The 57,671-nt window shown below is 38.0% G+C and carries 58 protein-coding genes, 1 other RNA gene, 1 pseudogene and 2 riboswitches (1 of these 62 only partly in view); of the genes and pseudogenes, 10 read left to right on the top strand and 50 right to left on the bottom strand.

Features of this window, described 5'->3' with window-relative positions; genetic code table 11:
• Window positions 1-223: 223 nt before the first annotated feature.
• The 18 genes and pseudogenes from LI954_RS09710 to LI954_RS09795 form a co-directional block, all read right to left on the bottom strand.
• The gene (locus tag LI954_RS09710) at window positions 224-1,123 is read right to left on the bottom strand and encodes a prenyltransferase (RefSeq protein WP_229444358.1); all 900 of its coding nucleotides are present in this window, start codon (window positions 1,121-1,123) and stop codon (window positions 224-226) included.
• A gap of 128 nt (window positions 1,124-1,251) precedes the next feature.
• Window positions 1,252-1,737, bottom strand: coding sequence for a GNAT family N-acetyltransferase (locus tag LI954_RS09715; protein ID WP_202067415.1), 486 nt, complete (start codon window positions 1,735-1,737; stop codon window positions 1,252-1,254).
• 206 nt (window positions 1,738-1,943) lie between these two features.
• Entirely contained in the window at window positions 1,944-2,180 is a 237-nt protein-coding gene (locus tag LI954_RS09720; RefSeq protein ID WP_229444359.1) for a hypothetical protein, read from the bottom strand.
• Between the two features lie 440 nt (window positions 2,181-2,620).
• The gene (locus LI954_RS09725; protein WP_202067414.1) at window positions 2,621-3,544 is read right to left on the bottom strand and encodes a helix-turn-helix domain-containing protein; all 924 of its coding nucleotides are present in this window, start codon (window positions 3,542-3,544) and stop codon (window positions 2,621-2,623) included.
• A 623-nt stretch (window positions 3,545-4,167) separates the two neighbouring features.
• On the bottom strand, window positions 4,168-6,168 hold the full coding sequence (locus LI954_RS09730; protein WP_229444360.1) for a transglutaminase domain-containing protein: 2,001 nt from the start codon (window positions 6,166-6,168) through the stop codon (window positions 4,168-4,170).
• Window positions 6,169-6,600: 432 nt separating this feature from the next.
• Entirely contained in the window at window positions 6,601-7,797 is a 1,197-nt protein-coding gene (locus LI954_RS09735) for an amidohydrolase (RefSeq protein WP_229444361.1), read from the bottom strand.
• Between the two features lie 14 nt (window positions 7,798-7,811).
• A complete protein-coding gene (locus tag LI954_RS09740) occupies window positions 7,812-9,095 on the bottom strand; it encodes an MFS transporter (RefSeq protein WP_229444362.1) in 1,284 nt (427 codons plus the stop codon).
• 86 nt (window positions 9,096-9,181) lie between these two features.
• Window positions 9,182-9,546: pseudogene (locus tag LI954_RS09745) on the bottom strand (L-serine ammonia-lyase, iron-sulfur-dependent, subunit beta); the annotation flags it as partial.
• A 62-nt stretch (window positions 9,547-9,608) separates the two neighbouring features.
• On the bottom strand, window positions 9,609-9,947 hold the full coding sequence (locus tag LI954_RS16350) for an ACT domain-containing protein (protein WP_420705977.1): 339 nt from the start codon (window positions 9,945-9,947) through the stop codon (window positions 9,609-9,611).
• On the bottom strand, window positions 9,948-10,133 hold the full coding sequence (locus LI954_RS09755; protein WP_229444364.1) for a hypothetical protein: 186 nt from the start codon (window positions 10,131-10,133) through the stop codon (window positions 9,948-9,950).
• Between the two features lie 402 nt (window positions 10,134-10,535).
• Complete coding sequence (glyA, locus tag LI954_RS09760) at window positions 10,536-11,783, bottom strand: serine hydroxymethyltransferase (RefSeq protein ID WP_229444365.1); 1,248 nt, start codon at window positions 11,781-11,783, stop codon at window positions 10,536-10,538.
• Window positions 11,784-11,818: 35 nt separating this feature from the next.
• On the bottom strand, window positions 11,819-13,204 hold the full coding sequence (gene lpdA / locus LI954_RS09765; RefSeq protein WP_229444366.1) for a dihydrolipoyl dehydrogenase: 1,386 nt from the start codon (window positions 13,202-13,204) through the stop codon (window positions 11,819-11,821).
• A 3-nt stretch (window positions 13,205-13,207) separates the two neighbouring features.
• Window positions 13,208-14,650 (bottom strand): aminomethyl-transferring glycine dehydrogenase subunit GcvPB, encoded by a 1,443-nt coding sequence (gene gcvPB, locus LI954_RS09770; RefSeq protein WP_229444367.1) that lies wholly within the window; start codon window positions 14,648-14,650, stop codon window positions 13,208-13,210.
• Entirely contained in the window at window positions 14,647-15,975 is a 1,329-nt protein-coding gene (gcvPA, locus tag LI954_RS09775) for an aminomethyl-transferring glycine dehydrogenase subunit GcvPA (RefSeq protein WP_202068470.1), read from the bottom strand. The genes gcvPB and gcvPA overlap by 4 nt, the downstream gene beginning before the upstream one ends.
• A 28-nt stretch (window positions 15,976-16,003) precedes the next feature.
• Window positions 16,004-16,378, bottom strand: a complete 375-nt coding sequence (gene gcvH / locus LI954_RS09780; RefSeq protein ID WP_229444368.1) for a glycine cleavage system protein GcvH — start codon at window positions 16,376-16,378, stop codon at window positions 16,004-16,006.
• Between the two features lie 19 nt (window positions 16,379-16,397).
• Window positions 16,398-17,486: a glycine cleavage system aminomethyltransferase GcvT gene (gene gcvT, locus LI954_RS09785; protein ID WP_229444369.1), complete on the bottom strand. Its 1,089-nt coding sequence runs from the start codon at window positions 17,484-17,486 to the stop codon at window positions 16,398-16,400.
• 162 nt (window positions 17,487-17,648) lie between these two features.
• Window positions 17,649-17,754: riboswitch (glycine riboswitch) on the bottom strand.
• Between the two features lie 1,585 nt (window positions 17,755-19,339).
• Window positions 19,340-19,618 carry a hypothetical protein gene (locus tag LI954_RS09790; RefSeq protein WP_229441093.1) on the bottom strand — a complete coding sequence of 93 codons (279 nt, stop codon included), beginning with the start codon at window positions 19,616-19,618 and terminating at the stop codon, window positions 19,340-19,342.
• Between the two features lie 14 nt (window positions 19,619-19,632).
• The gene (locus LI954_RS09795; RefSeq protein WP_229441094.1) at window positions 19,633-20,169 is read right to left on the bottom strand and encodes a hypothetical protein; all 537 of its coding nucleotides are present in this window, start codon (window positions 20,167-20,169) and stop codon (window positions 19,633-19,635) included.
• Between the two features lie 80 nt (window positions 20,170-20,249).
• On the opposite strand from LI954_RS09795, the gene LI954_RS09800 reads away from it, so the two are divergent.
• Window positions 20,250-20,729 (top strand): hypothetical protein, encoded by a 480-nt coding sequence (locus LI954_RS09800; protein WP_229441095.1) that lies wholly within the window; start codon window positions 20,250-20,252, stop codon window positions 20,727-20,729.
• Window positions 20,730-21,928: 1,199 nt separating this feature from the next.
• Here the strand turns inward: LI954_RS09800 and LI954_RS16225 are convergent.
• From LI954_RS16225 to rpiB, 10 genes are all read right to left on the bottom strand, one after another.
• Entirely contained in the window at window positions 21,929-22,852 is a 924-nt protein-coding gene (locus LI954_RS16225; RefSeq protein ID WP_229444370.1) for a transketolase family protein, read from the bottom strand.
• Window positions 22,853-23,665: a transketolase gene (locus LI954_RS09810; RefSeq protein WP_229444371.1), complete on the bottom strand. Its 813-nt coding sequence runs from the start codon at window positions 23,663-23,665 to the stop codon at window positions 22,853-22,855. It abuts the gene before it with no gap.
• A 19-nt stretch (window positions 23,666-23,684) separates the two neighbouring features.
• Window positions 23,685-24,329: a dihydroxyacetone kinase subunit DhaL gene (gene dhaL, locus LI954_RS09815; RefSeq protein ID WP_229444372.1), complete on the bottom strand. Its 645-nt coding sequence runs from the start codon at window positions 24,327-24,329 to the stop codon at window positions 23,685-23,687.
• A gap of 112 nt (window positions 24,330-24,441) precedes the next feature.
• Window positions 24,442-25,434: a dihydroxyacetone kinase subunit DhaK gene (locus tag LI954_RS09820; RefSeq protein ID WP_229444373.1), complete on the bottom strand. Its 993-nt coding sequence runs from the start codon at window positions 25,432-25,434 to the stop codon at window positions 24,442-24,444.
• 18 nt (window positions 25,435-25,452) lie between these two features.
• Complete coding sequence (locus LI954_RS09825; RefSeq protein WP_229444374.1) at window positions 25,453-25,794, bottom strand: Lin0368 family putative glycerol transporter subunit; 342 nt, start codon at window positions 25,792-25,794, stop codon at window positions 25,453-25,455.
• Between the two features lie 52 nt (window positions 25,795-25,846).
• Window positions 25,847-26,269 carry a Lin0368 family putative glycerol transporter subunit gene (locus tag LI954_RS09830; RefSeq protein ID WP_202068480.1) on the bottom strand — a complete coding sequence of 141 codons (423 nt, stop codon included), beginning with the start codon at window positions 26,267-26,269 and terminating at the stop codon, window positions 25,847-25,849.
• A 44-nt stretch (window positions 26,270-26,313) separates the two neighbouring features.
• Window positions 26,314-26,697 (bottom strand): dihydroxyacetone kinase phosphoryl donor subunit DhaM, encoded by a 384-nt coding sequence (gene dhaM, locus LI954_RS09835; protein WP_229441100.1) that lies wholly within the window; start codon window positions 26,695-26,697, stop codon window positions 26,314-26,316.
• Window positions 26,698-26,699: 2 nt separating this feature from the next.
• On the bottom strand, window positions 26,700-27,473 hold the full coding sequence (locus tag LI954_RS09840; protein ID WP_229444375.1) for a triose-phosphate isomerase family protein: 774 nt from the start codon (window positions 27,471-27,473) through the stop codon (window positions 26,700-26,702).
• Between the two features lie 27 nt (window positions 27,474-27,500).
• The gene (gene fsa, locus LI954_RS09845) at window positions 27,501-28,145 is read right to left on the bottom strand and encodes a fructose-6-phosphate aldolase (protein ID WP_202068484.1); all 645 of its coding nucleotides are present in this window, start codon (window positions 28,143-28,145) and stop codon (window positions 27,501-27,503) included.
• Window positions 28,146-28,161: 16 nt separating this feature from the next.
• Window positions 28,162-28,614: a ribose 5-phosphate isomerase B gene (rpiB, locus tag LI954_RS09850; protein WP_229444376.1), complete on the bottom strand. Its 453-nt coding sequence runs from the start codon at window positions 28,612-28,614 to the stop codon at window positions 28,162-28,164.
• A gap of 231 nt (window positions 28,615-28,845) precedes the next feature.
• On the opposite strand from rpiB, the gene LI954_RS09855 reads away from it, so the two are divergent.
• Window positions 28,846-29,613, top strand: a complete 768-nt coding sequence (locus tag LI954_RS09855; RefSeq protein ID WP_229444377.1) for a DeoR/GlpR family DNA-binding transcription regulator — start codon at window positions 28,846-28,848, stop codon at window positions 29,611-29,613.
• A gap of 953 nt (window positions 29,614-30,566) precedes the next feature.
• Here the strand turns inward: LI954_RS09855 and ssrA are convergent.
• The 4 genes from ssrA to LI954_RS09875 all read right to left on the bottom strand — a co-directional run bounded on the left by ssrA (window position 30,567) and on the right by LI954_RS09875 (window position 32,821).
• Window positions 30,567-30,932, bottom strand: a transfer-messenger RNA (tmRNA) gene (gene ssrA / locus LI954_RS09860).
• 345 nt (window positions 30,933-31,277) lie between these two features.
• Window positions 31,278-31,700, bottom strand: coding sequence for a VOC family protein (locus tag LI954_RS09865; protein WP_202068490.1), 423 nt, complete (start codon window positions 31,698-31,700; stop codon window positions 31,278-31,280).
• A 78-nt stretch (window positions 31,701-31,778) separates the two neighbouring features.
• Window positions 31,779-32,255 carry a GAF domain-containing protein gene (locus LI954_RS09870; protein WP_202068491.1) on the bottom strand — a complete coding sequence of 159 codons (477 nt, stop codon included), beginning with the start codon at window positions 32,253-32,255 and terminating at the stop codon, window positions 31,779-31,781.
• Between the two features lie 125 nt (window positions 32,256-32,380).
• Window positions 32,381-32,821 carry an EbsA family protein gene (locus tag LI954_RS09875; RefSeq protein WP_202068492.1) on the bottom strand — a complete coding sequence of 147 codons (441 nt, stop codon included), beginning with the start codon at window positions 32,819-32,821 and terminating at the stop codon, window positions 32,381-32,383.
• Between the two features lie 82 nt (window positions 32,822-32,903).
• On the opposite strand from LI954_RS09875, the gene LI954_RS09880 reads away from it, so the two are divergent.
• On the top strand, window positions 32,904-33,302 hold the full coding sequence (locus LI954_RS09880; RefSeq protein WP_202068493.1) for a ribonuclease HI family protein: 399 nt from the start codon (window positions 32,904-32,906) through the stop codon (window positions 33,300-33,302).
• A gap of 60 nt (window positions 33,303-33,362) precedes the next feature.
• On the opposite strand, the gene ybaK is transcribed toward LI954_RS09880, so the two are convergent.
• Together ybaK and LI954_RS09890 are read right to left on the bottom strand one after the other, a co-directional pair.
• Window positions 33,363-33,863 (bottom strand): Cys-tRNA(Pro) deacylase, encoded by a 501-nt coding sequence (ybaK, locus tag LI954_RS09885; RefSeq protein WP_229441105.1) that lies wholly within the window; start codon window positions 33,861-33,863, stop codon window positions 33,363-33,365.
• Between the two features lie 449 nt (window positions 33,864-34,312).
• Entirely contained in the window at window positions 34,313-35,485 is a 1,173-nt protein-coding gene (locus LI954_RS09890) for a class I SAM-dependent rRNA methyltransferase (RefSeq protein WP_229444378.1), read from the bottom strand.
• A 286-nt stretch (window positions 35,486-35,771) separates the two neighbouring features.
• Between LI954_RS09890 and LI954_RS09895 the strand changes: the two genes are divergently transcribed.
• The 3 genes from LI954_RS09895 (at window position 35,772) to LI954_RS09905 (ending at window position 39,340) form a co-directional block, all read left to right on the top strand.
• On the top strand, window positions 35,772-37,937 hold the full coding sequence (locus LI954_RS09895) for an LTA synthase family protein (RefSeq protein WP_229444379.1): 2,166 nt from the start codon (window positions 35,772-35,774) through the stop codon (window positions 37,935-37,937).
• Between the two features lie 144 nt (window positions 37,938-38,081).
• The gene (locus LI954_RS09900; RefSeq protein WP_229444380.1) at window positions 38,082-38,780 is read left to right on the top strand and encodes a hypothetical protein; all 699 of its coding nucleotides are present in this window, start codon (window positions 38,082-38,084) and stop codon (window positions 38,778-38,780) included.
• A gap of 5 nt (window positions 38,781-38,785) precedes the next feature.
• Window positions 38,786-39,340 (top strand): hypothetical protein, encoded by a 555-nt coding sequence (locus LI954_RS09905; protein WP_229444381.1) that lies wholly within the window; start codon window positions 38,786-38,788, stop codon window positions 39,338-39,340.
• Window positions 39,341-39,929: 589 nt separating this feature from the next.
• On the opposite strand, the gene LI954_RS09910 is transcribed toward LI954_RS09905, so the two are convergent.
• The 3 genes from LI954_RS09910 to LI954_RS09920 all read right to left on the bottom strand — a co-directional run bounded on the left by LI954_RS09910 (window position 39,930) and on the right by LI954_RS09920 (window position 42,477).
• On the bottom strand, window positions 39,930-41,393 hold the full coding sequence (locus LI954_RS09910; protein WP_229441109.1) for a sensor histidine kinase: 1,464 nt from the start codon (window positions 41,391-41,393) through the stop codon (window positions 39,930-39,932).
• Window positions 41,390-42,109, bottom strand: coding sequence for a response regulator transcription factor (locus LI954_RS09915; RefSeq protein WP_202068504.1), 720 nt, complete (start codon window positions 42,107-42,109; stop codon window positions 41,390-41,392). The genes LI954_RS09910 and LI954_RS09915 overlap by 4 nt, the downstream gene beginning before the upstream one ends.
• Before the next feature lie 179 nt (window positions 42,110-42,288).
• The gene (locus LI954_RS09920) at window positions 42,289-42,477 is read right to left on the bottom strand and encodes a hypothetical protein (protein ID WP_202068505.1); all 189 of its coding nucleotides are present in this window, start codon (window positions 42,475-42,477) and stop codon (window positions 42,289-42,291) included.
• Window positions 42,478-42,676: 199 nt separating this feature from the next.
• Here LI954_RS09920 and LI954_RS09925 point away from each other — a divergent pair, with 199 nt between their 5' ends.
• From LI954_RS09925 to LI954_RS09940, 4 genes are all read left to right on the top strand, one after another.
• Window positions 42,677-43,438 (top strand): threonine/serine exporter family protein, encoded by a 762-nt coding sequence (locus LI954_RS09925; RefSeq protein ID WP_229444382.1) that lies wholly within the window; start codon window positions 42,677-42,679, stop codon window positions 43,436-43,438.
• 10 nt (window positions 43,439-43,448) lie between these two features.
• Entirely contained in the window at window positions 43,449-43,889 is a 441-nt protein-coding gene (locus tag LI954_RS09930) for a threonine/serine exporter family protein (protein ID WP_202068509.1), read from the top strand.
• A gap of 603 nt (window positions 43,890-44,492) precedes the next feature.
• The gene (locus LI954_RS09935; protein WP_202068511.1) at window positions 44,493-44,678 is read left to right on the top strand and encodes a hypothetical protein; all 186 of its coding nucleotides are present in this window, start codon (window positions 44,493-44,495) and stop codon (window positions 44,676-44,678) included.
• Between the two features lie 322 nt (window positions 44,679-45,000).
• Window positions 45,001-46,257 carry a LysM peptidoglycan-binding domain-containing protein gene (locus LI954_RS09940; RefSeq protein ID WP_229444383.1) on the top strand — a complete coding sequence of 419 codons (1,257 nt, stop codon included), beginning with the start codon at window positions 45,001-45,003 and terminating at the stop codon, window positions 46,255-46,257.
• Window positions 46,258-46,976: 719 nt separating this feature from the next.
• Here LI954_RS09940 and typA read toward each other — a convergent pair.
• The 13 genes from typA to rimI (LI954_RS10005) all read right to left on the bottom strand — a co-directional run.
• On the bottom strand, window positions 46,977-48,818 hold the full coding sequence (typA, locus tag LI954_RS09945; protein ID WP_202068513.1) for a translational GTPase TypA: 1,842 nt from the start codon (window positions 48,816-48,818) through the stop codon (window positions 46,977-46,979).
• A gap of 159 nt (window positions 48,819-48,977) precedes the next feature.
• Complete coding sequence (locus tag LI954_RS09950) at window positions 48,978-49,757, bottom strand: inositol monophosphatase family protein (RefSeq protein WP_229444384.1); 780 nt, start codon at window positions 49,755-49,757, stop codon at window positions 48,978-48,980.
• A 4-nt stretch (window positions 49,758-49,761) separates the two neighbouring features.
• The gene (locus LI954_RS09955; RefSeq protein ID WP_202068517.1) at window positions 49,762-50,037 is read right to left on the bottom strand and encodes a UPF0223 family protein; all 276 of its coding nucleotides are present in this window, start codon (window positions 50,035-50,037) and stop codon (window positions 49,762-49,764) included.
• A gap of 63 nt (window positions 50,038-50,100) precedes the next feature.
• Window positions 50,101-51,372: a voltage-gated chloride channel family protein gene (locus LI954_RS09960; RefSeq protein ID WP_420705975.1), complete on the bottom strand. Its 1,272-nt coding sequence runs from the start codon at window positions 51,370-51,372 to the stop codon at window positions 50,101-50,103.
• Between the two features lie 56 nt (window positions 51,373-51,428).
• A riboswitch (Fluoride riboswitch) is annotated at window positions 51,429-51,498 on the bottom strand.
• A 137-nt stretch (window positions 51,499-51,635) separates the two neighbouring features.
• Window positions 51,636-52,178, bottom strand: a complete 543-nt coding sequence (locus LI954_RS09965; RefSeq protein ID WP_229444385.1) for an HD domain-containing protein — start codon at window positions 52,176-52,178, stop codon at window positions 51,636-51,638.
• Window positions 52,179-52,396: 218 nt separating this feature from the next.
• Entirely contained in the window at window positions 52,397-52,924 is a 528-nt protein-coding gene (locus tag LI954_RS09970) for a GrpB family protein (RefSeq protein ID WP_229441115.1), read from the bottom strand.
• A 136-nt stretch (window positions 52,925-53,060) separates the two neighbouring features.
• On the bottom strand, window positions 53,061-53,261 hold the full coding sequence (locus tag LI954_RS09975) for a hypothetical protein (protein WP_202068519.1): 201 nt from the start codon (window positions 53,259-53,261) through the stop codon (window positions 53,061-53,063).
• Complete coding sequence (argS, locus tag LI954_RS09980) at window positions 53,251-54,942, bottom strand: arginine--tRNA ligase (protein WP_202068520.1); 1,692 nt, start codon at window positions 54,940-54,942, stop codon at window positions 53,251-53,253. The genes LI954_RS09975 and argS overlap by 11 nt, the downstream gene beginning before the upstream one ends.
• 467 nt (window positions 54,943-55,409) lie before the next feature.
• Entirely contained in the window at window positions 55,410-55,568 is a 159-nt protein-coding gene (locus LI954_RS09985) for a hypothetical protein (protein WP_229444386.1), read from the bottom strand.
• A 95-nt stretch (window positions 55,569-55,663) separates the two neighbouring features.
• Entirely contained in the window at window positions 55,664-55,834 is a 171-nt protein-coding gene (locus LI954_RS09990; protein WP_229444387.1) for a hypothetical protein, read from the bottom strand.
• Between the two features lie 31 nt (window positions 55,835-55,865).
• On the bottom strand, window positions 55,866-56,891 hold the full coding sequence (gene tsaD, locus LI954_RS09995; protein WP_202068521.1) for a tRNA (adenosine(37)-N6)-threonylcarbamoyltransferase complex transferase subunit TsaD: 1,026 nt from the start codon (window positions 56,889-56,891) through the stop codon (window positions 55,866-55,868).
• Window positions 56,892-57,356, bottom strand: coding sequence for a ribosomal protein S18-alanine N-acetyltransferase (gene rimI / locus LI954_RS10000; protein WP_229441118.1), 465 nt, complete (start codon window positions 57,354-57,356; stop codon window positions 56,892-56,894).
• Between the two features lie 9 nt (window positions 57,357-57,365).
• A protein-coding gene (gene rimI, locus LI954_RS10005; RefSeq protein WP_202068524.1) for a ribosomal protein S18-alanine N-acetyltransferase crosses the window boundary here: on the bottom strand, window positions 57,366-57,671 show its 3' portion. 231 nt of this gene lie beyond the right edge of the window; only the last 306 of its 537 coding nucleotides appear in the window; its start codon lies beyond the right edge, outside the window — the gene reads right to left on this strand; the stop codon is at window positions 57,366-57,368.

Here is a 57,671-nt window from a genome sequence, read left to right on the forward strand (position 1 = left end):
TAACCCCGAATAAACGGCGGTACAAAAGTAACTCCTTCGGAATTAAGCCGAACGATTCTGAAAATATAAGAAGCTCCATGAAGGTATCTATTCACAGCTATTCATTCTATGAATAGTGTTCCTTGACAATTTTTGGATATTCCTTCTTAATTCTCGGAGCTGATCGCTTTTATACCGACCGCCTCTTGAACTTTATTTAAATTTTAATACTAATCGAAACTTACTATAAAAATGCTGTGATTAAATAAATTAACGGATAACCAACCATCATCAAAGACATGGCCTTCAAAACAATTGGGAATGTTTCTTTTTTGATTTGTCGTTTTACATAAGGCCTCAACATAAAGAAAATGACTGGTAAAAATAATAATGAAAGAAGCAGAAACGGAGAAGCTAATTTCAAATAAACTGAAGCTGCAATAGAAACAGCCTGCACTGCCGTTAATACAAGCAACAAACGAACACTCGTCTTTTTCCCTATATAATAAACAAGCGTTTTTCGATTATTTTTAATATCTTCTTCCAAATCACAGGTATTATTCGCCAGTAAATTATTAAACATACAGATAACCATAGGCATGCAGACGATAAATGTCTTTAATAAAAAGCCCTTTGATTCCTGCTGATACTGAAAGCTTGTTAAGTATGCACTCATCATTGGAATCATATACCCGCTTAAAAGGGCGGGAATGCTTTCTGCAATCGGCAGACTGTTTATCGGATGCTTTCCGGTTGAATACCCCAGTCCTACATAATATCCAAAGACTCCTAAAATAAAAACAAAAATATCTGAATGCCAAGTCAAAAATGCCCCTGTAAAAAAAGATAAAAGCAGGATCAATAAGAACGAAGAACGAACCGTTTTAAGTGATAGGTGTTCTCTGCCAATAATATTCGTCACTTCTTTATACTTCAAATCCTCTGCATTTTGATAGTCCATATAGTTATTAAAAATATTGACTGCGATATGAATAAACAATAATGTAATCGTAAAAACCAAAACTCGCCAATTATAAAAAACACCATATTCTACTTTTGCAAACGACATACCCAACAGAATCAGAAAGAAATTTAATGGCGCTGTATAAATTTCTCCTAACTCCCATAAAATCTTTCCACTCATTCTATCCCTAATTTCTAATTTTTTTCGTACTTACTGACTATAGTCATTTTCTGAAAAAGAGTCAATAGAAGAGTCTTTATGTATTGACTTTTGGTTCAGGTCGAAGATAATTGTCTGAAAATGCTACTTCACATTCCAAGAACAGAAATGTTTTTCTCCATATAGACGATATCCATCTTATCTGTTACTTTTACTTCTAATCCTGTTTGAGCATAGCCCAATTTTTCATAAAGACAGATGAGTTTTTCTTCCTGCTTAATCGTGTCCAGCTGCCAGCAGGTCACCTCTGGAAACTGTTTTTCTACTTTCAGCATCGACATATAGCCCAAACCATGTCCCTGCGCTTCCGGTAGTATCGCAATGGGTGCAATACGTCCAATTGGCTGTTCCACCAATACGCGGATAACGCCAATTTTTTTGCCAGTATATTCTATAAAGAAAAACGAAGTGTTCGAACGCAAAAATTTACTTTTTAGACTATCCAATTCTTCCATTGCCGGATTGGTCTCTACGTCCTGATATTTCTCAAGCAGTTCACTAAACGATTTTTGGTATATGTTTTGTACTTCACTAAGCTGTTCTTTATTTGTGATTAATGTTAATTGAATCCCCATAGCCCTATCCTTTTCAAGTTTTCATACTATTCCATAAACCCTCTTCATCTATACACAACTATCGCTGAGCCTTACTCCTCATAGATATCAAGTAATTTAAAAAGCTGACAAACCATAGGAATTCCAGTGTGAATTTTTGTCCAAATATTTTCAATTCCCAGATAAAAAACTTTTTGTGTTCATTATACTAATACTCATAGCTTAAATCATCTTCTTTTTCTTCCTTTCGGACAAATACTTCTTACTACATCGTTCATCGTAGGTACTTCAATTTTAGTATACTGGACAATTACCAGAGGAAATTCTCTTTCATTGCAACTGCTGAATTTACTGTATGGGTTTCGATCAGTAGTAGATTTTGTCTTGTTATGCAGACTCATCCGACCTGCTTCAGCCACAACATCACGATTGTCGCCTTGCCATCCAACAGCTCCTACTGCCAAACCTGTAGCAGACTTTCACCGCCTATTATCTTGTCCGGACATTGACCCGCTCTATTACTGTTAAATAAGTACAGTCTGGTAAGAGAAAGTTTTCCTAGCAAGAAATAATAGGAGTTACATTTTAGTCAATGAAAAGCAAAAAGATCGACTGGTCAAAAATCTCCGCAGTGTCAAAGGAAGATCGGGAATCAGAGCTGTTTTACAAGGCTAATTACAGCTGATTGGATTTGATTCAGCGATGGAGTCGAGCAGCCATTTTTCACAGACGATTTGCTTGAAGTCCACTGTCCAAATACTTGACCATGATGATTCTTGCAGTTGCGTTCTATAGAAGAATAATCTCAGAACAAGACACTAGTCGTTACCCATGCAGGGCGCACATAAAAATTACTGAAAACAGAATTCCAGCTGTCTCAGTATCTTTCTTGCTTTCCTATAAATTATCCCTCTTTTATGAGGTTGATTGGAAGATGTGTTCTCTTTTCTTTATATTTTTCATCAAATTTCTTTTGTGTCAATGTCTTTAGTTCTGCTTTCATTGTCTCTGCTTTTTCATAATCTCCGATATCTCTGGTCATATTTACAAAAGTTAAAAGCTTAGTATAAGCAGAAGGATCTCCATTAGATAGAAATTCTATTAGACTGTCCAAATAATTTAAATCCAGTCTGTGACTATAATTTCTAAAAAGACTAGGTTGCTTTTTTGCCAGTTCAAGATAATCCTTTGCAGAACTTAAATTATTGTCATGAATTCTAAGATTAATTAAGTTTATCAAAATACTGTAGGCAAAATTCTTTGTTGTACTGTCTCTCTTAGCCTCATCTTTGATTGGAATTACCTGCTTTATAATCGAATCAGCCCGTTCAGTTGAAAAATAAGGAATAATATTCATGATTATTGCGTAATCATATTGGAAATAATAATCTTTATCCGCTACGTTTCTATAAGCGATCTCAACATCATTTTTATTAATCGGAGGGATTTCATTCCATAAATTTTGAAAGCAGTGCTTAATTGCTAAATAGTTGGAAAATTCTCTTAAGTTTTTATTCGTCTTGTTATTTAATCTTTTAAAATAACTGATCAGCTTTTCTTTGTCGTGATGATTGTTGGATTGGTCTAGGCAATTATGAAGTAATTCTCTAAAAGATTGCTGATCGTAATCAAACATAATATAGGAAAAAAATTCATGCACATTTACAGACAAACCATCCAGAATCCCACTTAAATCGTTCATTCTAACTGGTCGTTCATCTCCTTCAATTCTTGAATAAGCTGTGCGATCCAGATAGCTTTTCGAAATCTCCTGTTGAGTGAACTTTTTCTTTTTTCGAATAAATCTTAATGTCTCTCCAATTTCCAAAAAATCTCCTCCATTTCGTGTCAATAACACACACATTAAAGAAATAAATAAGCTTTTTCATCTTTTTTGCTTACAAAAAGTACTTTTTAGTGCGGTTTTATCAAAACGCTTCAAATGTACTTTATCGTTTCTTTAATGTCTGATAACATTTACCAACAGAGGGGTTACTTCCTTAAAATTAAAATGACCTTTATATTGGAAAAGTACGAAAAACATATTACTTTTTAGTTTAAAACTGCTATACAAATCAACAACTCTTTCCAATCCCGACACTACTTAGTCTGCAAAACAATAATGCCGGGAAGTTTTCATATAAAACAGCTAATTCAATATGAAAACATAGCTTATTATACCAAAAAGCTCAAAACTGAACAATTCGTATTAATACAACAGCTAATCAAACATTTTTAGTTTTGCATATTTATGTCGTTATACTCTTCCTTATGCAGTCGTCATTTTAATTTCATGAAAGATCAGTCTACGTAGTTTGTCCCCCTGAGAGGTTCGTTTTTCCTCTAACTACATAAACTGATCTTTTTTGTTTTTTTATCTTAATAAACTATTTTCTGATATAAAATCATTCTTCTGACTTGGCCTATTCCAAAGAATACAATAAAAAGGACTTATTTCCCTTTGAACAGCCGACTGATTTTCTTGAAAAATGTATCCTCAACAATATCAATCCCTACACCCAAATTGCTGTTTCTAATTTGATCATTCACTTTAATATATTCTTCCAGCTCTTTTCCTGAAATAGCTAAGTTGCGATACGGATGATACTCTAAATAGCAAGATACACCATGTTCAGAAATCTTTTTAGTCGTCCGATGCTGCAGCCAGACAGATTGGATATCGCATTCCTGTCGTGTAAATTTCTCCTGCTGATCAATAGCACAATCAGTGGTTAAATGAATTTCCATTTTCACTGAATTGCGGTCAATCCAAAATGGAAAATCTCGGTGATGAAAATTTTTAGCTCCGTCATCCACAAAATAAGTTCGATCCCAGTAATGCAAAAAGCGTTTATTCCCTTCTTTTAGATAAGGGCTGGAAATACGAGCTTTATAGAGTACCTGTATTTCATTTTGTTCTTTATTATCATTAACTATCTGAATAGATGTATCACTGAAGTACTTATCAATCTCTTCAGCTTCATATTTGTTGTGCAAGGCCATGTTATTATAAATTGAACCATTAAATGTCTTTATAATATCTTTATTGGTCTGGTTTTTAAACATATCTCTGGTTGTATTCGCAACTCTTCCGCGCAAAGTACCTTTTAAGCTGAAATCTGCTGCATCTTCTTTTACATTACAGGTAATGATCTCTTCAATAACCGGCGGCTGCTCCTGAAAAGGCATCTGTTTCTGCAGCTCAGTCCCTGCCTTTATTTCCAAATAATACATAAAACTGTCTTTTCGACGTTTGCCTAGCACCCCCTGATCATTTTCTACCGTTGCGTCTACAAAATAAATTTTATCTTCATAATATATTTTTAAAATGGCATGATTGAAAATAAATGGAGATGGCGTATACACCGGCAAAAAGATATCCCGTTCATAATTTACCAGCACAATCTCGGAATGAATACCTAAATAATCAAGAAGCACTTTTAAAAGAACTGTCTTTGCCTTACAATCCCCCTGTTTTGTTTTAAATGTACTATCTGCTGCCTGAGGCTCATGTCCATCCATCTCAGAAGCATTATATAAATAATAGATTTGCTTTTGAACAAAGTCTATAGCATATCTGATTTTATTTTCCAAAGAAGGAAGCAGTTCTAATTCTTTTATTAACTCAGCAGCAAAAGTATTCACATCTGCCTGATAAAATTTTTGATATAGTTCTGCCAATACCTCAGTAATCTCAGTAAAATTTTTTTGAGTGGAAAAATCAATAAATGGCTCAATCTCTCCTTCTTTTATTTCCTTTCCGTTAAACAGCTTTTCCTCAATTACGAATGTTCCCTGATCTGCAATAACAACTTTTTCCTTCTCGATAATCTTTCCTGATTCATCACGAAAATAATGATAATTTCCTTCAAGGGCTTGTCCGCTTTCATTTTTTAACTGAAACCGATATTCACTATATGCCCAATAAGGCCCAGGATAGGAATAGCTATAGCGGAAAAATTGATTACGAAGACTGTCTTCACTGTATTTGCATTTAATCGTTGTCTCAATAATAAAAACATCATTTAAATGCAGATCCCGAATAAGAATCGTTATATTTTTTTGATCTGAAAAGCTTCCATTATTGCCTTCTTGTATATGATCCAGAACTTTTACATTAATATCATCCAGTTTATCTATAACTTGACCGTCTCGGACTACAGATAATGTGTGAATATAGAGAACCTCATCCTTGTTCAGAATAAAATTCGTTTTAGCAGCAACATTCAAAGTTTGCGGATCATTCAATGTATACGCCATTGATGTATAGCTTTCCAGCGATGTTTGTTTCGCAGTCTCAGTAATATAACACCAAAAACAATAATCTCTTTCCTGTTCAATCTGAGCTTTATAAAAATCTGTTTCTTTTGCTTTCAGCCACATTTCAATATTTTCTTGCTTTGTTGCAGCAGAAGCTAAAGATGGTTCCAAAATATAATACTCTTTCTCCATTGCGTAAACCCCTTCATTTTCACAAATAAAATCCTTTTTTGTAATACTATCCTTTATTCTATCGTACTCCCAGAAATAATAAAAGATGGAAAAAATTTTGAATTTACCTCAAATTTTAGAAACCAATATAGAAAATCATTGAGCGAACAGTCTCCCGAAGCGTATTCTATTTGTTTAGAAAACAGCTTCTGTAACCACTGATGTAATAGGGTTTTTAGTGAAAAATGGGTAAATTCGAAGGAAAAAATTAATAAACTATAAATTTCTGCACAAAAAAAAGATTATATTGAAGACCTTTCCTTAACAGGAAACTTCAACATAATCTTTTAAACAAGATAGATAACTGCTGATCTGACCAAATTATAAATTATAATAAAAGATAGTTTATAAATAATGTCCAGCAATAGAAAATTTTTTAACGTTCTAAACCAATCATCCTTTATTCAAGTAATCAACAACAATACTGCCCATTGCTTCCGCACAAACCAGCAATGATTTTTCATTGATATCGAACTTAGGATGGTGATGTGGGTAAGCTGGCTTTCCTTCTACCTGAGCCCCCACATAAATAAATGTACTTGGCACTTTTTCAGCATAATAAGCAAAATCTTCTGAAGGCGGTAACGGCGGAGTCACTTCGACACTATCAACATTATCCATCTGACTATTCTTCAAGATTTCTGCAACCTGTCTTGTAAATGCCGGATCGTTATATAAAACAGGATAGTCTGTTGTATATTCCAGTACACAGTTTACACTGAATGCTGCTTCCAGTCCCTCACAGATTTTTTTGATTTCTGCATCAATGATACTCCGTGCCCCCTCACTCATCGCCCGTACATCTCCATCCAAAACAACTTTATCCTTAATGACATTGAACATTCCTTTAGCATCAAAGGAACCAACTGTCACAACACCCATATCAAAAGGATTGATTCGACGACTGATAACGGTTTGCAGCATTGTCACAAAATAACTGCCGGCAACAATTGCATCATTTGCTTCATGCGGAGAAGAGCCATGCCCCCCTTTGCCCTCAATTGTCAGCTTGAAGAAGGAACGGGCAGACTGAACTTCGCCTTCTCTATAAAGAATCTTACCAAATGGAAACGTACTCATCACATGTATCCCAACCACATTGTCAATGCCTTCAAGGCATCCTGCTTTGATCATGCCCACAGCACCTCCAGGAGGAGTTTCTTCCGCAGGCTGATGAAGCACTTTGATCTTTCCATTCAGCTGATCTTTCATTTCAGCCAAAGTTTCTGCCAATACAAGCATGTAGGCAGTATGACCGTCATGACCACACGCATGCATAACACCCTCATTTTCAGAAGCAAAGGACAGTCCGGTTTCTTCTTTTATTGGGAGAGCATCAAAGTCTGCTCGAATAGCTAACGTCTTCCCGGGTTTTCCTGAATCAATGGTTACAATCACGCCATGTTCTCCACCAATATTTATCTCAACTTGAACATCCAAACCCTTACCTTCATAAAAATCAGCAATATATTTTGCGGTTTCTGTTTCGTAAAAAGACAGCTCAGGATGTTGATGCAAGTATCTGCGAATTTCAATCATTCTGCTTTCTTTTTCACGTAATTTTTCAAATAACTGTTCTTTTAAACTCATGTTTTTTCCTCCCTCTACTCCACAACATTCACGCTGTCAGCTTTTTGAGCACCATCAAAATATCTACGTGAAGTAACATAAGAACCAATCCAACCAAATAGTGTTAATGCAGTGAAAACAATCATAAACAGCCATGCTGTACTGTAAGAACCTGTCATATCCAAAATCCTGGCAACAAACACTGAGCCGATAGCTGTCCCGAGAGTTCCTACACTGCTAACCAGACCGAAGGCTTCGGGATAATTTTTTTGACCAAAGACACTCGCTGTAATCAGTGGTGGAGAAACCGTTCCAATCGGAGTACCCAGCCCAAAAGAAAATGCCATTAGATACATTACTCCTAGATTTTGCCCAAAAAGCATCAAAATAAATGCAATAAAAAATGCACCACAGCCAAAGATACTGCTTGCTACTACGCCAAATCGATCATTGATCCAACCAAGAAGCAGTTTTCCGAAAATTCCGACAAATGAGTAAATAGAAATAATATTTGCAGATGTTGTCGGATCATGCATTTCCTGAATCGCTGCAGGAAAGTTGGACAAGGCACCTGTATTAATCAGACCATTAAGGAACATGCCAATCATGACCAGCCAGAAAAAGAATTTTCCATAAGAAGCCTTTACGGTAATCGCAGAGTCCTTACTTTCTTCAATCGCTCCCTCAGATTGCTTAGCTGGTTCAACATCAGCACCATAGGCAACCAACCCTTTTTCAGCCGGAGAGCTTTTAAATACAAAAAGTACAATTGGTAATGAACAAACCAGCGCAATCCCCGCCATCAGCTGATAAGTTGTCCTCCAGCCATAATTATCCAGGAAAATAGTAACTACCTGAGAAAATATTGTTCCGCCTAAACCAATCCCTGCCATGGCAATACTCATAGCCAGTCCACGCTTTTCCTTGAACCACATTGTTACCATGTAGCTGATTGGAATAAGTGCAGAAGCCCAGAAGAAGATTCCGATAAAGAAGGAGGAAATATACAAATGCATCGCGTTTTGAGCAAAAGAATAAGTAAAATAACTAATGCAAAATCCAATGATTCCCCCAACCTGCAGCATTTTCATCTGACCTAAAGCAACTCGTTTGGATACAATCGGCGAAAGAAATATCCCAATCATTTGTACAATTGTATTCGCCAGCATAAATTGACTGCGGTTAATGCCCAACTCTTCTGTTACCGCTAAAGCGTACTTTCCTGACAACGACATGACTAAAGGCACGACAGTTGCTGTGATGACAACACATCCTACAACAATCCACCAGCCATAAAACAATTTCTTTTTATTTTCCATAGTACGTCTCTTCCCTTTCATTGATTACTTCATACTTTGTCTCCAAAAACAAAAACAATGCTCCCCTCTCAATCAATAAAGATTTTTTAATGACTCCTAAATATCCTTTTGCCAATTGCTATTCCTGCTGCTGTTCTAGCTAATCCTCCTTCCGTTGTTTCTTTAAAAATGCTGGTTATCTGTCTCCCAACATTATTCAAGGCTTCAATTACTTCATCAGCTGGAATGACTGATTTTATTCCTGCAAGAGCCATGTCAGCTGAAATGAACGCCTGTGAAGCACTCAATGTTTCGTTGCACAGAGTACCTCCACCAGACCTGCTACAGGGTCGCATATCAACCCTAGCATATTTTTCAGCGTTATGGCAAGAGCATTTGCAGCTTGTTTTGGTGTTCCACCCATTGTTATCACAATTGCTGCGCTGACCATAGCACTGGCAGACCAAATTTTCTCTGTCATTGCCGCTGGATATAAAACGCTTTCAAATATATCTATGCCTCATTTCTGCTATATTAAAAGAAAAAACTTGCAGAATGGATACCTGAAATAGTTTGAATTTTATTTATCAATTCTGCGCTTTTTTCTTGTGAATCTACTTCCAAAACTATAATTGCCTTTTCTCCTTTTGACTCTCTTGTTATCGTCAGCATGGCAATATTAATCTGATATTCAGAAAAAGCACCGGCTGTTTTAGAAATTAAGCCTGGCATATCCCAGTGAACAACCAGGTATGTCGGAATGGTTATGGATAAATGGCGTTTAAACCCATTGATTTCAGAAATTTGAATACTTTCGCCGCCTATTGAAATACCTGTGGGACTTAATTTGTACTCTCCTTTTTTTAAGCTGATTCAAACTGTATTTGGATGATCCGCATGAGGTTTTGCTGTTGTAAGCAAAACCTCCATACCTTGTTCAGGGGCAATTTCCAAAGAGTCTGCCAGCCTACCATCATCCGGCTCCATTCCCAACAAGCCGCCTACCAGTGCAATATCTGGACTATGCCTGCGATATATTTTAGCAAACGATTCAAACAATTAAAAATCTTGCGAACTACTTTGCCGATCCAAGCAAGATTGTGACAAAGCTTCTCCATGTGATGAGCAAGTTCTAAATTGAAAGACTTCGTTCCAATCCTCGAATCATGGAGGTGCTTTGCTTCTACGCTTCTTCGAATGCTCGGCGCATGTCTGGGGGTCATGTATGAACTTGCTCCTACGCTTCTTCGAATGCTCGTCGCATGTCTTAAGGTCGTGCAAGAACTTGCTCCAAGGCTTCTTACGAATGCTCGAATCGGAATACCGTTTATTCGGCTTTAGGGGGGCTCAGGCATACTTCTGTCAAAACCTCCTACTATAACAGGACCAATACTATCAAAAACACTTGTATACTGATTTGTCATTCGCTTTCTCCTTCAGAAAAAGTTCTGCTTTTCTGTTTTACTCATAAAGCGGATATCTCTCACATATTTCGGTAACTCCTTTTCGGATTCTCTCTGCGGAATTATCAAAATCAGTAACTGTCTGCTTAATAAAATACGCAATTTTCCGCATATCTTCTTCTTTGAGGCCTCTTGTTGTCACTGCTGGTGTGCCAATGCGAATGCAGCTGGTTACAAAAGGACTTTTCGGATCATTCGGAACAGCATTTTTATTTACAGTGATATACACATCATCTAATCTTTTTTCCAGCTCTTTCCCCGTAATATCAAAATTTTGGAGATCCACCAGCATCAAATGATTATCTGTTCCTCCTGAAACCAGTTGGAAGCCTTCTGAAACCATTGCTTCACCCAAAGCATTGGCATTTTTTATGACTTGTTGCTGATACACTTTGAATTCCGGTTTAAGAGCTTCACCGAAGCAGACAGCTTTAGCAGCAATAATATGCATTAGCGGTCCGCCCTGAATACCAGGGAAAACGGCTTTGTTAAATTGCCTGCCGAATTCCTCATCCTTTGTCAGTATGATTCCGCCGCGAGGACCCCTTAATGTTTTGTGGGTCGTTGATGTCACTACATCCGCATACTCTACCGGATTTTGATGAAGTCCTGCTGCGACCAGCCCGGCAATATGAGCCATATCAACAAACAAATAGGCATCTACCTCTCTTGCAATCTCAGAAAAACGTTTAAAATCAATTGCCCTTGGATAAGATGAAGCACCAGCAACAATCATTTTGGGCTTGCATTCCAATGCAGTTTTCCTTACTTTTTCGTAGTCGATAAAACCGCTCATTTCATCAATAGCATATGGAACAAAATTATAGTATTTACCAGAGATATTTACCGGAGAGCCATGTGTCAAATGTCCGCCATGGGCTAAGTTCATTCCCATAACTGTGTCTCCCGGTTCCAGCAATGCATAATAAACTGCAGTATTTGCCTGTGCTCCTGAATGGGGCTGTACATTTGCATAGCCCGCACCAAATAATTCCTTTAATCGTTCATTCGCAATATCCTCTACGACATCAACATGCTCACAGCCTCCGTAATACCGTTTGCCGGAATAGCCTTCAGCGTATTTATTGGCAAGTACAGTGCCCATAGTCAGCATTACTGGTTCAGAAATGATATTTTCTGAAGCAATCAGCTCCAAATTTTGCTGTTGCCTTCCCAGCTCTGCAGCAATTGCCGAACCTACTGCTGAATCATAGTTTTTAATATAGTCATTAATTGTATTAATCATATCCTACCTGCTTCTTTTTAATTTTGTTAACAGCCTTATTTCCGCATCGGCATGACATGAATGGTATTCCCGAACGTATTTTCCAATGCTTCAGCGATCCCTTCACTGAATGTCGGATGCGGATAGATCACTTCAATTGCTTCTGATACCGTCACCTTCTGATGGATCATCTGTGTAAAATGCATAATCATATCCGTTGCCCGATCACACATCATCTGAGCCCCCAATAGTTCGCCTGTTTCCCCATGGCTGATTACTTTAATAAAACCCATATCGCTTTCAGCAATCATGCTTTTCCCATTGCCAGCCATATTATATTTCCCGATTTTTATTGGAATGCCTGACACTTTTGCAGCTTTTTCATCCATCCCTGCAGAAGCAATCTCCGGTGAGGTGTAGACACAGGAGGGAATTAAAGAAAGGTCATACTCAGCAGCCTGTCCATTGATGGTTAAAACTGCATTCACTCCCTGAGCGGATGCTGCATGAGCCAGCTGAACAGCTCCGCTGATTACATCCCCGATAGCGTAAATAGACGGAATATTGGTCTGGAAATTCTCATTTACAATAATGCCGTCCTCGTCCGTATGACACATGCAGCCCTCGGCAAATAATCCATCAACATATGCTTTTCTTCCTGCAGCAATCAGAACTTTATCACATTCAACCGACTGCTCTTTATTTTTACTGGTAAATAGACACTTTAAAGAACCCGCCTGACTTTGTATTTCAGAGACACTTGCTTTCGTATGAACCGCAATTCCCTTTTTCTTAAGTGAAAGTGCCAGTTTCTTAGATATTTCTTTATCAAAATTCGACAACAATGTATCAAAGGCTTCAATGACTGTTACTTCACAACCGAAAGCCCGAAATGCACTTGCGAATTCAACACCTATGACCCCACCGCCCACAATAACCAGCCGCTTAAAATCAGGTACTTCTGCCAAAAGACTATCACTCGTAATAACCTTGGACAGATCGACTCCTTTGATTGGCGGTATCTGTGGAGCTGCACCAGCTGCGATCAGTATATTGTTCGCCTCCAGAATTTCTGTCCCGACAGTCACCTCATGAGGACCGGTTATTTTAGCTGTTCCCACTATTAAGTCAACACCATTAGCGCTCAATAAGTTCTCAATGCCCTCTACAAGCATAGAAACAACAGCATTTTTTCTTTGATACAATTCTTCTAAATTAATATTCGCTTCCCCAAAGCTCACCCCGCTGTTTGAAGACTTTTTCACTGCTTCGATCACCTCTGCAGCATGAAGAAGTGTTTTAGTAGGAATACACCCGCGGTTCAGGCACGTACCTCCCGCCTTCCCTTTTTCGACGACAGCAACCTTCATTCCCAGCTGAGCAGCTTTAATAGCTGACACATAGCCTCCGGGACCAGCACCAATTACAATCAAATCATACATAAACTAAACCTCCTCAGAAAATTCATAACGAATTTTTGGGCTGCGTGCGGCAGTTACTTCATCTACTCGACCAATAATGGTCGTCTTCGGGAAATCATGGAAACTCTCGCCATCCCTATAAGCCAGCTCATGCAAATCTCGATAAATCTGCAGTGCCTCATCCATTGTCTTTTTAGATTCTGTTTCCGTCGGCTCCAGCATCAGCGCCTCGGGAACAATCAGAGGGAAATACATGGTTGGCGGATGCATCCGATGATCAAGGAGTCCTTTTGCCATATCTAGTGCCGATACACCAGTTTCTTTCTTCAGCTTGTCCAGACTCAAAACAAATTCATGCATGCATCGTTCACCATACGGAACCTCAAATTTATCCTTCAATCCATTCAACAGATAATTTGCATGTAAAACAGCTGTTTTTGAAGCAGATGAAATTCCTTCAGAACCAAGGAACAGTACATAAGTTAAGGCACGTGTTAAAATAGAAAAATGTCCATAGAATCCTTTTACAGTCCCAATAGAATTTGCAGGAGTTGAAAATTCAAATCCTTCCTTTGTTTCAACCGGATAAAAATCAGGCAGAAATTCTTTCAGCAGTTCCTTACAACCAACCGGACCCAGTCCCGGTCCGCCCCCGCCATGAGGCGTAGAGAATGTCTTATGAATGTTCAAATGGACAACATCAAAGCCCATATCACCAGGTCGCACCACACCCATAATGGCATTTAAATTGGCACCATCATAATAATTTAAACCACCTGCCTGATGAATTATTTCAGTAATTTCCAGAATATTTTTATCAAAAATCCCGATTGTATTTGGATTCGTCAGCATCAAGCCTGCAGTATCCTCTCCCACAGCATTCTTAAGCGCTGCCAAATCAACACAGCCGTATTCATCTGAAACAACATTTACAATCTCAAACCCAGCCATTGCTGCACTTGCCGGATTTGTACCATGCGCTGAGTCCGGAATAATGATCTTATTTCTGTGGCTGTCGCCGTTTTTCTTATGGTATGCTTTCATCATTAAGAGTGCTGTCAACTCACCATGTGCCCCTGCACCCGGCTGGAAGGTAAATGCATCCATTCCATTGATTTCTGAAAACCATTTTTCTGCCAATACATAAGTTTCCAGACAACCTTGGATAGAGTCAACCGGCTGCAGCGGATGGATATCTCTAAATCCGGAAAAATTGGCAACTTCATCATTGATTTTAGGATTATATTTCATCGTACATGAGCCCAGAGGATAGAAGCCATCATTCACACCAAAGGTCGCATTTGCAAGTTCTGTATAATGGCGGCTCAATTCATTTTGAGAAACTGTCGGCAAATTCAGTTTCTTTGTGCGACTCAACTCTTCCGGCAGTTCACATGGAGGAACTTCACTTTGACCGATCCAGTCAGTTTCATATCCCTCAATCGAACGTTCAAATATCAGCTTCATATTGCAGCCTCCTCTCTAATGAGTTCATTTACTATTGAAACGACCTCATCGATTTCTTCTTTGGTATTCATTTCAGTCACACACCACAGGAGACCTCTTTCTGTCGGCAACCCGCCAAGTATTCCTCTTTCTTCCAATCGTTGCAGCAGCTTTTCATCCTCTACCGGGAGCTTTATTACAAATTCGTGAAAAAAATCAGTATCATTTACCAGTTCAACTTCTGAAAGAGCAGAGAGTTTGTCGGCCATATAATGAGCTTTGTCATAGCACTGCATTGCTGCTTTTTTCAACCCTTCAGGTCCAACTGCACTTAAATAAATTGAAACAGTCAGCGCACAGTGGGCCACATTGGAACAAATATTGGACGCCGCTTTTTCTCTGCGAATATGCTGTTCTCGAGCCTGCAGCGTCAGAACAAAGGAGCGTCTGCCTTTGACATCTGCAGTTTCACCGACAATCCTCCCTGGAAGACGGCGCATCATCTTATTGGTTGTCGCAATAAAACCAATATAGGCTCCGCCAAAATTCAATGGCAGTCCCAAAGGCTGTGCTTCGCCTACAGCAATATCTGCACCCATTTCTCCCGGTGTCTTCAATACTGCCATCGACAGCGGATTCACAGCTACAACTGCCTTGGCTTTGTATTCCTTCGTAACACGAATGATTTCTTCTACCTTTTCAAGGTTTCCAAAATAATTCGGCTGTTGAACCAGCACACATGCTGCAGTTTCATCCATCAATTCTTCAAGTTTATTCAAATCGACTTGACCGTCTTTTTCCGGAATGACAACAATTTCGATTCCTCTCGAATCATAGTAGGTTTTAATCGTTGACAGTGTCATTGGGTGAACAGTTGCTGCAATCAATGCTTTTTTACGTTTCTTTTCTATGCACATATTAATTGCCTCGGCAGCAGCTGTTGCACCATCATATACAGAGGCATTCGTTGCGTCCATTCCAGTCAGTTCACAAATCATTGTCTGATATTCAAAAATTGACTGCAGCAGCCCCTGACTAATCTCTGCCTGATAAGGTGTATATGCAGTAACAAATTCCTCCTTAGCTGCTATCTGATTTACAATAGCTGGAATATAATGTCTGTAAGCACCCGCACCACGGAATATTGTCGAAAACACTTTATTTTTTTCTGCAAGTTCCTGCATCTTCCTTTTAACCTCACGCTCAGAACCGCCCTTTGGAAGATTAAGTTCACTAATCTTCACTTTGTCAGGTATTTCTTCAAACAGCTTATCCAGCGTATTCAGTCCCAACAGTTTTAACATTTCCTGCTGTTCTTTTTCGGTCGTTCCCAAATAATTGCCCATCTGACAACCTCCTCAAATTTTTTGCTTATTACTTCTCTGATTCTTTTTGAACGAATACTTCGTACTCTTCTTTTGTCATCAGTTCTGCTGTCTCACCCAAATCCTTCACTTCCATAATCCAAGAATCATATGGAGCTGAGTTGATAAGCTCTGGACTGTCTTCAAGCTCTTCATTAACTGCCGACACCGTTCCGCTGATGGGTGAATAAAGCTCTGATGCTGTCTTTACTGATTCGATATCTGCAAATCCTTCTCCTGTTGATACTTCATCATCTATATCAGGAAGATCAATATACACAATATCGCCTAATTCTTCCTGTGCATAATCAGAAATACCCACCTTCGCTGTATCCCCTTCTACCTTTACCCACTCATGTGATTTTGTAAATTTTACTTCGCTCATTACATTTTCTCCTCTCAAATTAAGCCGAATAAAACGGCATTTTTACTATTTTTGCTGGAATTCGTCTATTCCTGACTGCCAACTCAATTTCAGTACCAACAGCTGAATGGTCCTTATCAACAATTGCCATAGCAACTGCCTTTTCAATAAAAGGACAATAGGTTCCCGACGTTGTTTCTCCGATCTTGTCCCCGTCTTTTAAATAGACTTCCACATGCTCTCTTGCAATTCCACGCCCCGTCAATTCAATTCCGACACGGGTTACTGACGGCGCCTCCTTGCCAACCAGTGCTGATTTCCCAATAAAATCATCTTTTCCCATTTTAATACCAAAGTTTAAGCCCGTTTCAAAAGGAGTGATGGTTTCATCCATTTCATGTCCATAAAGAGGCATTGCTGTTTCCAGCCGCAATGTATCCCTTGCCCCTAGACCACAGGGAACCAATCCGAACTCTTCACCCGCTGCCAGTAAAGCCCGCCAAAGTTCCGGCGCCTTTTCTGATGAGCAATATAATTCGTATCCGAAAGAGCCTGTGTAGCCGGTTCGCGAAATGATACAAGAAACACCTGCCACCACTGCATTATCCGTAAATGTATAATATTTTTCCGGTATCATAGCTGCTTCAGTCAATTTCTTAATTATTTCTCTTGATGCAGGGCCCTGCAAGGCAATTTGACCATAGCTGTCTGAGACATCTTCAAAATGTACTTCTCCAAATAAATGCTCCTGCATCCATTGAATATCCTTCTCACGATTGCCTGCATTCACAACCAGCAGATATTTTTCTTCTCCCATTTTATAAACCAGCAAGTCATCCAAAACTCCGCCTTGATCATTGCACATCAGACTATACCGCACCCGTCCAATCGGCATTTTCGAAAAGTCGTTCGTCAAAAGTTTCTGGATATTCGCTGTCGCATCCTTCCCCTCATAAAGAACTTCCCCCATGTGTGAAACATCAAACAGTCCAGCCTCATTTCTTACAGCCAAATGCTCCTTGATTACTCCTGTTTCCTGATACTGTACCGGTAAAAGATAACCGGCAAAGGGAACAATTTTCCCGCCTGCTTCTACATGGCATTCATACAATGACGTCTTTTTCTCCATTCTTCACCCTCACTTTCTTTTAATTATTGCCGTCTAACTTTTTGAGCGCGACAAAAAGAGGATAACAGCAAAAAAATCCTTGCAGTTATCCTCTGTTATTAACCTGAGAGATTCTCCTTTTTCAAGGGTTGCTCCTTCGGTGCATAATGCTCTCCAGAGGTTTGTCAGATTACGGTCCTTTTACCTGAGATCTTCACAGCAAATGCCTGCGAGGTTTGCTGCTTATTCCTTCGGTGACAGATCGCCTGTTCTCTCCCGTAATCCTCAACCAATATTAGTAAGCGCTATCATTTTTTATCTTACCAATATTTTGTGAAATATACAATACAAAATTCAACTATTTTTTTCAGTCTGCCTAAATTGAACAAATTTCACAACAAAATTTAAATTTAAGATTCAAACTGAAAAACAAGAAAAAGACTGGTTTAAAGAGGTCTGTCTCTGCGTCGCAAATGCTTTAAGCGTTGCATGATCCCAAGCCAACAAGCGAGCCATCCCACGAATGAATCGATACAAGTGAAATGCAACGGTTTTCGCCGCCCGATGTGCTTTAGAACATGCGAGAATATGTGCAGTTAAAAGGGTGTCCTTTTCCAATTTTAATGAATAGGCACCGATTAAATAATTGATTAAACGATAAACAAGTCGTAGCGAATTGAGTGAAAGAGTGCGCATTTTTTCTAGTTGAACTTCTTGTTTTTGTACACGAAACAATTCCTCGATTTTCCAACGGGTGCAGTAAGCATTTAACAATGCTTAGCACGTCTTTTTTTGAGTGAATAGGTTTATTTGTCAGGAGTTTCATTGGTTTTTTTCCATCCCCATAAATAATGACCCTATTTAGAGCTATCCCCTTCAAACAAGGAAGTGTAACAGGAATATGGCTGATTTTTAAGTCATGGGTGGTTCCTTTGATCGTTGCTTGAAAGGAGATTTTTCCTTTTCGATGCTGAGCTAATTCAGGAACCTTCAATCGTTTGTTTTGATAGTAGAGGGATCGTTTCCCACACAAACGTGTAATAAATAGTTGACTTCGTTAGGTAAAGGCTTGGTAGAGTGCTTTGGAATCATAGCCACGATCCATTACGAATGTATAGGAACGATCACCAAATAGGCACTTGGTTCACCCTTTTCATGGTTTCTACGTTCATACTGTCAAATTGGTCTTCAGCAGCAGAACAATGATGAGAATAGATAGGGATTGGGTGTTTTGACTTAGGAGAAGCAATCGAAAAGTTGATTATGGTATAGCCTTTTTCTATTCGTCCGCTAGACCCGTCGTGTACGTGACCGAAAGCCTCAAAGTGTTGAGCATACGGCTTGGTAATATCTGAACTGTCTACTAAAAACAAGCTTGTCATCGGTCAACTGCTTTTTAAGGGAATGTAGGTAGTTATCTTGGAGGGTGCGAAAGTGAGAAAAAGAAGAAGCGTTTCGACAAAGCCTTTTGGTTGTTTGAAAAGGAGACGATTCTTCCAGTGCCCGAGCAATATCAGAAATGATGACCGTTTGGGCTTTACTTATGCCATACAGCAGCTCTCGAATAAAGCATTGTTTCGTTTTTGAGAGACCTAAGGAAAGTTTTTCAGAAAAAGAAAGAAGAAAACGTTTTGATTGATACAACTCAGAAGAATTCATGATAAAATAAAGACAGCTCCTTGTTATAAAGTTTTTGTTTTTGTCGACTTAACTTTACCATAACTTGGGCTTTTTTATCCACAGATTTCAAAAGAGAAGCCCAAAGAACCGCTTGTTTTCCACAAGGTTGTTCTTTAGACTTCTCCTTTTTGATTGGCTTAGCTCATTTTTGGGTAAATTCAAAGAATCCTGTCTTTTTTACTATTCAATCTATGCTATACTAAGCCTAAATATACAAAAATTGTATATAATGCTAATATAAAAGCAACTTGTACCAAAGCTAGTACGCTAAACACCTTATTTTCATGCTTGAAAAAATTTTTTTTTAAAGATGAAACAGCAAAAAATAAATTAGCAACTATCGTACATACAACAATCAATAGGAAAACAAGTGGAATTAATATAGTATGGCTATCTCTAAATGCTGTTAAAACAAACATAACACTTAAAATAGAAAAAACAACAAAAAAATGTTGAGCTAGTTTGTTCACCATTTTAATACCTCCTGTTAGCACAATAAACCTCCTAAATAGTATGCTGTAGAAACAATCAGTGGAATTAAAAGACTTGCTGGACCTGTGATTCCTAAAAGATAAGCAGCCGCTGAATAGGAACCTGCATGAATAAGTCCAATAGCTCCCATAACATTACTACATGTAACCAGTTTACCTCTTAATCGTGAATTAGGATCAGGTAAAACTTCTGACACATCTTCAACAAGATTAGAAATCGCTCCTTCGCCGTCTTCTGCAACTATCAAGTAGTTAAAGCGATCAATAGCCTCTTTCAATTCAATTGCAGAAACAGACGCATTTATTGATTCTAATTCTACTTGCAAATTCTCAATATCATTGATTCTCAGCTGAAAATCACCATTTTTATCAACATAACGAGATATACCTCCGAGAACCACTTCTGCCGTTTGTTGCTCTTTTGGTGTAAGAGTTTCTGCTTCTGACGTCTCTGCAAATGTCACTTGTGACAAACCAATCAAACTTGTTACTAACATAATGAATACTGAAAATACTTTTAAAACTTTTTGCATTCTTATTCCTCCTTACTTGATAATTTATGTTATCATAAAATTAATAAAATTAAAACTATTTATAATCCGGAGGCGTTCAAATGTATAAAAAAACATTTAAATTGATAGCATATTTTTGTATTTCTTTATTTTTAGTGGGATGCAATTCAATCACAAATGATAACCCAACACAGGAAACTACCAGTTCAAGCCTATCATTAACTTCTGAACAGAAAGAGGCATATAAACAAAACACAGACTCGTTGTCATTAATATCCCCACTTGACTTCACACAAAAATTGACTGAAATATCTAGTGAAGAAACAATATTTGTATATTTTGGTCGTCTTACCTGTTCATATTGCAGAAACTTTGTTGCCGAATTGGATAAGTTGATAGATTCACAAACTCCTACGATATATTACATTGATACAGAAAATACAGAAACTGATCCTGATATTCAAGATATTAGAGACACTTATGAAATCGAATTTGTCCCTAGTTTTATCAAAATTATCGGTCAAAAAATCAGTATGTATGATTCTGAAACTGATAAATTAGAAGATTTTATAAATCATTGATACATACCTATAAAAATAAATTTATGATAACAGTCTATAAAGAATCATATCTTTTTTAGTTGCTTCAAGTTGTTTGAAATGCCATTAAGCCGGATATTAGTTATCAATCAGAAGCCATTTATTGAGGAAAAATAATAAAAGTCGGTAAAAGCTTTTTCTAAAAATAAAGTTGACCCTTATTTTTTCCGAGGAGTTTTTCACAAAATCAGCAGAAATTATATTCAAAGACTCAATAATAACTTCATCAAAGAAGCTATATATCTTTTACTCATAATAAGGATAACAAGAGTACCAAAAGTTACTTATCAGAAAAATTTGAAAAAGCAGGTGCTCATAGATAATGAAAATACTGGCAGTCTTACTACTTATCACATGGTTGCTAACCTCTTGCTTCACATCAAAGGATCTAGAGGGTACTTCTAATTATAGAAAAACCAGCAATAAAGCAAACCACAGGAAATGAGTCTTATTCAAGAATGGAAGCAATCCAATATAGATGAATCAGCACTAATTCATTCCTGCTCTTCAAATGCTCGTCGCATGTCTTAGGGACATACAAGACATGCTATATGCGTAGTCTTGATAAATATTCCTTGAATAAAGCTAGCTCATCATACAAAGAGATAGCTGTATGTAGACGACAAGCTTTGAATGTGACATATCTATCCTTGAAGTTACTCTCATATCAACCGCACGTTTCTTGGATTAGAAGCATGTCTTAGTTTTAAATCGGTTATGGCGTGTCTATAAAGTCGGTGGCATTCGAATTCTTCAGTGATTTTTGTTAAAATCAAGGAAAAAAACACAGATTATGTGGGTCATAAGCAGGTATTTATGACGATGCGTTCTATAAAAATTATCAAAATATTCGCTGCTTGAGTTTTTAGACACACCCTAATACAATGGTTGAAATTCTATTAAGCAGGATTAGCATTGTATTTTAAACTGATCCTAACCGACCGATTTTTCAGACCATTGAAAAATAATAACCAGCTGATTATATAAACATAAATAATGTACATTATCTAAATAAGATAGGACCGAAATCCATTGATCCCCCCTAACAAGTCAACAGTTTCAGTCCTATTCATTAAGATTCTATGGAGACAGCGGGAATCAATTATATATTATATAGACCCTGGTAAGATTTACTGTCTTTTTCTCGTGCCGTCAATAATGAACATTTGCTTTTTTTCTTCTTATTTGGCTGCCTGAATTGCTTTTTCAGTGATGTTTTTTATGGTCAGTCCGTAAAATTCTTTTAACACTTCCGGCTCACCAGATTGACCAAACTTGTCTTGAATTCCAATTTTGATTACTTTTGTAGGATAATTTTCAGATAAAAATTCGGAAACGGCACTGCCTAAACCGCCAATCACACTATGTTCTTCAGCAACGATGAGCCATGGCGTTTCTTGCGCTGCTCGTAATACAAGCTCTTCATCCAGCGGCTTGATCGTGGAGAAATTCAACACTCGTACTTCTATTCCTTGTTGTGCCAGCTGTTCAGCAGCAGCCAGACTCTCTTGTACCATCAAACCAGTTGCAATAATCGTACCATCATTTCCCTGCCTCAGCATTTCTGCTTGCCCGATGATAAATGGCTTCTTCTGTTCATGAATACGCGCAACAGCTAAACGACCCAATCGTAAATAAACCGGCCCTTCTTGTTGCATGATCGCTTCAATCGCTGCTTCGGTTTCTAAATCATCAGACGGATTGATAATTGTCATGCCTGGTATGACTCGCATCAATGCAATATCTTCGATTGCCTGATGAGAACCGCCATCTTCACCTACTGTAATTCCGGCATGCGTTGCAGCAATCGTCACGTTTAATTTTTGGTAAGCGACTGCATTACGAATCTGCTCATAGGCTCGACCTGCCTCAAAAATTGCAAAACTGCTGGCAAATGGACGTTTGCCGCCTAAAGCCAAACCTGCCGCCGTCCCAATCATATCTGCTTCTGCAATCCCCAAATTAAAAAACTTTTCTGGTGCTTCTTTTGAAAATCTATCTGTTTTTGTTGCTGCAGATAAATCCGCATCCAACACGACTAACTCTTTCTTGTCCTTATACTTTATCAATGTTTCACCATACGCTTGTCTAGTGGCTTTTTTCACTTAAAATACCTCCTTCAGCTCAGCCAAAGCTTTTTCAGCTTCTGTCGGAGAAGGTGCTTTGCCGTGCCAGCCCACTTGATTTTCCATAAAGCTGATCCCTTTTCCTTTAACTGTTTGACACACAATAACCGACGGCCCGTCTGTAAACCTTTTTGCTGTAGTAATTGCATGAGTCAAGGAAGTGAAATCATGTCCGTCAGCTTGAATCACATGCCAATTAAACGCAGCAAATTTTTCATCAATTGACTGGACAGCCATGACCTCATCGTTGGTGCCATCGATCTGTAAGCCATTGTTATCAATGAAAGCAATCACTCGATCCAATTTATAATGAGCGGCGGTCATTGCTGCTTCCCAGACTTGTCCTTCTTGTAATTCCCCATCACCGAGCAACACATACGTGTTTTTTTCAATACTATCCAAACGTTTTGCCAATGCTAAACCATTAGCAATTGAAAGCCCTTGACCTAAAGAACCACTGGACGAATCCACCCCTCTTGTTTTGATGCGATCCGGATGACCTTGTAGATGACAACCCAACTTTCTTAAATCAGTTAAATCATCTTTTGGGAAAAATCCTTTATCTGCCAATACAGTATATAAAGCAGGTGCTGCATGCCCTTTCGAAAGAATAAAATGATCCCGATCATTTTGATCATAATTATTTAATGTAATATCCATTTCTTGATAATATAAAATGGTTAAAATATCAATAGCTGAAAGAGAACCTCCGGTATGCCCTGAGCCTGCCTGTGTCAATGATTGGATCACTGCTTTACGCAGTTCATTTGCTTTTTGTTTTAAATCCGTCATGTTTTCATGCCCAATCCCTTCATTTTCTCATTTGTTCCAAGAATACATTCATCAGCATCCACGAGGATTCTGCCCCGGGATCTTTATGCCCTATCGCACGTTCGCCTAAACGCATGGCGCGTCCTTTTTTGGCAATCAACGGAATCGTCGATTCGGCTCCCTCTTTCATAATTTCAATCATTTTTTCCATTACTGCCAAATGATCAGTATCCTCTTTATGTGCTTGTAAATAGTCTATCCCTGGCAAAAGTGCATCCAGCATCGTCTTGTCACCCAACTCAGCCTTTCCCCGAAATTGGATAGCCTCAACACCATTTTTTATCATATCCGCAAACTCTGGAAAAGTGACCGTTTCTTTTCCTATATGATCTTTACCCATTTTTATAAAAAAGCTGCCGTACAATGGACCGGATGCACCCCCAACTTTACTTAATAAAATCATTCCGGATTTTTTTAAGAATGTAGCAGTATCAGGCGATTCTGCCAGTTTCTCAGCCAGCTTTGCTGAAACTTCCCGAAACCCAATGCTTAAGTTGATTCCATGATCACCATCCCCAATATCTGAATCCAGTTTTGTCCAATAGTCACGATTAGCTTCGGTCAGCTCTGCCATTTTTACTAAACTATCCGCAAAAAATTGTTTATCAAATACTTGTTCACTCATAAGTCCACCTCATTATGTTTTAAAAATCACTTTTACTTGAACTTGGCGTTCGTTAGACCCGCTGCTTTCTTGCGAATCAAATGAAAACAAGAAAGCAGCTTTGCAAATTTATCTATAATTTGTAATAAGGGGTATCGCAAGGAGCATCAAGTAATTCTTTGATCTCATCATCTAATTTCATCAGCGTTACGGACATACCTGCCATATCCATTGATGTTGCATAGTTTCCGACATCTGTCCGATGAATCACAATTCCTTTCTCATTCAAAAGTTGATCCACACGACGATAACAGATATATTGATCTAATAAAGGCAGTGCGCCTAACCCATTGACCAAAATGTAGACCTCATCACCCGCTTTTAATTGTGCATCTTCTAAGATGATTGTCATAATCTCATCAATAATCACATCTGCTTTTTCAATTTTTCGTCTTTCAATCCCGGGTTCGCCATGAAGGCCCATACCAATTTCCATATCACCTTCATCCATTTGGAAAATCGCTTCTCCAGTCACAGGTAAAGTAGAGGAAGATAAAGCAACACCTAATGAATACGTATTATCATTGGCTCTTTCCGTCACCGCTTTCACTTGATCTAAATCATACCCTTTCGCAGCAGCACTGCCTGCCACTTTGAAAACAGGCAAGTCGCCGGCTACACCTCGCCGATCTTTTTTATCCTTAGCTGAATAGACATCATCCGTTGTCGTAACTGTTTCTACACGAATGCCCTCTTCCTCCATCGCCATTTCAGCACCCATATCAAAATTCATGACATCTCCAGCATAATTTCCGTAAACGTAAAGACACCCTTTGCCGCTATCAACAGCCTTAACAGCTTCGTAGCAAGCATCTGGAGCAGGAGACGTATTGATATTTCCAACTACTGCAGCATCGGCAAAATCTTTACCGACATAGCCCAAAAACATTGGTTCATGACCAGATCCGCCGCCAACAATCACACGTACCCGAGGTTCTTCACTCATCAGCTTACTTACAACGATCCGATTTTCTGCGTCCAAAGTAACGTATTTTTTGTTTGCTTTTGCATAGCCTGCCAACATTTCTTCTACTACATCATAGCCATCGTTAATTAATCGTTTCATTTTTTCCAGTCTCCTTTTTTATAAGAATAAAGATAATAAAAGCCCGCCAAATACACCACCTGATACTGCTGCAATTATATTAGGAAATGATTTTTTTATATTCCCTCCAACCAATGCAGAAGCTACCCAGACACCCACACCAGCCGCAAGTCCCTGATCGACCCACGCAGCACCGGATTGTGTGATCATCGGGGTTGCAATCCCATGATTGATACACCAAATGGTACCAACGATAAATAGTGCTGCCATCCAGCCGCCGACCGGTCCCCATTTTTCAACCATTTTCCCCCAAGCCATTCTGATCACAAAGGGAAATAGAAAGCCGCCGCAAAACGTTGCAATTCCTAAACCAATAGTCACTGTATTTCCTCCTCTTCAGTCATTTGACCGCTGTTTTTTTGATTGTTTCGGTTTACTCTTCAATCGCCAGTTTTTTTAACTCTTTTTCAGTCATTCCTGGTTCTGGTGCTTGTTCTTCTGCTGCTTTTTCAACCGACATGCTTTTTTCAAAAACCGCTGCAGCCAGCCCGCCAAAAGCTGCACCTCCTGCAACTAATGCAATCGTGGGAATTGATGCAGACAGAGCAGAACCGCCATGCATAAATGTGTCTCGAGCAAGACCGCAAATTGCGATTGCCAGCCCCATGTCAACAAATGCTGCGTCCTCTTCATTACCAGTCAAATTAAGATAATGATTCATAAACCACATTGGACCAATAATAATTCCTGCTGCTAAATATCCGCCAAAAATACCAAAACTTCCCAGTTCTCCCCAAACTGCCATAACAATAATTCCAGCAATCATATAACCAACTATGCTTCTCAGAAATTTCATGTCTTTATTCCTCATTTCTTTTTATAATTAGTGTTGCTAAAAAATCATAATTGAGATAATTCTTGTAGAATTGCTTCTTTTTCCTGGCATACTGTTGCTTGTACAGCAGCCGCAAACGCTCCCTCCACTAAAGGACAATCCATTAATTCTATCTTTCTCATCAAGTACTCGTCTTCAATCAATTCAATGGCTGTTTCAGAACTAAGTATAGCGCTTCCAATATCGCAGAAAACTAAAATATGATTACAAGCCGCCAAAGATTCGATGGCTTCCATAATCATAATTGCATTTGTTCCAAGACGTCCGTCCCCCGTGCCGCCTGCTGAGATGATCCGTACAGACCCATTGATGCCGCTCATTTCTTCGATCATTTCTTTGGTTCCATCAGTAATCTTTCGACTATGAGAAACTAAAACGATGCCAATCATTGTCAAACCCCCTTTATTTTTTTCACTATTTTAACAATCGAAGCATATTGTTTAGGCTGATGACCAAAGCGGCCCACAAAGACACCATCCACATTGTCATCAGATACAATTCGTTCACTATTTTCTTGTGAAACAGAACCACCATAGATAATTCGAATATTTTCAGCTGTTTTTTTATCAAATAATTCTGCCACGCATTCACGAATCAAAGAATGTATCTGATGCACATAAGCCGCACTAGCCGCACTAGTTTTCCCCACCGCCCAAGCTGGTTCATAAGCCAAAATAACTTTTTCAACCTGACTATTTTCCAGTTGGAATAAATCAAGAAAAAGCTGCTTTTTAATTATTGCTTTGACTTCCTGATGATCATCTGTTTTTTCTGTTTCGCCAATACACAAAACCGGTATCACATCATGAGCTAAAGCAAGACGAACTTTTTGATTAATCATGTTATCGCTTTCACAAAAAAGCGTCCGTCGTTCAATATGTCCGATTTCAGCATAGCTGCCTCTCATATCCTTTAATGACTCCACCGAAAACTCACCCGTATATGCCCCATTTGGAGCAAAAGAGATATTTTGTGCCCCCAAACCTATTTCTGAGTCTTTTAAAATCATTGCAACAGGATAAAGAACACCCATACCAGGACACATAAATTGTTCAATTTCTTGTTTCTCACCGACTTCTTCAACAATTGCATGAGCGAAATCACGCGCATCATCTATTTGATTTTGATACATTTTTAAGCTGATTCCTACAACTGGTCTTCGCATGATTTTTTCCTCCTTTGTCTCTGTGATTTATTTTTTAAACGCCTCCCAATCTTTTAAGAACGCTTGAATTCCTGCATCGGTCAATGGGTGAGACCAGAGTTTAGGAAACAGGGTTCCTGGAATAGTCGCAATGTCTGAACCTAGTTCTGCTACCTCTTCCACATGCTTTAAGCTGCGAATGCTTGCAGAAATAATTTCCGTTTGATAGCCATATTGTGTCAGTACTTTCTTTAGATTACTAATTAATCCCAAGCTGTCTGTCGCAATATCATCAAGCCGTCCGACAAAGGGGCTAACATATGCTGCGCCAGCTTTAGCTGCCATCAAGCCTTGGGCAACAGTAAAAATTAATGTGACATTTGTCTTGATTCCTTCGCTGGACAAAATATTTACAGCACGCAGCCCCTCTTCAGTCATCGGGATTTTAACCACAACATTGTCTGCCCAGGTCGCGATCTCTCTAGCTTCTTTCACCATATTCTCTGTGTCAAGTGCGATAACTTCTGCACTGACAGGTCCGTCAATCAATTCGCAAATTTCGGTGATCACCTCTTTAAAATCACGTCCTTCTTTGGAAATAATCGTAGGATTGGTTGTGACACCGTCAACTAGTCCTAATGTATTGATTCGTTTGATCTCTTCAACATTTGCAGTATCTAAAAAGAACTTCATGGGGTATTCTCCTTTACTATTTTTTTATAAATTCTGCTTCTTTTTCCATAATTTGATTAATTTTTCTTTCGCTATTGCCCCCTTCAAATTGAACTGATAAATATTCGTCAACGATTTTCTTCGCTACATCTATACCAATAACTTTGGAGCCTAATGTGATAATTTGTGCGTTATTGCTTAATTGTGCTCGCTCTGCTGAATACGTATCATGTACCTGTGCTGCACGAACACCTGGAATTTTATTTGCTGCCATTGCCATTCCTATCCCAGTACCGCAGCACAGAATCCCGCGTTCAATTTCTTGCGCCAGTACAGCATTCGCCACGTGAAAAGCAATATCTGGATAATCAACCTCTTCAGCAGAAAAACAGCCGTAATCAATCACTTCAACTCCTTTTGATTGAATATATGATTGCAATTGCCGTTTCATCTCAAACGCATTATGGTCTGAGCCAATTCCAATTTTCATTTCCATCACTTCCTTTCTTTTTATACCCTAATAATAATATCGAGATTTCGCTTTGTCAACATTCAATTTCGTTTACTTTCGATTATTTTCGATTTAACAAAAATTTACTTCAGTTAGTAATCATTCTAATTTATTATCTACATCACAAGACAAAACGAAAGGAAAAAGTTGTATGGTTTAAAGATATTGTTTATAATTTATGGAGAATAGAGAGAATTCGGAGGAATTTTTATGTATACAAGTGAGCGAAGAAATAAAATATTATCTATACTTCAAGAAACGGGATCTGTCTCTGTAAATGAACTAACAGAGGTTTTTAACGTATCAAAAGCAACGATTCGATCTGACTTGAATTATCTCGATATGAACAATATGTTGGTTCGAACGCACGGCGGTGCCGTTTGTACGAAAGAAGACGAAGTGATAAAGGTTGATAAAAACTATGATATTCGAAAACAAAAAAACATTGAAAAAAAAGCTGAAATTGCAAAGATTGCTTTTCAGCTAATCAAAACCGGCAAATGTATTATTTTGGATGCTAGTTCCACTTGTTATGAATTAGCTAAACTCATTAGTCAATCCGATTTAAGAATTACTGTTCTAACAAATGGGTTACGCACGGCTTCTTTACTCAAGGAAAATTTGAACTTGACTGTAATTTTGATTGGTGGCGTCGTAAAAGGAACCTCTAATGCAGTAGAAGGTGTGTTGGGCATTGAGATATTAAGGAAGGTAAATATTGATACACTTTTCACTTCTTCTTATGCAATTTCAACAACAGGCGGACTTTCCGATTTTAATCTTTACGAAGTCGAACTGAAAAAACGAATGGTTGAATTTGCTTCGCAAACAATTGCCTTGGTTGACAGCAGTAAATTTGAAAAAAAATCAATTGCTACTTTTGCTGCATTGGATCAATTAACTGCCTTGATCACTGATTCGCAGCTGGCTAGAGAAGTGCGTGAACAGTATAGTTCAGAGGTAAACTTTTTAGAATGAAGGGGTTACCAAAAAGATAACTATTGAAAAAACTCCCTATTTTAGAGAAACAGGGAGAGAGGAAGTTAATACTACACATTGTCAAGAAGCGATAAACTTATGGGCTAAGAAATTAAAATGTTCTAAAATAGTCTTAAATTATGCCGACATAGTGTTTGATTATAGTATTCAGATTAACTTGATATAGCCAACAATCCAACTAAACTCATTACACTGCTGATAGCTAAAAATAATAGTAATGAAAAAGAGGCGATTTATTATTCTAAAAAGAACTTTCCTTCTTTTTCTCATATTTAGAAAAAATAACCCGAAAATGTACACTTTATTTAGAGTGTCAGCTTTTATCGGAATGAAAAAAGTCGAAGCTTTAGCTTTAATATGGAAAGATATAAATTTTGAAAAACAAATCATCCGAATGAACAAAACTCTAACTCGTGGTGAAGAGTCAAAACTCATCATTCAAACGCCAAAAACAAGTAATCTAAAGCGATTTATTCATGTTGACGATAAAACCCACTTGGAATACTAAAAGAATGGCGTAAAACACAAAGAAGCAGTATTTATTTTTTGGCATTAATATGATAAATAAAAATCAGCTGCTTTTCTCTAATTCTGAAAATGAATTTTTGCAGCCTGCTGTCACAAAGAAATATTTAGATCGCATATGCAAAAAAATAAGCTTAAGAAAATCATAACTCATGGTTTTAGGCGCTCTCACTGATTGAAGCCGACGCTTCAATCAAGGAAATTCAGAATCGTTCAGGACATTTAAACTACAATGAACATCTATGCTCATATGACCAAAGAACGAAAAGAAAGAACTGCTGCCTTGTTTGCCAGTTACACTGGAATTTAAATGGCATTTAATATGGCATTTAGTCCGAATAAAAAGAGCTAGAAACAATTGATAAACCCTAACAAATCAACGTTTCTAGCTCTATTTTATTAAAACTCTATGGAGACGGCGGGAGTCGAACCCGCGTCCAAACATATTGCCACTTAAATATCTACGCTCATAGTTGTACTATTTAGATTTCGCTAAAGCTCATGCCGCACAACTGGCCCAAGCTTTCACTAGTCTGATGATCTCCTCTAAATTTTACAGACGGAAAAATTCAGCGTATCCCACTTAATTTGAGACCCTTACCCGAGCACATGGGCGATGCCGGGAGGATCTTCACCCGCTGGTTTTACGCAGCTAGAGCGAAAGTATTGTTTTCGTTTTTAGCAGTTATATTTAACTGTAACGTTTTTACGTAGACGTAACCTACGAAACGCAATTCAAGCTCAACTATGCCTGTCGAATCCGTAACGCCCCCAGATGGATGCTACCCTCATAGTATAACAGATTTTCTCTTTCAAATAAAGAAATTACTCCCATTTTCTAATCCATTTCTATTGAATTAAAGAACATCCATACTTCAATTGAAAAATAAGAAAAACAGCTTCCAAATCAGATTTTTTTTATAATCCAGCTATAAAATTAAACATTACTGAAATCTGGATAGCAATCCAGATTTCAGTATCAAAATTTCAACTATCTTTCCATCCCCAAGTAAACAATCTTTCCCTTACATCCCAAGAAAAAAATTGTCCATTCCCCTGTTCTGTCTTCTATTGAGTTGATTCATTTCACAACGTTGCGGATTCATTTGGCTCCAGAGTTAAACATCTTCTTTATAATAAGAGAACATCCAGTTAATACCGAATTTATCTGTTACCATGCCATACTTCTTTGTCCAAAATGTTGGTCCAAGAGGCATTGTCACATTTCCACCTTCTGCCAAAAGGTTAAATTCCCGTTCAATTTTATCCTCATCATCCGTACTGACAACCAGCGAAACATTATTCCCTACAACTAAAGGAAGCCCCATCCCTTCAGGAACATCAGAAAACATGACATAAGTTCCTTCAATAATCATACTTGCATTTAAAATCAGATCTTTCGCTTCTTCAGCTACTGGGTGTTCAGGATCTTCCGGCATTTCACCAAAAGTCATGATACTGGTTGTACTTGTATCAAAAACTTTTTCGTAAAATTTAATGACCTCTGCTGCTTCTGTTTTGAAATTCAAATAGATTTCCATCAGCTTACTATCTCCTATCCACTTTTCTGAATTATCTCATAAATGAGTTTACTGTGCGAAGACAATGCTTCTGTTTTTCTAAAATTCTGTATGCTCTATTAGCACTTGAACAAATCTTTCCAGATATTCCTGATCTATTCGGTCATACGCTGAGGTCACACCACTATCAATATCAAGCACACCAATAAGCATCCCCTCTTTAACCATTGGGACCACAATTTCTGATTGAGCAGCCGAGTCGCAGGAAATATAATTTCCGTGCTTCTTTACATCTTCAACAATCAGTGTTTCACGGGTTTCAGCAGCTTCACCGCAGACGCCCTTTCCCATTTTTATTCTGGTACAGGAGACTCTTCCCTGAAAGGGACCAAGAATCAATTCAGTCCCATCAAATAAATAATATCCTGCAAAAACAGTTTCCGGCAATGTCTCTCCCAGTAAAGCAGAGGAATTTGCCAAGTTTGCTATACTATTATGCTCAATTTCGGTAAGTCCGCTTAATTGCTGGAGCATCAACTCATAACTTTCTTTCTTTTGCAGCTCACTTTTCCACATAGGTACAACTCCCTTTTTTAAAAGTTCCTTTTTATCTTAGCTTATTTTTTTGTAAATGGAAAGTTAATTAAACAGAAACGAACTATAAACTTTACCCGTTTACAGTTCGTTTCTCCAATGGTTATCTATTGTTCACCCAATTTTAACTGATCATCATAAATAATTTTATCTTGAAATGCTCTTTCTTCTTTTAATACTTCTATCAGCTGTTCTTTTTGTTTCTTTGTCATAATGAAAAGCTTCGGCTTTGAAGACAATCTAGTGGAATTTATTTCAATACTTTTTATGCCTACTTTAATTGTAGAAATCTCTTCAAACGAAAGTTCTTTTTTATAAAATGGTAGTAAATACTGGATCATTATACTCTTCTCTGTTAACTTAAAATAACGCTTGATCCCTAAAAAAACAAATATAAAGAAAACGACCATGACTATATTACTAACCAAATAGGGTTTTGTATTCTCCAATGACAAAATCAGGCTCATAAACAATATTGCAAAAGTACAGGACCAATAGATAATGGTCATTGACAGCTCCGGCTGCCAAAAATATTTTTTTTGCTTCATACGCTGACCCCTTATCTAAAAATTCATATGCTATAATAGTATCACATTTAGCTGCTAATCTGAAAATTATAAGGAGATATTTATGTTACGAATTTATGTCGATGCTGCAACAAAAGGAAATCCGGGCCCAAGCGGCGGCGGAATGGTTGCCACTGGTGAAGGAATCCATGAACAGCTGCATTTTCCATTAGGCGAATGCTCCAATCATGAAGCGGAATTCAGAATGTTAATTCTTGCCATAGAGTGGCTGATTGAGCATCACTACACTCAGACTACAATTCTACTGCATTCAGACAGTAAAATAGTTGTTCAAACCATCGAAAAAAAATATACAGGAAATTCTGATTTTCAACCCTATTTAAAAAAATTTCAGGAACTGGAGCAGCAGTTTACTCTTTTAATCATTCAATGGATTCCGGAAAACAAAAATAAAGGTGCAGACAATTTAGCCAAACAGGCATTACAAAAAATAATGAAATAATCTATTTTGTTTAAATTTGGAACAGTATTCCTTCTTTACAGTCTATTACATCCGTTTTTTTCAGGTTTCCGATAACAGAGTAATATCCGACACTTCAGCATTTGTTACCTCAATAATATCTCTTGGTGACAGCTCAAACTGAAGTCCCCTTTGACCGGCAGAAACAATGATCTCTGAATACATTCCTGCTTCCACAGCAAAGTAAGTGGGAAATAGCTTTTTCATTCCAATTGGAGAACAGCCTCCACGAATATAGCCCGTTGTCTCTTCCAAATTTCGTAAAAGAAGCATTTCTACCTTCTTGTTATGACTCGCCTTTGCCAGCTTTTTCAGATCCAACTCTTTGTTTCCCGGAATAACTGCAACAATCGGACCCGTTTTATTCCCTACAGCTACGAGCGTTTTAAAAATTCTGTCTTCATTGACTCCAATTAAAGCTGAAACACTATCTGTTCCCAGATGGGTTTCACTCCATGGAAATTCGTACTCTTTATAGGATATCTTTTTTTGCTCCAAAATTCTCATTGCATTTGTCTTGTGTTTTTTTTGTTTCTTTGCCATTACTCTCCACCTCGCAGATAAAGTTTAACAGAAATAAAAAACAGGCAACAATTCAACTCCTGTTTTTTACCAAATAATTAGGACGTGTCTGAAAAGTTAGTAGCATTCAAATTTTTCAGTATAGTTCGACTTATTTCCGAAGAGACAGCTTCTGCGTCTAAGGTTCTCACTTCGTTCCGATCCTCGAAGCATGGAGGGGCTTTGGAACACCGTTTATTCGGTTTTAAGTATCTCAGATATACTTATGTCACAGTCCCGAGTATTTATGATGAGGAGTTCGATAAAAATCATCAAACTATTCGCCGCTTGAGTTTTCAGACACACCCTAGATTAATATAGCTTATATGCACTACAACAAGCTGTCATAGCTTCTATAACAGAAATTCCTAAGTTGAGATGCCCCTTCAGTGTATGTATCCCTGTGGTCTTTGTCCCTTAATTTTTCTCTTTTACTTTTCTATTCTCAATAATAGAACCTTTAAATAGTTCCCCTCGGAAAAATCAGGATTTACTTTAAAATCTGCTGGGAGCTGATAAATTTCTTCTATTTTATAGCGGACATTCTTATCACAGAGTGCTTCCTCCACCATCTTTTTAAATCGTTTCAGAGATATATTTGCCGCATTTGTTGAAGCGATAAGACTTCCTTTATTTGAAAGGATATCAACGGACTGCTTTACCAAGTCGCCATAATTTTTGGCAACTGTAAATACTTTCTTTTTATTTCTTGCAAAACTTGGAGGGTCCAGAATAATGCAATCAAATGTGAAAGCTTTTCTTTTCGCATAGTTGAAGTATTCAAAAACGTCCATCACAACAATCTTCTGATGATCCAGCGGAAACTGATTGACAGCAAATTGCTCAGCTGTTTTAGGCGAGCTTCTTTTTGCCAAATCAACACTGGTCGTTTCAGCTGCTCCTCCCATTGCTGCAGCAACCGAGAATGCCCCGGTATAGCTGAACATATTTAATACTTGTTTGCCTGCAGCATAACCGTTAACCAGTTCACTTCGCACGTCCTTCTGATCAAGGAAAATACCGGTCATCAGCCCCTCGTTAAGATAGACAGCATATGAAACGCCATTTTCTACTATTATAAGTGGTTCTGAAGCATTCTTGCCAAACATTTTCTGAGATTCCGGCAGCTGGTCAGACGAAAAACGAATTTTCTCATAGGCTCCTTCAATATTTTTAAAAACTTTACGAAAACTGGCAATAATCATTTCCCGGTTGGCATAAATTGTATCATTATACCATGAAAAAACTGCAAATTCGTTATAACAGTCAACAGTCAAGCCGCCTAACCCATCTCCTTCTCCGTTAAACAAACGAAAAGCAGTTGTATTATCATCATTAAAATAAAAGCTGCGTGCTTCCTTGGCCTTGAGAAAAAGTTTATCAAAAAAAGAAGCAGTCAATTCATTTTTCCAGCTTAACAGCCAGCCGATTCCTTTGTTCTGATTCGCCAAATACCCGTAAGCGATAAATCGGTTTGAAGAATCTGTAAATGTGACCCATTCTTTTGGGAACTGCTCCAATGGGTGGAGAAGATCCTCTTCCTGTATCAGAGGACAGCCTTTCATCAATTTACTGACTGCCTGTTTTGTCACTTGTATTTTCATTTATTTTCACCTGGTTCTTTCCAAAGTAATTAGCCGTATCCTTCAAATAATCAGTCATAGAAATGAGAACAGCTTTGCATAAAAAAGTATAGCAAAAAAAGAAGCATATGTCTTTATTCACCCAGATTATTAAAGTTTCACAAAAATACGGACAAAACAAGCAAATACTTATACGGATAATTGACAGTAAACAGCGAAAAAGGTAAAATTATCTGTATGCAAACAACTATTTTCATGAAAACATGTTCAGTGTTTTTTTCGAACTTAATGTTGGAAAGGAATTATTATGTTAACGAAAAATAACCAATTAAACACAGAAAAAAAAGCATCCGGTCGTTTATCAGGCTGGAAAAATTTTAGATTACCGCACTTTTTAAATACGCGTCTGGGTCTTTTTACCACAGTGGGGGTTCTTTTATGGTTCAAGAACCTTTTGGCTTACACAACAGATTTTCATTTAAGACTGGAAAACTTCAACGAGTGGATCATTTTAGTAATAAATCCAATTGCCACTACATTTTTCCTATTGGCAGTCGCTCTATATGTACGTAAAACAAGGCGTGCCTATATCACAATGATGGTCATTTATTTCCTGATGACCTTGCTCTTATTCTCTAACCTAGTTTATTACAGAGAGTTTACTGACTTTATTACAGTTAACACAATGCTTGGTGCCGGAAAAGTTGCTAGTGGTCTTGGAGAAAGTGCCCTTCGGCTATTCAGAGCTTACGATATTTTCTACTGGATTGACTTTATCATTGTCGGTGGACTTCTTCTTACTAAAAAGATCAAAATGGAAGACCGACCGGTTCGAGCACGAGTCGCCGTTTCAATCAGTCTGTTATCCGCTGCCTTCTTCCTGTTCAATCTGTTTCTTGCCGAGACAGAGCGTCCTCAACTTTTAGGGAGAGAGTTCTCTCGTGACTATATCGTGAAATTTTTAGGATTAAATGCTTTTACCGTTTATGACGGAGTAAAAACCTACCAGACCAATCAGGTTCGAGCAGAAGCCAGCGACAGTGATATGGTTGCTGTTGAAGAATATGTGAATGACCACTATGCCGCTCCTAACGACGAAACCTTTGGAATTGCCAAAGGTAAAAATGTGATCTATATCCATTTGGAGAGTCTGCAGCAATTTATCATTGATTATAAATTAAAAGATGAGAATGGTGTTGAACATGAAGTGACGCCATTTTTAAACAGCCTGTATCACAGCAACAGTACCTTTAGCTTTGAAAACTTTTTCCACCAAGTAGGGCAGGGAAAAACAAGTGATGCTGAAACCTTATTTGAAAATTCATTATTCGGTTTGAGTCAGGGTTCAATGTTTACTCAAATTGGCGGGAAAAACACATTTGAAGCAGCTCCAGCCATTCTTGATCAAACACAGGGCTATACCAGCGCCGTCTTCCACGGAAATGCCGGTAACTTCTGGAACAGAAATGAAACCTATAAGCATTTAGGGTACGATTACTTTTTTGATGCCAATTATTATGATGTAACCGATGAAAATTCGTTCCAGTACGGATTGCATGACAAACCCTTCTTTGAGCAGTCTGTTCAATATCTGGAACATCTGCAACAGCCTTTCTATACAAAATTCCTGGCTGTTTCAAATCACTATCCTTATTCACAGTTTACAGATGACGAAGCAGGCTTCCCACTTGCGGACACGCCTGACGAAACAATTAACGGATATTTTGCTACAGCAAACTATCTGGACAAATCAGTTGAAGAGTTCTTTAATTATCTGAAAGCTTCCGGTTTATATGAAAACTCTGTAATCGTACTGTATGGAGATCACTACGGAATCTCTTCTTCAAGAACGAAGGATTTGGCAGAACTGTTGGGTAAATCAAAATCTTTATGGAATGACTTCGACAATGCTCAACTGCAGCGTGTTCCTTATATGATTCACATACCTGGACAAGAAGATGGAGGGATTAACACTACGTATGGTGGGCAAGTGGATGCTTTACCTACTCTGCTCCATTTGTTGGGAGTAGATACAGAGAATTATATTCTGCTTGGACAAGACCTTTTCTCTTCTGCTCATGATCAGATTGTTGCCTTTAGAAACGGCAATTATGTTTCTTCCAAATATACAATGCTTGGTTCAAACATTTATGAAACAGCAACAGGCAGGTTGCTTGTAGAGCCATCAGAAGAGGTGCAGCAGGAAGCAGAAGCAATGAAGGAAGCTGCGAATACACAGCTTAGCATGTCAGATCAAATTAACTCAGGTGATCTTCTACGGTTCTATACGAAGAGTGGACTTAAAACAGTTGATCCTACATCCTACAACTACAAAGGCCAATTGGAACAGATCGTAAAAATCGAGAAAGAAAAAGGCGACGAGTCAACAAGTGCCTTCAGTAAAAATGACGGGAAATCTACTGTCGATGAATATATTACTAATACGTATCAGGGATATGGCAATCAGCAATAAACAAGCTTATATTATTAAAGCGTTTCGTGATGAAAAATTACGGAACGCTTTTAAATTGTTCCAGCTTTTTTGTTAGTTCTTCATGATTAATTCATATTCTTTTTCTATAATTTTAAATATAAGCATTTAAAGAGGTGATGACTTTTGAAAAGCATTCGTTATGCTTTTGCAGATTTACTTTACTACAGAAAATCTACTGTACTTTCCATCATAGTCTTTTCTGTTTTTTTACTCACAGCAAATATATTACTCAATCTAATTGATATCAATAAGCTGGGAATTGATCGGCTAATCCTTTTTTCTCCTGATCAAGCTACAATCACCTCCTATCAAAGCTGGAATTCATTTTATCTGTACGGCTATATAGGTGTTATTTTTGTATATTTAGCAGCCCTTATCGCGGCTTCCTATTTTGGGATTACCAGCCGCCAGTCTACGATAAAGAAATGGCGTTTACTTGGATTTTCGGAGATCTATATTATGATGCAGGTTTTGCTGGAAATCATTCTTTTACTTTTCAGTTCATTAATTCTTGTCAGTTTGCTGCTGATTATTTTTCAAAATACATACGAAGCTGTTTTACTGAAGATTCATTCTTTACTTGAACGTGAAGATTTTCGCCTGGGCATTCATGCCACAATCACAGAGTCTGTCCCCTCCAGCAGTTTGGACACAAATCAGACTGCCGAAGTGATATCAATGGGAACGCAGACACTTTCATTTAATAAAATTGGTGAACGACTTATCCAGAACAGCCTTATTCTCTTATTAATTACAGTAAGCTGTTCCATCATCTTCACTAACTGGGGTATTTATCGAAATAAAAATTTTTTTGGGAAGTGATTTAAATGATTCATACAGCCTCTACCACAGATTACAATTATATAATTTCACAGATTGATGATTCAGATTCAACGAATCATAGTGTCTATGCTTTCTTTAAAGAAAAAGAGAACATAGAAAAAGAACGACCTCATTTCATTGAAGCAGTCCTCCAAAAGCATAGTAAGCAGATGGGACTCATTGTGGATGAAGCAGCTTTTTTCCCCCATCTTTCAATTACAGAAAATCTTTTTTTCTGCAGCTCAATCAAATTTAGTGATCATAAAGCCGTTCTCAGAGAATGGCTCTCAATATTCGATTTCTCAATGTCTACCTTTTTAGAAAAATTCGATGAGCTTTCTCTCCTTGATCAAGTTAAACTGCAGCTGCTTCAGATGATCTTATCAGGAAAAGAAAAAATCATCCTCCTCAACGATTTTTCAAAACTGACAGTATTCCAAACGCAGCTCCTTCTTCCCCTTCTCAAAGTTCTGACAAAGAAAGCAAATATTTCAATCTGGCTAGTTACCGCTGATGAAAAAATTGTTAACAGTCCTTACGTTGATAAGAAAATCAGCTAATTATATAAGGTTTAAAAAAAGTTCTGAGTTTTTGACTCAGAACTTTTTGTGTACTTCCAGCTAGTGTATTACACGTTAAAAACAAGATATGCTTCTAATCCAAGAAACGTGGAGCATACCCAGTAGTATTACATATGAGACTACTGGGTATGCAGCGAGCATCTGAAGAAGCGCAGGCGCAAGTTCTTGTATGACCTTAAGCTGCGACAAGCGCAGCAAGTTATACACCAGACTATTAGACATGTGCCAATATAAATGAACAACTGCTCCAATTATGGAATGAATGTTTCACATTCGAAGATCATCATTCGTCTAGCATTTTACTGGATCAAGAGAGGCAGACTCCGTTTAAATCTTGAATGTTTATACCTTCAAAGCTTGTCATCTGCATACAGCTATCTCTTCGTATATAGAATAATTTTGACGAATTTATTCCCATCATAGCTTTGCATAACTATTCCTGCACAAACGGGACTAACAGCTGCTCGTTCTTGTCATTGAAGTATACAAGCTGAAATTTTCTATCATTGAATATCATTTATAGACTATCTTTTATTATAATTTATAATGTGGTCAGACCACTAGCTTTTTAAGCTTTTTCCACTTCAATATCCGGGAAGGTTACGGTAAAGGTTGTTCCTTTGCCAATTTCACTTTCAACGGCAATCTTTCCTTTATGAAGACGAACCAGCTGCTGTACAATCGGCAATCCTAATCCGGACTCTCCATATTTCGTATTCTTTCTGGATGGATCAGCTTTGTAGTAGCGATCCCAGATATTTTTCAACTGCTCTTCTGTCATTCCTATTCCAGTATCTGAGATTTTTACGATTGTTTCCAGATATCCTTTTTCCAGACTCACATGTATTTCTCCATCCGTTGTAAACTGAATGGCATTCTGAACAATATTCACAATAACCTGAGTAAAGCGATCATAGTCAGCATAAACATCAACAGATTCCTCTGCATCCAAATACAGCGTATCTCCTGCTGCTTCAGCCTTCCCCTGCAACTGAGTAAGAATATTTTTTAATGTTTCTGTTGCATTAAATTTTTTGACGACAATACTAATCTGGTCTGTCCTTATTTTTTCGTAATCAAGATTTTCATTAACTAGTCGAATAAGTCGTGCCGTTTCATTCTGCATTAGCTTAATCGCATTTTCTTTTTGATCTTCCGGTATGGCGTTGTATTCCAAGCCCTCCAGAAGTCCGTTGATAGTCGTTAACGGAGTTCTCATTTCGTGGGAAGCATCTGCCATAAATTGTCTTCGCCGTTCTTCCTGCCGTTCAATTTCTTCCTGTGAATATGCCAGCGATTCAGCCATCTTATTAAAATCCTCAGCCAAATCATCAAACTCATCCTTATCATGGACAGGCAGCTTAATATCAAAATTACCATTAGTAATCTCACGGGTAGCTTTTCTCATACGATTAATCCGCTGCACCTGAAAGGCCGCAAACCCATAACTCACTATGACAGCAACCACACTTGAGATAATAAAGCCCTTGGATAAATTGGATGTTACTTCATTCACACTGTCAGTAACGTTTTTTGCAGGCTGAGTGACCATTAAATAACCGGCCAAATTGCTCTGCTCATTACCGCCATAACTATAAGTTACTGGTGTAATCACATATGAGGTTGCATTTTTATTTCCATAAATATCTTTGTCAATTGTTTTGTAAACCGTTTCACCTTTAGCCATCCTCTCCAGCTCAGCATCCGAAATTTTAATTTCCAAAGGCTTTTCAAGCTGCTCCGGAAATATTCTATTCATATTAGTATCCAGGTATACAAACTGAAGGTTTTGAGTTTCAAATGTATTTTCAGTAAATTGAAAAGCCAAATTTACCCGCTCAGTTTCTGTAAAAAGTGCTGGACTGAACGAATCCTTAGCTTTAAGTGCGGCTTCCGCATACCTGAAAAGCTGATCATAATTTGCATCCTGCATTGTTTTTTTCGTCATCTGTGTAAATGACGTTCCAACAATAACTATGATTAAGAGAATCAGGCCCCCAAAAGCCAAAAGCTGCTGATACAGGTATTTCATGAAGCTACCCCAGAATCATCAAATTTATACCCTACTCCCCAAACTGTTTGAATAACCTGAGGACCTACCTTTTCAATTTTTTGTCTCAGTTTTTTGATATGAGCATCCACAGTTCGCTCATCACCAAAGTATTGATAATCCCAAACCATTTCCAACAGCTGTTCTCTTGAAAAGACCTGCCTCGGCTTTTTAGCCAGTGTATAGAGCAGATCAAATTCTTTAGGTGTCAAACCTTCGATCAGCTGATCATCCAAATAAGCCTCTCTCGTCTTTGTATTCATTTTGAAATGTTGTGTCATAACATCGAACGATTCATCAGATTCTTCATCCCCAGCCACATGCTCAACAATTTCAGAACGTCGATGAAGAGCCTTTATTCTTGCAATCAGAGTCAATGGGCTGAAAGGCTTCGTTACGTAATCATCGGCTCCCATTTCCAAACCAATTACCTGATCACTTTCTGAATCTCTTGCTGTCAGCATAATAATCGGAACCGTCTGAGAAATTTTACGAATTTCCCGACACACCATCATCCCATCCATTGTAGGCAGATTCAAATCAAGTGTAATCATGTCCCATTTTTCCGGATGCTCAAGAAATGTGTCCAGACCTTTCTTTCCATCATATTCAAAGACTGCTTTCCAGCCTTCATTTAAAAAGAACATTTGCATCATTTCTGAAACTGATTCATTATCTTCTATCATTAATACGTTCATTATTCTTCATTCCTTTATCAACAATAATATTTACCTTTAGTATACTCTAAAAAGACAACCGCTCCAATAAATTCTATCTTTCTTCAAGAAAGGTTTGGTATTTATTCAATATTTGAAGTATTTTCCATAGCTTCCATCTCATTTTTTCTTAAAACAAGCAAAATAAAAACCCCAACCTTCTATTTAGAAGTCGGGATTCTCTTTTTCTTTTTACTTTGATAATAACATAATATACCACCTGTCACCTGTACCAGCAAAAGAGTGATTAAAAATCCACTGAGAAAAAACTTTTCCTGAAGAATTGCTCTCCTAAGTAAAATCACGACAATCAAACTGCTTCCTAAATACAGCGACCACTGTTTATCCATGTTCAAAAGACCCCTTTGGTTTGTTACGACAAGCATAGGACTAATTCAGTTAAAAATCAAGTATATTTTATTTGTTCTTCAGTTTCATTAAGAAATTCTAATGAATATGTGCAGACAATTATATCTTTTATTTTATAGTCCCTAAAAAAATGGTAAACTAATTTTGTTGCATCAAATTACTTTTATAGAGGTCTTTACTATGGAAAAACAAATTGATAAAGAAATAAAGCTCATACTCAATATCTGTTTGACTGCAGGCAGAATTATGATGGAAAATGGTTCTGAAGTCTACCGAACTGAAGAAATGATGGAACGCATTGCCGCCAACGCAGGATATAAGGACAGTGTCAGCCATGTAACTGTAACCGGCATTTTCATGGGCTTTAAGTCATTACCTTACACCCAATTAGAAAATATAAGAGAGCGAAGAATTAATCTCCAGAAAGTGGCTACTGTCAATCAGTTGTCCAGGGAATTTGAGCAAAAAAAGATTTCAATTGAGAAACTTCAAAAAAATTTGAACGAGATTGACTTTAATACTCCAACCTTCTCTATACCTCTGCAAATCTTGTCAGCAGGAATTGTCAGTTGTACACTGATGTATATTTTTGGCGGTTCCTGGAAAGATTTTATTCCTACTTTTTTTATTGGTATGGCTGGATTTTCAGCATCATTCGTAATCAATAAATTTTTGAAACTGAAATTTTTTGATGATTTTATTGCCGCTTTCCTAATTGGCTTTTTAGCTTATCTTTCAGTGAAGCTGAATTTAGCAGGCAATATGGATCATATCATCATTGGTTCAGTCATGCCGCTCGTTCCAGGTGTAGCAATTACAAATGCCTTTAGAGATATACTTGCCGGTCATTTAATCAGTGGAATGGCTCGGGCAACTGAAGCCATCTTTGTTGCGGGATCTATCGGGATTGGTATTTCGATGATTTTTATTTTATTTTTATAGGAGAAAAGATATGAATGTAGTGATAAATCTGGTATTCAGCTATTTGAGTACTGTTACATTTGGTATTATTACCAATATTCCAAGAAAAGCCCTTAATGCCTGTGGAATCACAGGCGCTGCCGGCTGGATGCTTTTTATTGCAGCTAAACATTTAGAAGCTGGCGAAGTTTTTGCAAACTTTTTCAGTGCAGTCTGCATTGGTTTGCTCAGTATCTATTTTTCAAGAAAGAAAAAAATGCCGACCATACTTTTTAATATTCCCAGCATAGTTCCTCTTGTGCCTGGCGGTCCCGCCTACCAGGCTATCAGAAGCTTTGTTCTAGGGAGCTACATGTCAGGGTTTCAGTATGCAATGACAGTTATTATGACCGCAGCTTCTCTTGCAGCAGGATTTATGGTGACCAATCTAGTAGAAAGAATTTTGAAACGGTACCATACGAAAAGAACTTGATCATCTTCACAAATATTATACCCTCTGTTAATATTTATGAAAAATTTAATTTTTAATGGAGTTTTTTGCTATCTTGATGCAGTGCTTAGAAAAATAATGATAACTATAAGTACTTTTTTACAGACCGCGGTTGAACAATAATCATGTTGAAAATTGCCACACTTTCAAAACCTGAAAATGTGGCTAACCGACAGCTGTCCTTTTGAAAGTATACCAAGATAAACTGAAATATTAAAAAAACCATTTTCATCTATTCCTTCTTCATTATTGGATAAGCTCATTTTTGTCCTAACTTCGTTTCCTCATCTCAATTCTTGGTTTTCTTGAAAAAAAAAGTATACCTGTTATAAAAGCTATTAAAAATCAAAGAAATATGAAAAACTGATCAATTAAATAACCGTTGGATTTGACAAAGAACCACCATCATTGAGCACTCCGACAATAAAAAGCGCAACAAAGAAACTCGCAAGAACAATTATTGCAGCTCGGTGCCGCTCAATATAAAATGTTCGTTCCTCACCGTAAGATAACACAATTAAATTATCAAATGAAAGTTTTAGCTGAATAGATTTTAAGTTACCAAAAAACATTTGGGGTGTGAATATGAAAAACAGAGGACTAATTCTTGGTTTGCTGGCTGTGATTGGTATTACTGTTTTTTTAGCAGTAAATCAAAAAAAAGAGGTTGATAGAAAAACAATATCTTTCTCTTCCATTACTCTTGAAACAGCAGGAACAAGTATAGAAGCCACTAAGAAGCTGCCAAATTTATCCGAACTAGAAGAATAATATGGTTCACAAATAGTAGATAAAGGTGAGTTTGAAATTATTACGGTCTCTTATAAAAACCATCCACATATGCTGGCAGAAAATGATCAAAGTGAGGTATTAGAATTTACCATTTCTGCAATTCAACAAGATGGCGAAGAATCTACATTTTCTATCGATTCTCTTGAGACAGTAAGAGATCGAAAAAAATTAGGTGATCGAATCAAACTGATACAGATTAAAAATAAATACTACGAATATATGTGATATTTATTGAAATAATTTCGTAAAGATAATACAATGAAATCGTAACCAAAATGAAATATAGAAGGAGGTAAAGAAAATGAGAAGATTATCTGTCATGCTATTGACGGGATGTCTCTTTATTTTGGGAATGCTTGCAGGTTCTACGGTTTTAGCGAAGGAATGGAGCCCCAATAGTCCTGACACCATCCAAATCGTAGATGGGCAGAAGGAATATACAATGAAATGGGGTGACACCCTTTGGGCAATTGGTCAAAAAGTGAATATTAAGCATGAAAAGCTAGCGGAAGTCAATGGTATAGATCTGAAGTCAGGAGAGCAATATACATTACCTATTGGCAGAGTTCTTATGTTTAGTAAAGGTGTAGTTACTGTAAAGGATGCTGACGGTTCTATTTACTCTCAATCTGTGATAAATGAAAAGGATAAAATCAATCAGGAAAAAGAGATTGGTGAAGCTTCCGAGCAAGAAGTTTCAAGTTATCCTTATGCAGTGACCAGAGAATCCTTGAGTTATCCACTAGCTTTTTATTTTAATGGAATAAATATGCCAGATTCCGTTACGCTGGACTTTACTTACGGAAACTCAGGTAAAGTAACTTTTCTTATGGGTGAACAAACGTATGAATACAATGCCACCTTCAACACTATTTCAACAAAGTTAATCAGAATTTATAGTGCAAACAGCACATCTGGCAATAAGATTCGGACAGTAAATGTAAATACAGAAATTGCTCTACAACCAGTAGCTGAAGATACTTATTTTTTTGGTGGGAACAATAGCAACAAACTCTATCTATTTGTCAATAATAATGGTGGGCTGTCTCTGATTACATCAAATTATGCCGGGAACTATCCGATAGAAGAGGCAGACGTGATGGCCGAAGTATTGCAAGGAAATACGGCAACTGTACCCACACCATTAGCAGGCTACTCTGAAGAACAGATTGAATACGCACGTGTGACCGAAGCACTTTTGCAATACTATGGCATTACAGGGCAACCGATTGAAGTCTCAGTAACTAAAAATGCAGCCGGTGCCCAAGTCCTACCATTTAACGGTTCACAGACACTGACGGAACCAAGTTTCCAACTTAGCTTTAGTATGGATGGAACAATGGCTTCTACAGTGATTGTAACCTATCTGTCTAACCATAATGGTTCAATTCGTTTTTATAAAATTCCAAATCACTATCAAGACCCACGATATGAATCAGATCCTGACTGGGTTTCCCAAGAAACTGGTAATTTACTGAACAATATTCAAACGCTCAGCATCCCAAATGCATATGATCAACAGGCTGCCGAAATCATTGATCTGATTAGTATACGATAAGTTGTTTCCTACGAAAAGAATAAAAGCTTTGTCACGCGTAAAACAGACACAGTATTATTGACTGTGTAGTACGTAACAGATGCTGTATGAAAAAGGTAAGCTTAAGAGCAACTAAAAAAGTACTGAGTAAAAATTGATACCAGTGCTTTTTTTCAACTTAAATCAGTAGAATGAGAAGCTTAGCAGCCTAAAATTAGGTTATCTTACTGTCAAAAAATAATACTTTCTGCTTCATTACTAACCTTGTTGGAGCTACTTCAGCTTTTCGGCGCTCATCTTCTCGAAAAGCTTGGAGAAGATGACATAGGTACTCCTTTATTTCTCTACACACAAAGTATCTTCAGTAGTCGAAAAGTCCAACAATTAGCAGAATAAAATCTTTCAACTCATTGGTTAGAGGGCGGACAAACACGCATGAGTGTTTAGATATGAAGAGAGTTTGTGTCTAAACTCACAGTCACTCATTTTTGGGCATATAAAGGTTTGTTTAGATCGAACTCACTAGCACGTTCGACAGTTAAAAACGATCAATGAGAATCCGTTATCATCATTTGGAAACTAGATAGGATGTAGTTATCATCAAAAAATAAGTAAAAACGGAAATCAAAATCTGTTCAACAGATTTTTTGATTTCCGTTTTTGTTTTAGGACTATTTTTAGTCTCATCCTACTTGTAATTAATCTATTCTCTTAATGCATTTACCAACTACCAGGCAATCTTAGTCAGCTTTTTTCTTTTTCTTAGAAGCTTTTTCACGTTCATTTTTATTTAGAATTTGTTTACGCAAACGGATACTTTCCGGTGTTATTTCGCAATATTCATCGTCGTTAAGAAATTCCAGTGATTCTTCCAGTGTTAAAAGTTTTGGTCTCTTGATCACAGAAGTTTGATCCTTCGTTGCTGAACGAACGTTAGTCATTTGTTTTGCTTTGGTAATATTTACAGTCAGGTCATTATCACGATTGTTTTCTCCAATGATCATACCTTCATATACTTCTGTTCCCGGTTCTACAAAAACTGTTCCGCGTTCCTCAATACTCATAATACTGTAAGTAGTTGCTTTTCCTGTATCAATGGAAACAAGCGCGCCCTGGTGACGTCCGCCAATTGTTCCCTGAATCATAGGAAGATACTGATCAAATGTATGGTGCATGATTCCATAGCCCCTTGTCATAGACAGGAACTCTGTTGTATAACCGATCAATCCACGAGCAGGTGCAAGGAAAATCAGACGAATCTGCCCATTCCCCGTATGAATCATATCCTGCATTTCGCCCTTACGCTGGCTCAATGACTCAATAACACTTCCCATATATTCCTCAGGAGTATCGATTTGAACACGTTCAAAAGGTTCACATTTGATTCCTTCAATCTCACGTTCGATAACTTCCGGACGTGAAACCTGCAGCTCATACCCTTCCCGACGCATATTTTCAATTAAAATAGATAAATGAAGCTCCCCGCGACCTGAAACAGTCCAGGCATCCGGTGAATCTGTTGGTTCTACTCGTAAAGATACGTCTGTCTGCAATTGTGCCATCAAACGTTCTTCAATCTTTCTAGCTGTAACAAATTTTCCTTCTCTGCCGGCAAAAGGAGAATTATTAACAAGGAAAGTCATTTGCAGTGTCGGCTCATCAATATGAAGAATCGGCAAACCATCCTGATGATCAATCGGTGTAACTGTTTCACCAACGAAGATATCTTCCATCCCTGAAACAGCAATTAAATCTCCAGCTTTTGCTTCCTGAATTTCCAAACGCTGTAAACCAAAGAAGCCAAATAGTTTGGTTACTCTGAATTTTTTCACTGTTCCATCAAGCTTAAGCAAAGCAACCTGATCTCCAACTTTTATCGTACCACGGAAAATACGGCCAATTCCGATACGCCCAACATAATCGTTATAATCAAGTAAAGAAACCTGAAATTGTAACGGTTCGTCGCTATTGTCAACTGGAGCCGGAATATGTTCGATAATTGTATCAAAAATTGGTCCCATTGTTTTTTCCTGATTTGCAGGATCATCTGACAAACTGGATGTTCCATTCAAAGCAGAAGCATAAATAACAGGAAATTCAAGCTGATCTTCATCTGCTCCCAATTCAATAAACAGTTCCAGTACTTCATCTACAACATGCTCAGGTCGAGCAGAAGGTTTATCAATTTTATTCACTACAACAATTGGAGTCAAATGCTGTTCCAATGCTTTTTTCAAAACAAAACGCGTTTGAGGCATTGTTCCTTCATAGGCATCAACGACCAGTAAGACACCATCAACCATTTTCATGATTCGTTCTACTTCACCACCAAAATCCGCATGTCCTGGTGTATCCATAATGTTTATGCGAGTTCCCTGATAATCAACAGCAGTATTTTTTGCTAAAATTGTGATTCCGCGTTCTTTTTCAATTGCATTGGAATCCATTGCGCGTTCTTGTAATTGAGTGTGTCCGTCTAATGTAGATGACTGCTTCAATAACTCATCTACCAGTGTTGTTTTTCCGTGGTCAACGTGGGCAATAATTGCTACGTTCCGGATATCATTTCTATAATTTACCATTGTTTGCTCCTATCCGTTTGCTTACTACACAATTTACTATCTAAATCCGACTGTTTATTATAACAAATTTTTTTCATGAAATACAGCCCAAAGTTTTCATAAATGCTGAAAACTTTAGACTGTGCATACTTTTTCTGAAAATAATCATTCATTCCTTTGCTATTCAGTCATATTTTCTTTAAACATTGCAACAATTTTCTGATGGTTCTCCGGCATTGCCGCAGCAAAATATTCTCTTCCATCAAACGACAATGCTTCCCCTGTAAGAGTAGTTGACTGATAGCCGAAAGATTCAAGCAGAACCATCCCAGGTGCATAATCCCATGGTGCCAGGTTAGAGATATACCCAACATGACTCCCTTTGAGCAGTGCAATCATTTCCAGACCGGCACATCCGCTCACCCGAATCCCCATACTTGCATTTGCCACCGCTTTTGCCCCATGAACATTTTCCCCGTACATATAAGCATTGAAGCCTAAAAGACCGTCACGCAAATCAACGGGAGCAGGAGCCGACAGCTTTTCTTTATTTCGATAGACACCAAGCTCTTTCCCGCCCCAGTACAATTCACTGCGCATCACATCATAGATAAACCCCAGTTGTCCAATACCGTCTTCAAATATACCAAGCATGATACAGAAATTTTCCTGCTCTATCACAAAATTCATCGTTCCATCAATCGGATCAATGATCCAAACACGTCCATCTAAAGAATCAATTGTACTGCAGCCCTGCTCTTCCCCAAGAATTTTATCTTTCGGATAAACTTCCTGTATTTTTTTTATAAGAAACTGTTGTGTCTCTTCATCAATATTAGTCACTAAATCTTTACGATTAGATTTTTCCTTAACTTCCAATGTTTTTGTCAAACTCTCTTTAATAAACTCGCCGGCTTCCATCAGCCAGTTTTTTACTTGTTCTACATTTACTGTCTTCATTTGATCAACCTCCCATTTTTAACTTTCCGTTTTTTCTTTTTCTGGCTTCTTGAACGGTACGGTATAATGAGTAGCCCGATGCTTTCTCAAATTCATTGCCCAATCGCTTTTCTTCACCAATGCTTTTTACTATTTCTTTGAATGCTGTATAGCTTTCCAGAAATTTTTCAACAGTAATCCCTGATTCATTTGCCTGTTCTAAGGCAGACCATAAATTGGTCACAATAACCATTTCTTCCGTTGTCCAGTCTAAGTCCAACGGATATTGATATTCCTTCATAAATTCACCCCATCCAATTTAGTGTAGCACAAGTGGAAAATCGTCGAAAGTAATCACTCAATTTTATTTACTGTAACGCTTCTTTTTCCAGTCGTCAAACAGAGGCAAAGAAAGCTGTCCCTTTCCCTGTTCAACTTTTTGTGCTGAATAAATTCCAGCATTACCTGAACACAAATAACTGACAATGCAAATCATAACAAGAAAAACAGCTGCTTCACTCCCAAACAGCTCTATCCCCATAACAGAACAGGCAATTGGTGTATTCGTGGCGCCGGAAAAAACACCAATAAAGCCGAGCGCTGCTAAAAACGGTATCGAAACATGTAAAACCTGTGCCAGACTGCTTCCTAAAGTTGCGCCAATTTCAAATAAAGGTGTAACTTCGCCCCCTTGAAACCCTGCACCCAACGAAAGGATAGTAAAGAAAAACTTTCCTGCAAAATCAAACATATAAGCATGTCCTTGAAAGGCATCCGATAATAACGGTAAACTTAATCCCAAATACCGTTGGCTCCCAAGTAAAAGAGCTGCCGTAACAACAACTGCTCCTCCTATAAAATTATATACAATAGCATTTTCAAACCAATTACTGTAGACTTTTTTTAGAAAAACAATTGAATGACTGAACCCCCACCCAATCAGACCGAAACAAATCCCCGCTATCAGCAGCTTCATAAACAACCATAGCGACCACTCTGGAATTGCCCCCATTGAATAATGACTATGTGTTATACCGTACATTTCTGTTACAGCATTTGCAAAGAATGCAGAGAAAAAACTAGGGAAAACAGCCTCTGAACGGAGCTTCCCTAAGACAAGAACTTCAATGCCAAATAAGGTTCCTGCAAGCGGAGTTCCAAAAACAGAACTAAACCCTGCACTAATACCGCTGATAAGTATCATCTCTCGTTCATAACCAGAAAGTTTAAATAGCTTGGCAATAAATTCTGCTGTTGCTCCGCCCATTTGTACCGCTGTCCCCTCTCGTCCAACAGAGCCTCCAAACAAGTGAGTTGTGATTGTTCCAAATAGAGTAAGCGGAATTAAGCGCAACGGAATCTTCTCTTCACTCCCATTGGCCCCCTTAATAACCAAGTTATTTCCGCCAACAGCAGTTTTTCCGTAATGACTATAAAGAAAAGCAACGATTGCTCCGCTAATCGGCAACAAAAACAACAGCCATTGATGACTCATTCGATAATTTGTAACCCATGTAAGGCTGGTCAGAAAAAATGCAGATAATGATCCCATTATTATGCTGATAATCACAGAAATCACCAGCCATTTCAACATATACATTCCTATTGTTATTATTTGATTCTTCATTTTCCCCATTACAAATTCCCCCCGATCCAAAATGAAAACGCCTACCAAACAGGAAAATAATTCCTAATTTAGTAGGCGTCATTAATTTATTACTGGAATAAATGCTTATCGGCGAACACCATCGCCATCTCTAGTTATTCAACTATTACTATTTTACCACAATCCTCTTTTAGAAACAGACAGAAATACTTTAAGTTAATACATATTCTAAAGCTGAATTCAAAAAGAGCTGCAGTTCGGACAAGTCAGCCCTGCAGCTCTTTCATCATGTCTTACAGCTGTGTCTCGTTTTTTATCTGTACTGGTTGTACCTGTACAGATTCTTTTCTTCCAAAGTATTGTGTCCATTTTCCTTTAACGCCCTCCAATAAAGGTGTAGAGGCTTCTTTAATGGCACAGTATTTATCAACCATCGTTACAATATAGCTTTCTTTATATTTTGGCGGAGCAATAGTTGCTCCCCACATATGCTTGATGATGATGTCACGTTCCAAGTCAGATAAGTCTGTAATTTTTTCTGCATTTCTGGCAGCAATCCTTGGATGCATATATGCATGAGAGCCTTCATCAAATTTAGTTGTACGCCAGTCATAATAAAACAAATCATGAAGCAGTCCAGCTCTTGCTGTCGCTCTGGCATCACCATTCCATCGTTTGGCAAGCTTGTAACTGTTGTAAGAAACACTGATACAATGCTCTAAACGAGTAGAATTTATATGTTGAATGTAATTTCCCAACCTCTGTACTTCTTCAGTTGCCAATAAATCTTCTACATAAGACATATATTCTTTATCTTCAGTCCAATTTTCTGTCATAGATATGGGTTCCACCTTTTTTTGAAGTTAATTCACTAAACTTGTGAAAAGTATAGCACCCTTTTTTTAAAAATACTAGATTATTTAAAAGACGTAAAAAAAGCTTAATATTTATCCTTTATGGTAATGACTTCACTAGGATTATTAAAAATACTTTATGGTAGAGCAGTCTTCAAACATGCAGGGTTGACAGTCCATTGAATTGAAATATCTATCTATTATTTATTTTTCCAAATCCATTTCAATGCTTCCTTTTCGAATTTCTTCACAAACTCATCCTTATAAGCCATGTATCCATCAATATCTGTCGGATTTTGATTGGCTGCCTCCATTTTTATTGCACCATATTCTGAAGCAACTTTCGGATGTGTACGTAAATAATCTCTAAACGCAACATGTCGTCCTATTTCTTTCAGATTATCATATTGATAAGCATGTACTTGATGGGTACGCTCATCTCCGCCTTTTTGAAAGTACCTTCTTCCCGGCAACCCATACTCTCCCCAGCATTCATAGCCAAGCTCCGCCATATTATTAATGTATTGATCCAGCTGATTTATATCATCAACAATTAATGAGATATCAATGACTGGTTTTGCTGCTAAATTAGGAACAGAAGTACTTCCAATATGAATGATGTTTATAATCAAAGCTGCAGGAAGAACCTCTGTAATCTTTTTCTTCTCCTCTAAAAATTGACTTGGCCAAAACGGATTATATGGAACGACTTCAATTTTTCTTACCAATTTATTTCCACCTCTTTTAAAAAAACACCAACAACTCTTTGATTTCAAAAAAGAAGTTGTTGATGTATGACTTATTTGTTTTCAGATAGTTGGAACGTTGTTTTAGCCAACTCCTCTTTCAAAATTACTTCCAGCTTTAGATATCCATTAACTTTTTCATTAAATTAAAAACTCTGATATTTTCTGATTCGCAGCAGCCTTCATACAACGCGGCTTCCAGTAATTCTTTCATAACAGTTTCATACTCTTCATTTGTTTCCGTTCCAGCACCATAGATTAAACGAAAAGATTTAGTCTCTGTTTGGAATCCCCATAAAACAATCCTGTTACATTTCATCTGGGGCATGAAGTCCCAGCAAACGCAAGTCCTCTTTAAGTAATACAGCCATTGCTGAAACAAGAGCAAGACGAGCTTCTTTTTGTTCATCCTCAGCCAAGATTTTTACATGAGCATAGTATTTATTAAAAGCTTGAGCCAGCTGAATAGCATGCTTGGCAATCACAGAAGGTTCATATTTTTCAGCAGCCTGCAAAACAGTTTCCGGGAATTTTTGCAATAATTTAATTACTTCCCAACTGTCTTTGTCATTCAAACTATAGTCATCAGACCCATTCGCTTTAAAGTCCGCTTTTCTCAAAATACTCATGGCTCTTGCATGTGTATATTGAACATACGGTCCTGTTTCACCCTCGAATCGAACCACTTCATCTAAGACAAAATCAAAATTATTCAGGCGGTCATTTTTCAGATCATGGAAAATAACAGCCCCAATTCCGACTTGTTCTGCTACTTCCCGTCGATTTTTCAAACTAGGATTTTTCTCAAGTATTTGCTGTTCCGCAGATTCCACTGCTTCATTCAGTACTTCTTCCAAGAGAACAATTTTTCCTTTACGGGTTGAAAGCTTCTTACCGCCTTGAGTAATTAACCCGAAGGGGACATGATGCATATCATCAGACCAGTCAAAGCCCATTTCCTTTAATACTGCTTTAAGCTGTCTGAAATGATTAGACTGTTCGTTTCCTACAACATAGACTGATTGCGCAAAATTGTATGTCCGTTTTCTATAAACGGCAGCCGCCAAATCTCTGGTAATATAAAGTGTTGCCCCATCTGATTTACGAATTAAAGCAGGATTTAAGTTATAAGCTGTTAAATCAACAATGTCTGCACCCTTGTCTTCTTTTAACAAGTGCTTTTCTTCCAATAATGTAACGATCTCATCCATTTTGTCATTGAAAAATGCTTCTCCATTGAAAGAGTCAAAAGAAACTTCCAGCATATCATAGATTTTATTGAATTCCTTTAATGATTCATCTCTGAACCATTGCCACAGCTGAATAGCTCCTTCATCTCCATCTTCAAGCTTTTTAAACCATGCTCTTGCTTCTTCTTCCAATTCTGGTTCTGTTTCTGCTGCCTCATGAAAATGAACGTATAAACGCAGAAGCTCATTAATTGGTTCCTCTTTCACAGCTTCTTCTGAACCCCATTTTTTATATGCAACAATCAATTTTCCGAATTGTGTTCCCCAGTCGCCCAGATGATTAATCTTGACAGGCTTATAGCCGATTTTTTCGAGAATATTTGCAATTGCATTTCCAATTACTGTAGACCGAAGATGCCCCATCGAAATAGGCTTGGCAATATTTGGAGAAGACATATCGATTGTAATATTTCCGTTATTTCCAATTGAAGCCTCACCAAAGTCAGCCCCTTTTTCAATAACTTCTTTGATTACTGATCCACTGACTACTTTTTTATTCATGAAAAAATTTAGATATGGACCAACCACTTCAATTTTTTCGAATGAAGCTGGATCTATTTTTTCTGCCAGCTCTGCTGCAATCTGCTGAGGTGCTTTTCTGAAAACCTTCGCCAGTGAAAAAGCCGGAAAGGCAACATCTCCATGATCTGATGTTTTGGGATTTTCCAGCAGACTTAAGACCTGCTCAAAACTCAATTCTTCTTTTACAGCAGTGAAGATCGCTTCTGCTACAATTTGCTTATTGTTCATTTATTTCCCTCCTAAATATAAATAAAAAACGCCTCTAATAAATCCATTAAAGGATTATTAGAGACGAGAAATTCCCGCGGTACCACTCTGATTGTCTGTCTATAAACAGACCTGCTTTGACAGATAACGGCTGTCAGCCGACTGTTTTTATTCAGTAACTACAAAGTGCGCTTCCCAATTTCCTCCATTCCCGGCTTACACCTTCCCGGGATCGCTGATCTGAATGCCGAAACTAGTACTCTCTTTGACTGTAAATTTTCTATTCAATTCATTGCAAAGTATAGCAAAAAATTTGCTCCTTGGCTAGAGGCTGTCTGAAAACTATTGAGGAAAACGGGTGTCAACGCTTTTCCAACCAGACGCGTTTGTATCGAGAATCGAACACGATCCTCGAAGCATGGAGGGACTTTGCCCCTACGCTTCTTCGAATGCTCGTCGCATATCTGAGGGTCATTCAAGCCTTGCTCCTACGCTTCTTCCGATGCTCGTCGCATGAAGGGCTTTGCTCCTGCGATTACTCGTCGCATGAAGGGCCTTGCTCCTGCGATTACTCGTCGCATGAAGGGCCTTGCTCCTGCGATTACTCGTCGCATGAAGGGCCTTGCTCCTGCGATTACTCGCGTCACATGAAGGGCCTTGCTCCTGCGATTACTCGTCGCATGAAGGGCCTTGCTCCTGCGATTACTCGTCACATGAAGGGCCTTGCTCCTGCGATTACTCGTCACATGAAGGGCCTTGCTCCTGCGATTACTCGTCGCATGAAGGGCCTTGCTCCTGCGATTACTCGTCGCATGAAGGGCCTTGCTCCTGCGATTACTCGTCGCATGAAGAGATTTGCTCCTGCGATTACTCGTCGCATGAAGAGATTTGCTCCTGTGATTACTCGTCGCATGAAGAGATTTGCTCCTGTGCTTCTTCTGCTGCTAAAAACTGAGGCCCGGCACTGCATTTAAATGATAATCTGCAAACTTGCCTTTTTTCTGTTCAATAAACGCTGCGGCTCCAATCATTGCCGCATTATCTCCACAAAGCTTTAATGGCGGGATGATCAGCTGAACATTTGGAAGCTGATCTGCTGTTTCCTGTTCCAATACTGTCCTCAAGCCCTGATTTGCGGCAACTCCTCCTGCCACAATCAGCTGCTTTACCTGATACTCCTGACAGGCTCGTATTGTCTTGGAAACTAAAACTTCAATTACGCTGGCCTGAAAACTAGCAGCTAGATCTTCTTTATTCAACACTTCTTCACGTTGTTCTGCATTATGAACGGTATTGATAAAAGCACTCTTTAGTCCGCTGAAGCTGAAATCATAATTAGATTCTTTCATCATTGCTCTTGGAAAATGAAAAGTATCTGACCCTTGATGGGCCAATATATCAATTTCTCTTCCACTTGGATAGGCAAGACCAAGTACTCGTCCAACTTTGTCATAGGCTTCCCCGGCAGCATCATCTCGTGTTTCACCGATAATTTCGTACTCGCCATCTTCTTTCATATAGACAAGCTCCGTATGTCCGCCGCTGACCAGCAAAGCCATTAACGGAAATTCCAAAGGCTGTACCAGTTTTGCAGCATATATATGACCTGCCATATGGTTGACAGGAACCAGCGGCAAGTCATGAGCCCAAGCAAAGGCCTTGGCTGCCGACACGCCAATCAGCAAAGCACCAACTAATCCCGGACCATAAGTAACAGCAACCGCAGAAAGTTCATCCGGCGAAACGGCTGCTTCTGTCAACGCTTCATCTATGCAAATAGTAATTTGTTCTACATGATGACGGCTGGCCACTTCAGGAACAACACCGCCAAATCTCTGATGGCTTTTAATTTGAGAAGCAATAACATTGGAAAGAATTTCACCGCCGTTTTTTATGACAGAAACACTCGTTTCATCACAGCTGCTTTCGATAGCCAAAAGCAAATTGTTTTCTTTTTCAGAAACAGTCATTTAATTCAACTCCTCCATTCTCATTTCCATCACCATTCCATCTTCAGTTGGCTGATGATAATAATTTTTTCGTTTGCCAATCTGCCGGAAGCCAAGTGATTTATAGAGTTTTTTTGCAGGCTCATTCGATTCTCTGACCTCCAGAAAGACTGTTTTCACACCACTTTCTTTCATACATTGAATGACACTCTTTAACATCCTTTTGCCAACACCGCTGCTTTGTCTGGATTTTTCAACCACCACATGTGTGATATCCGCTTCATCAAACGTCTGATAATAGCTCACAAAACCTAACCAAACCTCATTTGCAGTATAAATCAGGTAATGACTGTTGGGTTGAGAAATGTCTTCTTTAAATTGATCCTTTGTCCAGGGAGAGCCATGGAAGTAACTGTTTTCACTTAACAGCCACAGCTTTTCTTCTGATTGAGAGACACTTGGCAATTCTTTTAATTCACTCATCATTTACACATCTCACAAGTCCATTTTCATTTCCAGTGCATGCTCGCCATCATCATAATAGCCCTCAGTGATTTTATTGGATGAAAATCCCAACTTACGATAGATTCCCTGAGCATGTTTATTGCTCAGCCTCACTTCCAATGACATATTTGTACATTGATGATTTTTAGAGAAGGCTATCGCTTCTTTTAATAAGTATACAGCAATCCCTTTTCCCTGTTCTTTTTTTGCCACTGCAACATTTGTAATGTGTCCATCCGCTTCAATGACCCTACAGCCGATGAATCCGACAGTTTTCCCCTCTTTTTGAACAAGGAT

The organism is Enterococcus sp. CWB-B31 (assembly GCF_020567645.1).
Lineage (GTDB): Bacteria > Bacillota > Bacilli > Lactobacillales > Enterococcaceae > Enterococcus_L.

What these genes read in the sequence shown, in the direction of transcription:
- LI954_RS09870 (WP_202068491.1), bottom strand. Translation starts at nt 32,255, where the DNA reads ATGTGGAAAAGTGAGCTGCAAAAGAAAGAAAGTTATGAGTTGATGCTC.
- ybaK (WP_229441105.1), bottom strand. Translation starts at nt 33,863, where the DNA reads ATGGCAAAGAAACAAAAAAAACACAAGACAAATGCAATGAGAATTTTG.
- LI954_RS09830 (WP_202068480.1), bottom strand. Translation starts at nt 26,269, where the DNA reads ATGAAATTTCTGAGAAGCATAGTTGGTTATATGATTGCTGGAATTATT.
- LI954_RS09740 (WP_229444362.1), bottom strand. Translation starts at nt 9,095, where the DNA reads ATGGAAAATAAAAAGAAATTGTTTTATGGCTGGTGGATTGTTGTAGGA.
- typA (WP_202068513.1), bottom strand. Translation starts at nt 48,818, where the DNA reads ATGGTAAATTATAGAAATGATATCCGGAACGTAGCAATTATTGCCCAC.
- argS (WP_202068520.1), bottom strand. Translation starts at nt 54,942, where the DNA reads ATGAACAATAAGCAAATTGTAGCAGAAGCGATCTTCACTGCTGTAAAA.
- LI954_RS09920 (WP_202068505.1), bottom strand. Translation starts at nt 42,477, where the DNA reads ATGGATAAACAGTGGTCGCTGTATTTAGGAAGCAGTTTGATTGTCGTG.
- LI954_RS09715 (WP_202067415.1), bottom strand. Translation starts at nt 1,737, where the DNA reads ATGGGGATTCAATTAACATTAATCACAAATAAAGAACAGCTTAGTGAA.
- LI954_RS09975 (WP_202068519.1), bottom strand. Translation starts at nt 53,261, where the DNA reads ATGAAATGTAACAGGATTGTTTTATGGGGATTCCAAACAGAGACTAAA.
- LI954_RS09735 (WP_229444361.1), bottom strand. Translation starts at nt 7,797, where the DNA reads ATGAGTTTAAAAGAACAGTTATTTGAAAAATTACGTGAAAAAGAAAGC.
- LI954_RS09910 (WP_229441109.1), bottom strand. Translation starts at nt 41,393, where the DNA reads ATGAAATACCTGTATCAGCAGCTTTTGGCTTTTGGGGGCCTGATTCTC.
- dhaM (WP_229441100.1), bottom strand. Translation starts at nt 26,697, where the DNA reads ATGATTGGCATCGTTTTAGTTTCTCATAGTCGAAAGATTACTGATGGA.
- gcvH (WP_229444368.1), bottom strand. Translation starts at nt 16,378, where the DNA reads ATGAGCGAAGTAAAATTTACAAAATCACATGAGTGGGTAAAGGTAGAA.
- LI954_RS09935 (WP_202068511.1), top strand. Translation starts at nt 44,493, where the DNA reads ATGAAAAACAGAGGACTAATTCTTGGTTTGCTGGCTGTGATTGGTATT.
- glyA (WP_229444365.1), bottom strand. Translation starts at nt 11,783, where the DNA reads ATGATTAATACAATTAATGACTATATTAAAAACTATGATTCAGCAGTA.
- LI954_RS09960 (WP_420705975.1), bottom strand. Translation starts at nt 51,372, where the DNA reads ATGGGGAAAATGAAGAATCAAATAATAACAATAGGAATGTATATGTTG.
- LI954_RS09865 (WP_202068490.1), bottom strand. Translation starts at nt 31,700, where the DNA reads ATGGAAATCTATTTGAATTTCAAAACAGAAGCAGCAGAGGTCATTAAA.
- LI954_RS09905 (WP_229444381.1), top strand. Translation starts at nt 38,786, where the DNA reads ATGATTCATACAGCCTCTACCACAGATTACAATTATATAATTTCACAG.
- LI954_RS09730 (WP_229444360.1), bottom strand. Translation starts at nt 6,168, where the DNA reads ATGGAGAAAGAGTATTATATTTTGGAACCATCTTTAGCTTCTGCTGCA.
- LI954_RS09965 (WP_229444385.1), bottom strand. Translation starts at nt 52,178, where the DNA reads ATGACAGAAAATTGGACTGAAGATAAAGAATATATGTCTTATGTAGAA.
- rpiB (WP_229444376.1), bottom strand. Translation starts at nt 28,614, where the DNA reads ATGAAAATTGGAATTGGCTCAGACCATAATGCGTTTGAGATGAAACGG.
- LI954_RS09915 (WP_202068504.1), bottom strand. Translation starts at nt 42,109, where the DNA reads ATGAACGTATTAATGATAGAAGATAATGAATCAGTTTCAGAAATGATG.
- LI954_RS09810 (WP_229444371.1), bottom strand. Translation starts at nt 23,665, where the DNA reads ATGACGGATTTAAAACAAAAAGCAAATGAACTGCGTAAAGCAGTGATC.
- gcvPA (WP_202068470.1), bottom strand. Translation starts at nt 15,975, where the DNA reads ATGGGCAATTATTTGGGAACGACCGAAAAAGAACAGCAGGAAATGTTA.
- LI954_RS09880 (WP_202068493.1), top strand. Translation starts at nt 32,904, where the DNA reads ATGTTACGAATTTATGTCGATGCTGCAACAAAAGGAAATCCGGGCCCA.
- LI954_RS09795 (WP_229441094.1), bottom strand. Translation starts at nt 20,169, where the DNA reads ATGCAAAAAGTTTTAAAAGTATTTTCAGTATTCATTATGTTAGTAACA.
- gcvPB (WP_229444367.1), bottom strand. Translation starts at nt 14,650, where the DNA reads ATGAAGCTGATATTTGAACGTTCGATTGAGGGATATGAAACTGACTGG.
- LI954_RS09895 (WP_229444379.1), top strand. Translation starts at nt 35,772, where the DNA reads ATGTTAACGAAAAATAACCAATTAAACACAGAAAAAAAAGCATCCGGT.
- rimI (WP_229441118.1), bottom strand. Translation starts at nt 57,356, where the DNA reads ATGATGAGTGAATTAAAAGAATTGCCAAGTGTCTCTCAATCAGAAGAA.
- gcvT (WP_229444369.1), bottom strand. Translation starts at nt 17,486, where the DNA reads ATGGAGAAAAAGACGTCATTGTATGAATGCCATGTAGAAGCAGGCGGG.
- LI954_RS09990 (WP_229444387.1), bottom strand. Translation starts at nt 55,834, where the DNA reads ATGCGACGAGTAATCACAGGAGCAAATCTCTTCATGCGACGAGTAATC.
- LI954_RS09890 (WP_229444378.1), bottom strand. Translation starts at nt 35,485, where the DNA reads ATGAAAATACAAGTGACAAAACAGGCAGTCAGTAAATTGATGAAAGGC.
- LI954_RS09790 (WP_229441093.1), bottom strand. Translation starts at nt 19,618, where the DNA reads ATGGTGAACAAACTAGCTCAACATTTTTTTGTTGTTTTTTCTATTTTA.
- LI954_RS09875 (WP_202068492.1), bottom strand. Translation starts at nt 32,821, where the DNA reads ATGAAGCAAAAAAAATATTTTTGGCAGCCGGAGCTGTCAATGACCATT.
- LI954_RS09800 (WP_229441095.1), top strand. Translation starts at nt 20,250, where the DNA reads ATGTATAAAAAAACATTTAAATTGATAGCATATTTTTGTATTTCTTTA.
- LI954_RS09820 (WP_229444373.1), bottom strand. Translation starts at nt 25,434, where the DNA reads ATGAAACGATTAATTAACGATGGCTATGATGTAGTAGAAGAAATGTTG.
- LI954_RS09930 (WP_202068509.1), top strand. Translation starts at nt 43,449, where the DNA reads ATGAATGTAGTGATAAATCTGGTATTCAGCTATTTGAGTACTGTTACA.
- LI954_RS09940 (WP_229444383.1), top strand. Translation starts at nt 45,001, where the DNA reads ATGAGAAGATTATCTGTCATGCTATTGACGGGATGTCTCTTTATTTTG.
- LI954_RS09950 (WP_229444384.1), bottom strand. Translation starts at nt 49,757, where the DNA reads ATGAAGACAGTAAATGTAGAACAAGTAAAAAACTGGCTGATGGAAGCC.
- LI954_RS09710 (WP_229444358.1), bottom strand. Translation starts at nt 1,123, where the DNA reads ATGAGTGGAAAGATTTTATGGGAGTTAGGAGAAATTTATACAGCGCCA.
- LI954_RS09855 (WP_229444377.1), top strand. Translation starts at nt 28,846, where the DNA reads ATGTATACAAGTGAGCGAAGAAATAAAATATTATCTATACTTCAAGAA.
- LI954_RS09955 (WP_202068517.1), bottom strand. Translation starts at nt 50,037, where the DNA reads ATGAAGGAATATCAATATCCGTTGGACTTAGACTGGACAACGGAAGAA.
- dhaL (WP_229444372.1), bottom strand. Translation starts at nt 24,329, where the DNA reads ATGAGTGAACAAGTATTTGATAAACAATTTTTTGCGGATAGTTTAGTA.
- lpdA (WP_229444366.1), bottom strand. Translation starts at nt 13,204, where the DNA reads ATGTATGATTTGATTGTAATTGGTGCTGGTCCCGGAGGCTATGTGTCA.
- LI954_RS09925 (WP_229444382.1), top strand. Translation starts at nt 42,677, where the DNA reads ATGGAAAAACAAATTGATAAAGAAATAAAGCTCATACTCAATATCTGT.
- LI954_RS09840 (WP_229444375.1), bottom strand. Translation starts at nt 27,473, where the DNA reads ATGCGAAGACCAGTTGTAGGAATCAGCTTAAAAATGTATCAAAATCAA.
- tsaD (WP_202068521.1), bottom strand. Translation starts at nt 56,891, where the DNA reads ATGACTGTTTCTGAAAAAGAAAACAATTTGCTTTTGGCTATCGAAAGC.
- fsa (WP_202068484.1), bottom strand. Translation starts at nt 28,145, where the DNA reads ATGAAGTTCTTTTTAGATACTGCAAATGTTGAAGAGATCAAACGAATC.